General features: G+C 44.8%; 63 protein-coding genes (2 of these 63 cut by a window edge). 19 read left to right on the top strand and 44 right to left on the bottom strand.

Annotated features, from left to right (window positions below; translation table 11 throughout):
• Together flgC and flgB are read right to left on the bottom strand one after the other, a co-directional pair.
• A protein-coding gene (flgC, locus tag CQS04_RS07715) for a flagellar basal body rod protein FlgC (RefSeq protein ID WP_100353583.1) crosses the window boundary here: on the bottom strand, positions 1-15 show its start. It extends 423 nt beyond the left edge of the window; the window shows 15 of its 438 coding nt (coding positions 1-15); its start codon is at positions 13-15; the stop codon falls past the left edge of the window.
• A 5-nt stretch (positions 16-20) separates the two neighbouring features.
• Positions 21-416 (bottom strand): flagellar basal body rod protein FlgB, encoded by a 396-nt coding sequence (flgB, locus tag CQS04_RS07710; RefSeq protein ID WP_100353582.1) that lies wholly within the window; start codon positions 414-416, stop codon positions 21-23.
• Between the two features lie 244 nt (positions 417-660).
• Between flgB and CQS04_RS07705 the strand changes: the two genes are divergently transcribed.
• Together CQS04_RS07705 and CQS04_RS07700 are read left to right on the top strand one after the other, a co-directional pair.
• Entirely contained in the window at positions 661-1,425 is a 765-nt protein-coding gene (locus CQS04_RS07705; protein ID WP_100353581.1) for a flagellar hook-basal body protein, read from the top strand.
• Positions 1,426-1,439: 14 nt separating this feature from the next.
• Positions 1,440-2,267, top strand: a complete 828-nt coding sequence (locus CQS04_RS07700) for a flagellar hook-basal body protein (protein WP_100353580.1) — start codon at positions 1,440-1,442, stop codon at positions 2,265-2,267.
• Positions 2,268-2,332: 65 nt separating this feature from the next.
• Here CQS04_RS07700 and CQS04_RS07695 read toward each other — a convergent pair whose 3' ends face one another.
• The 28 genes from CQS04_RS07695 to CQS04_RS07560 form a co-directional block, all read right to left on the bottom strand.
• On the bottom strand, positions 2,333-3,148 hold the full coding sequence (locus CQS04_RS07695) for a flagellin (protein ID WP_100353579.1): 816 nt from the start codon (positions 3,146-3,148) through the stop codon (positions 2,333-2,335).
• A gap of 14 nt (positions 3,149-3,162) precedes the next feature.
• A complete protein-coding gene (gene flgK / locus CQS04_RS13930) occupies positions 3,163-4,287 on the bottom strand; it encodes a flagellar hook-associated protein FlgK (RefSeq protein WP_100353578.1) in 1,125 nt (374 codons plus the stop codon).
• A gap of 14 nt (positions 4,288-4,301) precedes the next feature.
• Positions 4,302-4,679 (bottom strand): flagellar export chaperone FlgN, encoded by a 378-nt coding sequence (gene flgN, locus CQS04_RS07685; protein ID WP_100353577.1) that lies wholly within the window; start codon positions 4,677-4,679, stop codon positions 4,302-4,304.
• The gene (flgM, locus tag CQS04_RS07680) at positions 4,676-4,960 is read right to left on the bottom strand and encodes a flagellar biosynthesis anti-sigma factor FlgM (RefSeq protein WP_100353576.1); all 285 of its coding nucleotides are present in this window, start codon (positions 4,958-4,960) and stop codon (positions 4,676-4,678) included. The genes flgN and flgM overlap by 4 nt, the downstream gene beginning before the upstream one ends.
• A 56-nt stretch (positions 4,961-5,016) precedes the next feature.
• Positions 5,017-5,433 carry a flagellar basal body-associated FliL family protein gene (locus CQS04_RS07675; RefSeq protein ID WP_100353575.1) on the bottom strand — a complete coding sequence of 139 codons (417 nt, stop codon included), beginning with the start codon at positions 5,431-5,433 and terminating at the stop codon, positions 5,017-5,019.
• Positions 5,434-5,438: 5 nt separating this feature from the next.
• Positions 5,439-6,275: a flagellar motor protein MotB gene (motB, locus tag CQS04_RS07670; RefSeq protein ID WP_342745764.1), complete on the bottom strand. Its 837-nt coding sequence runs from the start codon at positions 6,273-6,275 to the stop codon at positions 5,439-5,441.
• Complete coding sequence (gene motA, locus CQS04_RS07665; RefSeq protein WP_100353573.1) at positions 6,256-7,071, bottom strand: flagellar motor stator protein MotA; 816 nt, start codon at positions 7,069-7,071, stop codon at positions 6,256-6,258. The genes motB and motA overlap by 20 nt, the downstream gene beginning before the upstream one ends.
• Before the next feature lie 16 nt (positions 7,072-7,087).
• Complete coding sequence (fliS, locus tag CQS04_RS07660) at positions 7,088-7,459, bottom strand: flagellar export chaperone FliS (protein WP_100353572.1); 372 nt, start codon at positions 7,457-7,459, stop codon at positions 7,088-7,090.
• Positions 7,460-7,474: 15 nt separating this feature from the next.
• The gene (locus CQS04_RS07655) at positions 7,475-7,807 is read right to left on the bottom strand and encodes a hypothetical protein (protein WP_100353571.1); all 333 of its coding nucleotides are present in this window, start codon (positions 7,805-7,807) and stop codon (positions 7,475-7,477) included.
• Position 7,808: 1 nt separating this feature from the next.
• On the bottom strand, positions 7,809-9,305 hold the full coding sequence (fliD, locus tag CQS04_RS07650) for a flagellar filament capping protein FliD (RefSeq protein ID WP_100353570.1): 1,497 nt from the start codon (positions 9,303-9,305) through the stop codon (positions 7,809-7,811).
• A gap of 13 nt (positions 9,306-9,318) precedes the next feature.
• Complete coding sequence (locus CQS04_RS07645) at positions 9,319-9,660, bottom strand: flagellar protein FlaG (RefSeq protein WP_100353569.1); 342 nt, start codon at positions 9,658-9,660, stop codon at positions 9,319-9,321.
• A 196-nt stretch (positions 9,661-9,856) separates the two neighbouring features.
• On the bottom strand, positions 9,857-10,552 hold the full coding sequence (locus tag CQS04_RS07640; protein WP_100353568.1) for a glucosaminidase domain-containing protein: 696 nt from the start codon (positions 10,550-10,552) through the stop codon (positions 9,857-9,859).
• A gap of 335 nt (positions 10,553-10,887) precedes the next feature.
• Positions 10,888-11,685 (bottom strand): flagellin N-terminal helical domain-containing protein, encoded by a 798-nt coding sequence (locus CQS04_RS07635; protein ID WP_100353567.1) that lies wholly within the window; start codon positions 11,683-11,685, stop codon positions 10,888-10,890.
• A 108-nt stretch (positions 11,686-11,793) separates the two neighbouring features.
• Positions 11,794-12,006: a carbon storage regulator CsrA gene (gene csrA, locus CQS04_RS07630; protein ID WP_100353566.1), complete on the bottom strand. Its 213-nt coding sequence runs from the start codon at positions 12,004-12,006 to the stop codon at positions 11,794-11,796.
• On the bottom strand, positions 12,007-12,396 hold the full coding sequence (locus CQS04_RS07625; RefSeq protein WP_100353565.1) for a flagellar assembly protein FliW: 390 nt from the start codon (positions 12,394-12,396) through the stop codon (positions 12,007-12,009).
• A gap of 15 nt (positions 12,397-12,411) precedes the next feature.
• Positions 12,412-13,404 carry an HD-GYP domain-containing protein gene (locus CQS04_RS07620; RefSeq protein ID WP_165775492.1) on the bottom strand — a complete coding sequence of 331 codons (993 nt, stop codon included), beginning with the start codon at positions 13,402-13,404 and terminating at the stop codon, positions 12,412-12,414.
• 135 nt (positions 13,405-13,539) lie between these two features.
• Entirely contained in the window at positions 13,540-14,349 is an 810-nt protein-coding gene (tagH, locus tag CQS04_RS07615) for a teichoic acids export ABC transporter ATP-binding subunit TagH (protein WP_100353563.1), read from the bottom strand.
• Between the two features lie 16 nt (positions 14,350-14,365).
• Positions 14,366-15,172, bottom strand: a complete 807-nt coding sequence (locus CQS04_RS07610) for an ABC transporter permease (protein WP_100353562.1) — start codon at positions 15,170-15,172, stop codon at positions 14,366-14,368.
• A gap of 13 nt (positions 15,173-15,185) precedes the next feature.
• The gene (locus tag CQS04_RS07605; RefSeq protein WP_100353561.1) at positions 15,186-16,379 is read right to left on the bottom strand and encodes a CDP-glycerol glycerophosphotransferase family protein; all 1,194 of its coding nucleotides are present in this window, start codon (positions 16,377-16,379) and stop codon (positions 15,186-15,188) included.
• Positions 16,380-17,549, bottom strand: coding sequence for a CDP-glycerol glycerophosphotransferase family protein (locus tag CQS04_RS07600; protein WP_100353560.1), 1,170 nt, complete (start codon positions 17,547-17,549; stop codon positions 16,380-16,382).
• Positions 17,546-17,953 carry a glycerol-3-phosphate cytidylyltransferase gene (tagD, locus tag CQS04_RS07595; protein ID WP_100353559.1) on the bottom strand — a complete coding sequence of 136 codons (408 nt, stop codon included), beginning with the start codon at positions 17,951-17,953 and terminating at the stop codon, positions 17,546-17,548. The genes CQS04_RS07600 and tagD overlap by 4 nt, the downstream gene beginning before the upstream one ends.
• Positions 17,954-18,037: 84 nt before the next feature.
• A complete protein-coding gene (locus CQS04_RS07590; RefSeq protein WP_100353558.1) occupies positions 18,038-20,410 on the bottom strand; it encodes a CDP-glycerol glycerophosphotransferase family protein in 2,373 nt (790 codons plus the stop codon).
• Between the two features lie 444 nt (positions 20,411-20,854).
• Positions 20,855-21,784, bottom strand: coding sequence for a ribose ABC transporter substrate-binding protein RbsB (rbsB, locus tag CQS04_RS07585; RefSeq protein WP_100353557.1), 930 nt, complete (start codon positions 21,782-21,784; stop codon positions 20,855-20,857).
• Positions 21,785-21,798: 14 nt separating this feature from the next.
• Positions 21,799-22,749 carry an ABC transporter permease subunit gene (locus CQS04_RS07580; protein ID WP_245858772.1) on the bottom strand — a complete coding sequence of 317 codons (951 nt, stop codon included), beginning with the start codon at positions 22,747-22,749 and terminating at the stop codon, positions 21,799-21,801.
• Complete coding sequence (locus tag CQS04_RS07575; RefSeq protein WP_100353555.1) at positions 22,742-24,232, bottom strand: sugar ABC transporter ATP-binding protein; 1,491 nt, start codon at positions 24,230-24,232, stop codon at positions 22,742-22,744. Before CQS04_RS07575 ends, CQS04_RS07580 begins: the two co-directional genes overlap by 8 nt.
• Positions 24,233-24,247: 15 nt before the next feature.
• Positions 24,248-24,634 (bottom strand): D-ribose pyranase, encoded by a 387-nt coding sequence (gene rbsD, locus CQS04_RS07570; RefSeq protein WP_100353554.1) that lies wholly within the window; start codon positions 24,632-24,634, stop codon positions 24,248-24,250.
• Entirely contained in the window at positions 24,631-25,503 is an 873-nt protein-coding gene (gene rbsK, locus CQS04_RS07565) for a ribokinase (protein WP_100353553.1), read from the bottom strand. Before rbsK ends, rbsD begins: the two co-directional genes overlap by 4 nt.
• 4 nt (positions 25,504-25,507) lie before the next feature.
• Positions 25,508-26,485 carry a LacI family DNA-binding transcriptional regulator gene (locus CQS04_RS07560; protein ID WP_100353552.1) on the bottom strand — a complete coding sequence of 326 codons (978 nt, stop codon included), beginning with the start codon at positions 26,483-26,485 and terminating at the stop codon, positions 25,508-25,510.
• Between the two features lie 270 nt (positions 26,486-26,755).
• Here CQS04_RS07560 and CQS04_RS07555 point away from each other — a divergent pair, with 270 nt between their 5' ends.
• The gene (locus tag CQS04_RS07555) at positions 26,756-27,292 is read left to right on the top strand and encodes a histidine phosphatase family protein (RefSeq protein WP_100353551.1); all 537 of its coding nucleotides are present in this window, start codon (positions 26,756-26,758) and stop codon (positions 27,290-27,292) included.
• 30 nt (positions 27,293-27,322) lie between these two features.
• Here CQS04_RS07555 and CQS04_RS07550 read toward each other — a convergent pair whose 3' ends face one another.
• Both CQS04_RS07550 and CQS04_RS07545 read right to left on the bottom strand, forming a co-directional pair.
• Complete coding sequence (locus CQS04_RS07550) at positions 27,323-27,643, bottom strand: hypothetical protein (RefSeq protein WP_100353550.1); 321 nt, start codon at positions 27,641-27,643, stop codon at positions 27,323-27,325.
• A 12-nt stretch (positions 27,644-27,655) separates the two neighbouring features.
• Positions 27,656-28,000 (bottom strand): hypothetical protein, encoded by a 345-nt coding sequence (locus CQS04_RS07545; RefSeq protein ID WP_100353549.1) that lies wholly within the window; start codon positions 27,998-28,000, stop codon positions 27,656-27,658.
• A 156-nt stretch (positions 28,001-28,156) separates the two neighbouring features.
• Here CQS04_RS07545 and CQS04_RS07540 point away from each other — a divergent pair, with 156 nt between their 5' ends.
• Positions 28,157-28,387, top strand: coding sequence for a hypothetical protein (locus tag CQS04_RS07540; RefSeq protein WP_100353548.1), 231 nt, complete (start codon positions 28,157-28,159; stop codon positions 28,385-28,387).
• Positions 28,388-28,590: 203 nt separating this feature from the next.
• Here CQS04_RS07540 and CQS04_RS07535 read toward each other — a convergent pair whose 3' ends face one another.
• Positions 28,591-29,280 (bottom strand): alpha/beta hydrolase, encoded by a 690-nt coding sequence (locus tag CQS04_RS07535; protein WP_100353547.1) that lies wholly within the window; start codon positions 29,278-29,280, stop codon positions 28,591-28,593.
• A gap of 137 nt (positions 29,281-29,417) precedes the next feature.
• Here CQS04_RS07535 and CQS04_RS07530 point away from each other — a divergent pair, with 137 nt between their 5' ends.
• Entirely contained in the window at positions 29,418-29,597 is a 180-nt protein-coding gene (locus tag CQS04_RS07530) for a hypothetical protein (protein ID WP_100353546.1), read from the top strand.
• Positions 29,598-29,642: 45 nt separating this feature from the next.
• Here CQS04_RS07530 and CQS04_RS07525 read toward each other — a convergent pair whose 3' ends face one another.
• From CQS04_RS07525 to CQS04_RS07500, 5 genes are all read right to left on the bottom strand, one after another.
• The gene (locus tag CQS04_RS07525; RefSeq protein ID WP_100353545.1) at positions 29,643-30,899 is read right to left on the bottom strand and encodes a YeeE/YedE family protein; all 1,257 of its coding nucleotides are present in this window, start codon (positions 30,897-30,899) and stop codon (positions 29,643-29,645) included.
• A 246-nt stretch (positions 30,900-31,145) separates the two neighbouring features.
• Positions 31,146-31,958: a carbon-nitrogen hydrolase family protein gene (locus CQS04_RS07520; RefSeq protein ID WP_100353544.1), complete on the bottom strand. Its 813-nt coding sequence runs from the start codon at positions 31,956-31,958 to the stop codon at positions 31,146-31,148.
• Positions 31,959-32,095: 137 nt separating this feature from the next.
• Positions 32,096-32,848, bottom strand: coding sequence for an SDR family NAD(P)-dependent oxidoreductase (locus CQS04_RS07515; RefSeq protein WP_100353543.1), 753 nt, complete (start codon positions 32,846-32,848; stop codon positions 32,096-32,098).
• 362 nt (positions 32,849-33,210) lie between these two features.
• A complete protein-coding gene (locus CQS04_RS07505) occupies positions 33,211-33,750 on the bottom strand; it encodes a hypothetical protein (RefSeq protein WP_100353541.1) in 540 nt (179 codons plus the stop codon).
• 96 nt (positions 33,751-33,846) lie between these two features.
• Positions 33,847-34,338, bottom strand: coding sequence for a cupin domain-containing protein (locus tag CQS04_RS07500; protein ID WP_100353820.1), 492 nt, complete (start codon positions 34,336-34,338; stop codon positions 33,847-33,849).
• A 184-nt stretch (positions 34,339-34,522) separates the two neighbouring features.
• Between CQS04_RS07500 and CQS04_RS07495 the strand changes: the two genes are divergently transcribed.
• Entirely contained in the window at positions 34,523-35,194 is a 672-nt protein-coding gene (locus tag CQS04_RS07495; RefSeq protein ID WP_100353540.1) for a serine/threonine protein kinase, read from the top strand.
• 158 nt (positions 35,195-35,352) lie between these two features.
• On the opposite strand, the gene CQS04_RS07490 is transcribed toward CQS04_RS07495, so the two are convergent.
• Together CQS04_RS07490 and CQS04_RS07485 are read right to left on the bottom strand one after the other, a co-directional pair.
• Entirely contained in the window at positions 35,353-35,658 is a 306-nt protein-coding gene (locus CQS04_RS07490; RefSeq protein WP_100353539.1) for a putative quinol monooxygenase, read from the bottom strand.
• Positions 35,659-36,507: a P-loop NTPase family protein gene (locus CQS04_RS07485; RefSeq protein WP_100353538.1), complete on the bottom strand. Its 849-nt coding sequence runs from the start codon at positions 36,505-36,507 to the stop codon at positions 35,659-35,661.
• A 153-nt stretch (positions 36,508-36,660) separates the two neighbouring features.
• On the opposite strand from CQS04_RS07485, the gene CQS04_RS07480 reads away from it, so the two are divergent.
• From CQS04_RS07480 to CQS04_RS07470, 3 genes are all read left to right on the top strand, one after another.
• Complete coding sequence (locus tag CQS04_RS07480; RefSeq protein WP_100353537.1) at positions 36,661-37,395, top strand: glucose 1-dehydrogenase; 735 nt, start codon at positions 36,661-36,663, stop codon at positions 37,393-37,395.
• Positions 37,396-37,617: 222 nt separating this feature from the next.
• Entirely contained in the window at positions 37,618-38,646 is a 1,029-nt protein-coding gene (locus tag CQS04_RS07475; protein ID WP_100353536.1) for an NERD domain-containing protein, read from the top strand.
• Positions 38,633-38,854, top strand: a complete 222-nt coding sequence (locus CQS04_RS07470; RefSeq protein WP_100353535.1) for a hypothetical protein — start codon at positions 38,633-38,635, stop codon at positions 38,852-38,854. Before CQS04_RS07475 ends, CQS04_RS07470 begins: the two co-directional genes overlap by 14 nt.
• A gap of 76 nt (positions 38,855-38,930) precedes the next feature.
• Here CQS04_RS07470 and CQS04_RS07465 read toward each other — a convergent pair whose 3' ends face one another.
• Positions 38,931-39,980: a CAP and S-layer homology domain-containing protein gene (locus CQS04_RS07465; protein WP_100353534.1), complete on the bottom strand. Its 1,050-nt coding sequence runs from the start codon at positions 39,978-39,980 to the stop codon at positions 38,931-38,933.
• A 289-nt stretch (positions 39,981-40,269) separates the two neighbouring features.
• Here CQS04_RS07465 and CQS04_RS07460 point away from each other — a divergent pair, with 289 nt between their 5' ends.
• Genes CQS04_RS07460 through CQS04_RS07425 form a run of 8 tightly spaced genes read left to right on the top strand, consistent with a single transcriptional unit; the run spans position 40,270 to position 52,107 of the window.
• A complete protein-coding gene (locus tag CQS04_RS07460) occupies positions 40,270-42,690 on the top strand; it encodes a cupredoxin domain-containing protein (protein WP_100353533.1) in 2,421 nt (806 codons plus the stop codon).
• Entirely contained in the window at positions 42,687-43,622 is a 936-nt protein-coding gene (locus CQS04_RS07455) for an ABC transporter ATP-binding protein (RefSeq protein ID WP_100353532.1), read from the top strand. The genes CQS04_RS07460 and CQS04_RS07455 overlap by 4 nt, the downstream gene beginning before the upstream one ends.
• Positions 43,619-44,458 carry an ABC transporter permease gene (locus tag CQS04_RS07450; RefSeq protein ID WP_100353531.1) on the top strand — a complete coding sequence of 280 codons (840 nt, stop codon included), beginning with the start codon at positions 43,619-43,621 and terminating at the stop codon, positions 44,456-44,458. Before CQS04_RS07455 ends, CQS04_RS07450 begins: the two co-directional genes overlap by 4 nt.
• A gap of 15 nt (positions 44,459-44,473) precedes the next feature.
• Positions 44,474-45,889: a hypothetical protein gene (locus CQS04_RS13780; RefSeq protein ID WP_100353530.1), complete on the top strand. Its 1,416-nt coding sequence runs from the start codon at positions 44,474-44,476 to the stop codon at positions 45,887-45,889.
• A 10-nt stretch (positions 45,890-45,899) separates the two neighbouring features.
• Positions 45,900-46,883: an AAA family ATPase gene (locus CQS04_RS07440; RefSeq protein WP_100353529.1), complete on the top strand. Its 984-nt coding sequence runs from the start codon at positions 45,900-45,902 to the stop codon at positions 46,881-46,883.
• Positions 46,884-46,922: 39 nt separating this feature from the next.
• Positions 46,923-47,765 carry a DUF58 domain-containing protein gene (locus CQS04_RS07435; protein ID WP_165775491.1) on the top strand — a complete coding sequence of 281 codons (843 nt, stop codon included), beginning with the start codon at positions 46,923-46,925 and terminating at the stop codon, positions 47,763-47,765.
• Positions 47,766-47,774: 9 nt separating this feature from the next.
• Entirely contained in the window at positions 47,775-49,523 is a 1,749-nt protein-coding gene (locus CQS04_RS07430) for a vWA domain-containing protein (protein WP_100353527.1), read from the top strand.
• Positions 49,507-52,107, top strand: a complete 2,601-nt coding sequence (locus tag CQS04_RS07425; RefSeq protein ID WP_100353526.1) for a vWA domain-containing protein — start codon at positions 49,507-49,509, stop codon at positions 52,105-52,107. Before CQS04_RS07430 ends, CQS04_RS07425 begins: the two co-directional genes overlap by 17 nt.
• Before the next feature lie 194 nt (positions 52,108-52,301).
• Here the strand turns inward: CQS04_RS07425 and CQS04_RS07420 are convergent, their stop codons facing one another.
• Positions 52,302-53,039 carry a sulfite exporter TauE/SafE family protein gene (locus tag CQS04_RS07420; RefSeq protein WP_100353525.1) on the bottom strand — a complete coding sequence of 246 codons (738 nt, stop codon included), beginning with the start codon at positions 53,037-53,039 and terminating at the stop codon, positions 52,302-52,304.
• Positions 53,040-53,334: 295 nt separating this feature from the next.
• Here CQS04_RS07420 and CQS04_RS07415 point away from each other — a divergent pair, with 295 nt between their 5' ends.
• Both CQS04_RS07415 and arr read left to right on the top strand, forming a co-directional pair.
• The gene (locus CQS04_RS07415; protein WP_100353524.1) at positions 53,335-54,822 is read left to right on the top strand and encodes a peptide MFS transporter; all 1,488 of its coding nucleotides are present in this window, start codon (positions 53,335-53,337) and stop codon (positions 54,820-54,822) included.
• Between the two features lie 204 nt (positions 54,823-55,026).
• Positions 55,027-55,443 carry an NAD(+)--rifampin ADP-ribosyltransferase gene (gene arr / locus CQS04_RS07410; protein WP_100353523.1) on the top strand — a complete coding sequence of 139 codons (417 nt, stop codon included), beginning with the start codon at positions 55,027-55,029 and terminating at the stop codon, positions 55,441-55,443.
• Between the two features lie 133 nt (positions 55,444-55,576).
• On the opposite strand, the gene pdxT is transcribed toward arr, so the two are convergent.
• A complete protein-coding gene (gene pdxT, locus CQS04_RS07405) occupies positions 55,577-56,176 on the bottom strand; it encodes a pyridoxal 5'-phosphate synthase glutaminase subunit PdxT (protein ID WP_100353522.1) in 600 nt (199 codons plus the stop codon).
• Positions 56,176-56,998: the 3' portion of a pyridoxal 5'-phosphate synthase lyase subunit PdxS gene (gene pdxS / locus CQS04_RS07400; protein WP_100353521.1), read on the bottom strand. Its footprint extends 68 nt past the window's final position; 823 of the gene's 891 nt are visible here — the last part of the coding sequence; the start codon falls outside the window, past its right edge — the gene reads right to left on this strand; the stop codon is at positions 56,176-56,178. The genes pdxT and pdxS overlap by 1 nt, the downstream gene beginning before the upstream one ends.

The raw sequence follows: 56,998 nt of genomic DNA, 5'->3' as shown, positions 1-56,998 counted from the left end.
TCCGAATAAGCTCATCCTCATTACTTCCCTTCGTTGATAACGGAGCGCAAACTCGAGAACTTGCCACTGATTCTCTCCGTCATAGCGTTATACCACAGCTGGTTCTTTGCGAGTTCGGCCATCTCTAAATCGATATCGACATTATTGCCGTTTGGTTGACGTTGCGTTGTATGTAGGGTTTCCAATTTAATTCCAGAAACTGAATTTTGGGAAAACGAAATATGTCTCGGATCGGTACGATGGGTAGTTGATCCCGGTGTAAGTTGTTGTTCTAAAACAGATTGAAACGATACACGTTGTGCTTTGTAATTAGGTGTATCGACATTGGCAATATTAGCCGCGTAGGTTTTTTGTTTTAGAGCAGATGCCTGTAAACCATGTTCCAATTGGCTGATAACTGGTGAAAAAAGATTCATTCCTTTCAATCCTTCCGCCTAAAAATCATAACATATGTCACGTTTCGTAATCTTTCGTCATTTAGATTTAATCTGGATGTAACATTGCAAGATGAATAGTACCATAAATACTAGTGAAATTGTCTAGGACTATGGATGTGAAATTTTTAAAATTGTGAAAAAACTCCTATTTTTTTCAAGCAAATATGCTATTCTTTTTATAAATATAAATTGTTAAGTTGAACTATTTGGAGGGTATTGCACCATGTTCAGAGGTCTTTATGCGGCAACATCAGGAATGATGGCCTATAACCGACAACAACAAGTTTTAACAAATAATTTGTCGAATGCAATCACACCCGGTTATAAAAATGACATTACAGCTTTTCGCTCGTTCCCCCAGCAATTGATTGAGAAAATGGGAGGCCCAAACTCCTTATCTTCTCAGGCAGGTACATTAAGTCTGGGAACGTATGCCCAAGAAGCCATTCCTCAATTTACACAAGGAATTATGAAACAAACATCAAGTCCAACTGATTTTGCCTTGCAGTCTCCTACTCTCGTATTTCAAGTTAGGACTGCAAACAATGAAATTCGCTATACACAAAATGGACAGTTCCTGGTGGATCAACAAGGGATATTGAAAACAGCTGCCGGTGATGAAGTTTTAAGTCGAAACGGCCAACAGATTCAACTCTCTTCAATGGATTTTCAAGTTGATGAACAGGGACGCATTACAGAAGCTGGACAACCAGTCGGTCAACTGTTTATTGGTACAACTGACGATCCACAGTCTTTTGTTAAAGAGGGATCTGGTCTTCTTCGCTACGAAGGACAAAATGCTCCAGTGGCAGCAGCTAACGGAGAACCTCTCGTTACACAAGGCTATTTAGAGCAATCGAACGTGGACATGACACGTATCATGACTGACATGTTGCGTACTTATCGTGGCTTCGAATCCAACCAAAAGGTTCTTCAAGCTTATGATCAAAGTATGCAAAAAGCAGTTACTGAAATTGGACGCGTTTAGGAGGAAATGGGAATATGATTCAGTTATACACCGCAACTTCATCACTAAAGCAATTGACACAAAAAATGGATACCATATCCCATAATATGTCTAACTTAGATACCACTGCTTACAAGCGCCAAGATGCATTATTTACGGATGCATTAAATAATGCAATGACCATGCAGGCAGGTCGCTATGAAGCAGGTCGTGTTACTCCAAATGGAATTCGTATTGGGAACGGTGCGGTTCATATGGGGACCACATATCTGGCAGAGCAAGGCAGTCTAAAGACAACCAATCGCCAATATGATATGGCTTTGATGCAGAAAGGGATTTACTTTACTGTGTCATCTGGAGGGGAAACGTTCTACACACGTAGTGGAAGTCTGGATGTAGTCTTCAATCAAGGAGATAATCAAAATTACCTCCTTTCAAGTAGCGGAGACCGGGTACTCGATACAGCTGGCCAGCCAATCAGGTTCGATGATGATCTTGATTCCATCCAAATCACAGACCAAGGGCAAATCATCGGACGTTACAAAAACTTAGGAAAACCTGCCACTGTCTTTAACTTGGAATTAACACGAATTGACCGTCCAAGCTCTCTGATAGAATCTGGTGGAAATCGCTTTGCTTTTACTGGTAGCATCCAACAAATGCAAGCAGATGGAAGCTTTGAACGGTTAAACGGTACAGCTCGAACTGGACTTGTACAACAAGGTGCACTTGAACAATCTAATGTCGATTTGACTACAGAGACGACTGAAATGATTGCAACACAGCGTTTGATCCAATCAACTAGCCGAGCGATTTCATTTGCTGATGACATGCGCGGTCTCATTAACACCATCAATAAGTGACGAGTTTAGCCATTTGGCTAGGCTCTTTTTTGCATAAAAAAAGATGGCGACTGCCATCCATTTTTTTATCTTAAGTAATCTACTAACGAAGACGTGAACAGTTTGCTCGTTGCTGATAAGCCAGCTTGATAGACTGCTTCTTCACTTTTTAATTTTGTTAAAATCTCTGCAAAGTCGACATCTTCGATTTTTGATAACATCTTTGTATTTTCTAGCTTGCTGTCTTCCATTCGGCCTTGAATCGAATCCAGTCTGTTTTTACGAGCACCTACCACAGCTAAGGCATCTGTTAAACGGTCAAAAGATGTTTGTAACCCGTCTAAATCTACATGCTCGTTAGCGGCAAGTTTTGCTGACATCTCAGATACAGTTGCAAACAGTCCGTCTTCTCCTCCAAATGGAGTCATAGCGGTTAAGGTGACTTCGACAGCCACTCCTTTACCTACGATAATCTGTTTTTCAGCCCCAACTTGAGGAAACAACTTCTCTCCATTTATATCAGAAGAGGCAAGTGACTGTAGTTCTTTAGTCAACTCGGCTAATTCATTCTGAATAACATCTCGTTCCCCTGAAAACATCACATCATTATTCGCTTGAACACCAAGTTCTTGAACACGCTGCAAGATTCGGGACATATTCTGTAACTTATTGTCCACCTCATCTAAAAACAAAGCACTTTGAGATTGATTTGTTTTATACTGCTCCATCTCACCTAGCTGCTGTTTCAGTTTCATCGCTTGAACTGTACCATGCGGTGAGTCCGAAGGGCGCAACAACTTTTTACCGCTTGAAGCTTGAGCAAATGTATCTGCCATTCTCACAGAACTTTGCTGTAGACGTTGCGTGGATTGGTTATGTAACATTTGATGACTGATTCTCATAGTAACCTTCCCTTCTAAACACCCATACGGTTGATAATGGTTTCGAGTAGTTCATCTGTTGTGGAAACAAGTCGAGCTGCTGCATTGTAAGCATGTTGGTACTTGATCAAATTGGACATTTCTTCATCTAAGGAAACACCCATTACAGATTGTCGATCTCTATCCGTTCCGTTCTTTGCGAGAAGTGCTGTCTCTGTAGCTCGGTTGATTCCGTCTGCCTTTGTTCCAAGTTCTCCTACAAGCTGCTGCCATGATGCAATAGCGGCATCTATCGATGGCGAGTTTTGATCAAAGTTCGATGTCAGAGTCTGAAGCTTTGTCTGGAAGTCCTCAATAGCAGCGAACGCTTTATCAATTCCTGTTAGTGTTCCTGACGCAATAGGTGAAGTAGCAGTCAGTTCAGATTCTACTGAACGACCGGCAACTAGTGAGGTACCGTCTTGCAAGCGAATGTTTACCATTCCCTTTTCAATTGCTGTGACTTGAATGCCTGCAAGACCCGATAGCTTGTCAATCAGGTTGTCACGTTGATCCATGGCATCATTGTCGCGTCCACCAGAACGGTAGATGACGTCATTTAAGCCCGCTATAGATTTGAGTAGGTCATTCGCTTGCTGGCGTTCCATTGTTTCACGAGATTCTAGACGTGTTGTTAGACCGGCGACATCTTGGGAAAGTTGCTGGACCGTTGCCGAAAAACTGTTCATTCGTTCTGTAAACACTGCCTTGGCTGCTTCATCATTCGGATTCGCTCGGACTGTCTCTGCCGCTTTCCACACATCTTGCATCGCTTGCTGTAGATTCCCATCTTCTGTTCCTTGTACCCATCGCTCAAGCTCGCTCAGCGCTTCCGCTTGTACACTCAGCTCAGATGCATGGCCATTTTGCCCCCAGAATTTTGTATCTAGAAACTGATCACGCAAACGGACGATGGCGTCAGTTAATACTCCAGATCCAAGCTGGGCATTTGGACTTTGGGATGTGAACACTCGATTTGGGTTGGTTGCCGAGGACTGAACATTTTGTCTTGAGTATCCAGGTGTCGCGGCATTTGTCATGTTATGACCAGTTGTATTCAATTGTGTCTGAGCTGTTGAAATTCCGCGTTTTCCTACTTCAAGTCCTTGAAAGGTCGACATTTTCAGTCCTCCTGTTATGCTTTATGATCGAATGCCATAGGGCGGCTCTGCGCCGCCACTTGATGTGGCTTATAACCAGGTGAATCGTTCTGCTCAGTCAGCTGTGTTAGCATATGCTGTGTGAACTGCAGGGCATCTTGAAGCAACTGTTCATTTAATTGAAGCTGTTCTCGAAGGGCTAGTTGATAACGAACAAGTTCATCTCCTACGTCCTGTGGAACTTTTGTGATTTCTTTTTCAAATTGAGAAAGCTGCTTCAGCAATCTGATTTCTTGTTTATTTAAAGCATCCAGTTCAGTGACTTCACGGTTCACGATGGCTTTCTGCTTTTTCTGAGCAATATCTACTAGCTCACTCATGTACTGAAGCAGGGCCGTTCCTTGTTCACTCATTGGTTGTCTCCTTGTTTTCCTAACCAAAAATTGGTCAGGTCTTGTGCAATTCTTTTGCTATCCACTTGGAAAGTACCCGTCTCTATCTGGTGTTTCAATGCTTGTACTTTCTCCTGACGGATGGCGTCTTTCGCCGATTTATTATAAAGCTCCTGGGCTTGGCTTGAGATTTGAACATGGTCTTCACTCGAACCTGGTGTTGCGGGCTTGACTTGCTGGACTTTGACCGTCTTCGGATACGTGTGAACATGGGGAGAGTTCCCGGTTTTATCCACATTCATTTCTGTCACCACCTTGTTACTTATAGTATCGGTTCCATTTAGTGTTTGTTTAGTTCTTATTGTACTTTAAATTCTGTCACCATGACACGGACTACTTTGTGATCTGGGACGATGTCCTGTACTGCTGTCTGCATCATCGTCTCTAGTGTCTCAAGACCTTTCGGACCTTGAACATCTTCTCGCGTCAGACTTGTCATCGTAGAGATGACAGCAGCTCTCACTTCCGGAGTGTAATGATCCAGTTGCTCCCGTCCCTCGACTTTTTCCATTTCCACTGCGAATTGGACGATAGAAAATTCGTTCGTAGCCAAATTCGTTGTGATAGTGTCTGTAATGAACCGCTTCAATGCGATTTCTTCAATCTTTTTAGCTTCTTCTGCAGCGGCCGCTTTGTCTTGGTAATACCCGTATCCAAAGTATCCCCCGATAGGAATTGCCAAAGCTATGACTATAATGATCAGTATGCGCTTCATGGTGTTCACTCCTCTAACTCTTGTTCTACAAAGCGCGAGATGACGATTTCAACGCGGCGATTTTCGGCTCTTCCTTGTTTCGTATCATTTGCAGCTACCGGTCGATATTCACCGTATCCAGTGGCACTGAATTTTCTTGGGTCCAGCTCAGAATTTTCTAAGATGATTTTCATGAAGTTGATAGCGCGAGCGGAGCTGAGCTCCCAGTTCGTAGGATACTCAGATTGGTTTGTCGGAACATTATCGGTATGTCCTTCGATATAGATGGTTCGTGGAACTTCTGACTCGAACATTTTTGAAATCTCTCTTGCTAGCGTTGCAGCCTTGGCATTTAAGTCCGCACTCCCCGACTCGTATAAAACGCCTTCACGAAGCTTTACAACAAGTCCTCGATCATCGAGCTCTGTTGTCACACGAGATTCTATTCCCTTATCCTCGGCAAACTGTTGAAAAGCTTGTTGCATCTCCTCCAGTTCTTTCTGATCTTGAGCTGCCGTATAGAGCTCTTCCGCATCAATTTCAATGTCAGACTCTCCACCGGCACCCGCTTCCGTCTCTGTATCATCTTTCTCTGCTTCTTGATCGATGATAGAAGGGATTTGGCTAGACGTCCCGTCATCTTCCATGTCTGTCGGGGAGTTGGAATCCAAGATACCAGTTCCTCCGTCTAGCTCACTAGCAAAGGACTCTGCAACTGCTTGGAATTTCTTTTGATCGATCTGGCTTGAGGCAAAGAGTACGATGAACAGTGCAAGAAGCAAAGTTAAGATGTCTGCATAGGGAATGAGCCACGACTCATCAATATGTTCGTCATGTTTCTTTTTACGCTTCAACTTCGTCACCTACTTCTGCAGTTCCTTTCTTACCAACTGGGACTGTGAGGTCTCGCTCTTTTGAAGGTAGATACGTCTTCAACTTTTCTTCTACTACGCGGGCTGGTAGGCCTTCTTGCACAGCCAAGATTCCCTCAATCATGATTTGCTTGATCTGTGCTTCCTTAGCTGTCTTTTGCTTTAACTTATTGGCAAACGGATGCCACATCACATAACCTGAGAAAATTCCAAATAACGTCGCGATAAATGCGGCGGAGATTGACTTCCCTAAAAGTGCTACGTCATCTAAGTGACTTAATGCCGCAACAAGTCCAATAACTGCTCCAAGTACACCTAGAGTTGGTGCGTACGTACCAGCTTGAGTAAAGATTTTTGCTCCAATCTCGTGACGTTCTTCCATTGCCGCAATATCTTCTTCAAGAAGGTCTCGAATCATATCTTTAGATTCTCCATCAACTACCATGCGAAGACCGCGCTTTAAAAATTCGTCGTCCGTCTCTTGGCTTGCGTCTTCTAGGGCAAGCAACCCTTCACGACGTGCAAGTACCGTCCAGGCGGAGAATAACGGAATTAGATCACGAACTGAATAACTTTTTGAGTCTTTAAAGATGATTCCAAACAGTTTCGGAATCTTTTTGAATTCTTCCATCGGAAATGCAATCAGTATACAAGCAAGCGTTCCTGCAAAGATAATTACAAGTGCCGCCCCATTTAGTAGCACGGTCGGACTTGAGCCTTTTAAAATCAAACCACCGACAAGCACAACAAAGGCAAATATAAACCCTATCCATGATGTACGATCCATTGCTGACACCTCTTCCTTATACGCTTGCAGCGGTTTTCATCATCGTCTTCCATGTATCCCGAAGTTCCTTCACAAGGTCTTCTGCAACTGCGAGTTTCGCTTGATCATTTGTTATATTCGCTTCAACTAATTGCTGGTTAATAAATTCATAAAGTGCATCTAGATTTTCTGAAATTGGCACATCCATATCTAATGTGATTCGAAACTGTGAAATGATTCCCTGAGCCTTAATTAAGTTGATATGTTTCTGCTCAATGTTTCCTTCTTCAAGTGCCTTAGTTGCAAGCTTGATAAACTTTAAGCACCCGTTGTAGAGCATCAAGGAAAGCTCTTGAGGTGTGGCTGTTTGAACGGCTGTTGTCTGATACGTCTTGTAGGCGCTGTGCACGTTTCTGTTCCTCCTTTACTCTCTTGAATCAAAAAATGAGCCTTGGACATCTGCCCGTTGTCGGTATCCCTGTGAGGCGACTTGTTTCTTTCGAACCGAACGAACTTGCTCGGCGGTATGAGTAAAAATACGTTCCATCTTCTTTTGAACTTGTTCATTCAGTTCTAGAAACCCATCTATCGGTTCTCTATTCCAATCGTCAAGAAGCACTTGACGTACTGCAAGTAATTGCTGAATAGTGGCGATTCCTACGTCTACTGAATCTGCGGTCAAATTAGCTAACGTCTGCTCACATATGGAGTCTAATTGTGAGGTAACTGTTAGTAGTGGATGTTCATTAGCTACCATTTTAGAAGCCACCCATCATGTTCTGTTGGATCCAGCTGCTTTGTTGGTTCATTTGGTTCATGGCGCTTTCCATCGCAGAAAACTGTTTCCAGTAACGGTCTTCTATGCCGACAAGACGATCTTGCCACATACGAATCTGTTGATCCATGGACTTTAAGCGTTGTGTGAGAGCACTGTTATCAGTTAGTGAATTCGGTGCTCCTGCTCGAGAAGACAGTTTTTTGACAGTCTCGTTGACTTCTTTATAGACGCGCTCTGCTACACCTGTAGCACCCGTTTTCGCCGTGAACAGCTGCATGACTTCATCCGGTTTTTCAGCAAGCGCTTGGCGAAGCTTTGTCTCATCAATGTTGAGCTTCCCGCCTTCTCGGAAATTCCCAGTCGAGATTCCGATAGCGGATAGCGTGTTCAGTTCACCTGCAGGTAATCCTTCCACTGGGTCTGAAAACGCACGACGCAGGTTCGTGAGTGCATCTCGAAGTAACGGGTCTGAACGAAGGAGACCACTCTTTGCTTTCTCGTCCCATAGCTTGATTTCACTTTCACTCATTTCTTTTCTTTGGTCGTCAGTAAGAGGGGGAAAGTCTCGGTAACGAGTCTCTGTCACCTGCTTTTCAAACTTCTCAATCATTTCGTTATAAGCAGTGATAGCTTTTTTGATGGATTCAAACGGAGCATCTGTATTGGATGACACCGTCACAGTTGAAGTTCCAACTGCTTTCAGGTCGATTGTCAAACCATTCACAGTGGCTGTATTCGTAGTGAGACCCATAACAGGAATACCATCGTATGAAAAGCTCCCGTTAGCAGCTGCTGTTACGTTTGCTGTACCTGCTGTAGCGGTGGATACTTGCTGCACTCCCGCTTGTCCGAGTATACGTTCACCAAGTTCAGGTGTCGTGAACTCAATCGTAAAGTTTTGATTCTCTCCCATGTTCTTCGTCGATAAGAAAAAGCGAGACGTCGTATCGTCAAATCCTGCACGAAGCTCAGTTGGACTTCCAGCTGTTGTAGATTGCATCTTAGAAGCAATCTCCGCCATGGTCATCGTGTCCGTCACATCGATCGGTGCTCCAATAACTGCACCTGATGCGTCTTTGATTGTAATGGTTCCTGCAGTACCAATAGCAGATGTCCCTTTTGTCTTTGAGCCATCAGATTCTTTTAGCTCTGTAGCCGTATGTAATTTTGCACTTTGTGCGAGAGACTGAACCGTAATCTCATAGCTTCCAGGTACAGTCGCACCTGTTGCGCGAGCTGTTGCAGCAGTGCCAGAAGTCGAAGCTGTATAGGCATTGAAAGCACTACTGAAACGCAAGCCTTCAAATGCAGAACGAAAACTTGTTAAAGCCAGGTTCGTGGAACGGTACGCATCTTTTTGCCATTCCGTCCAAGTTTTTTTCTGGCTAAGCTTATCTAAAGGGATTTTCTCCGCAGCCATCATCTCTTTCACCATATAGTCAATGTCCATTCCGGATCCTAGACCTGTAATTCTCATCCTATCACCTCATTTAATAGCGTTCGTCGACCAATAAACCTAGCTTCTGCGCAACGGCAGCATAATAATCCAAAACTTTTCTGCTTGGAATCTCGCGCAGCACCTCTTCAGTTTGTGGATCTATCACTTGTACGAAGTAATCGTTTAATTTTTCATGAAGTTGAAAACGAATTTCCGTTGCATGCGGGGCCATCCAGTGATTCATTTGGTTGATTCTTTCCTCGACTTCAAGTTTGGATGGCGCTTCTTGCTCTTTTTCTAGAAACTTCTTAGAACTCGGTTTTACTGAGGAATCAATTTTCGCGTTTTCCGCAACTTTTGCTGTTTCGGGAAAGGTCAATGCTTGGATGTCCATGGCATGTATCGCTCCTTCGTCGCTCGTTATAGGGTATATCGGTAGCTTTTGAGAAAACTTTAGACGAAATCTAGAAAAGATGCTCCCAGGGAAGATTTCAATAAAACAAGTTAAGTCTTTTTGTTGAAACCTTCCCTGGGAGCGAGTTTAGTTAGACAATCGGATAAAAAATAAAAACACTTGCATCGGCAAGTGTTTAAGCGAAAGCATTTAGTTTTTTAGTAACTCCGTTAACCCAATGATTGTTGAGACCCGTTGGATCATTTGATGCTCCGACCGGTGCATATTTTGCTCCAATTTGAGAAATGGTTGTCAATCCTTGATTCAAGTAATTTCGACGAAGGTTACTGGCCATTGCATCTATACTTTCTTGTAGTGTCGAATAGGTACGAAGTCCATTGTGCCCCATCATTCCAGCGACGTTATTCTTTTCGAGGATGGCACGAGATGAACCATTGCCCGTCTCATGCTGCGCGATTGCAGCTAAAAAGAGAGGATTTAAGTTGTATTTTTGTCCTGCTGTGATGAAATCTTTAGCCGTACCCGACAGCTTTCCGCTTAGATGTTTCTCCATTTCTAACAGACTGACTGGACGAAACGAAAGTTGATCGGTTGCTTTAGTCCCCGTAAGTGTTTGCTGCACAATTTGTTGAACTTGAGAGGTTTCCGGACCCAAAGTGCTCCAGAAAATAGGACTCGTTTGAGCAGGAAGCGCTTGAGAAGTCGGAACCCAATTCATTGTCGGAGAGCCATTCATCACAGACTCAAGCATGTTCGAAAACAACATAGACTTTGCCGGATCTGTTGGGGACTGTGAAGTAACAGCATGTGGCTGCGATAAAGTTTGCATGGTTTTCAAGTAAAACCAGTTTGAATCAATCAAAGACGTCATGTTTCTCTCCTTCCGGAACGTTTTCTTTCATCATACGGAAAGAACAAGATGCTTGCGAGAACTTTTTGAATTTCCCAATAAAAATGTTCCCAGGGAAGATTTCAATGTAACAAGTAAACTCTTAAAAGAGCTAAGAGTTATTATAGATTTTTATAAAGCGTGCCATAGATTTTGGTGCTGTTTCCTGAAGAATCAGGTTGATGCCGGATATCACCCGTGTCTATTCACCAATGAATCGATTGGGAAGACTCGGCACGGCCCTTTTGGAAACAGCAACAAGTAGGCACGATTATAAAATCGAAAAAAGCCTCCCGAAGGAGACTTAGTTTTGATGATTAACGAAGTAATTGAAGTACAGCTTGTGGCTGTTGGTTTGCTTGTGCAAGCATCGCTTGAGAAGCTTGAGTCAAGATGTTGTTCTTCGTGAACTCCATCATTTCTTTAGCCATATCTACGTCACGGATACGTGATTCAGCAGATGTTAAGTTTTCAGCAGTTGAAGCAAGGTTGTTAGATGTGAACTCTAAACGATTTTGAGCTGCACCAAATGTAGAACGTGCATCTGAAACGGTTTTGATTGCTGCATCAATAGCTGTTAAAGAAGCTGCAGCGTCAGAGACAGTTACTCCAGATCCAAGTGTAGCAGCTGTAACATCAACTAAAGTGACATCCATAGTTTGTGCAGAATCAGCACCAACTTGAAGTGTAATAGCATTTGTGTTGTTCAGTAAATCTGTACCGTTAAATTTCGTACGATTAGCAATGTCTGTAATTCCCGTATTTAACTCAGTTACTTCAGCTTGAATTGTAGCAACTTCGTCAGCAGAGTTTGTTCCATTTCCAGCTTGAACAGCCAATTCACGAACACGTTGTAGAATATCGTGGATTTCTCCAAGAGCTCCATCGATTGTTTGGATCATTGATACGCCATCTTGTGCATTACGTTGTGCTTGCTCAAGACCACGGATTTGATTACGCATTTTCTCAGAGATTGAAAGACCTGCTGCGTCATCTGCACCTTTGTTGATGCGTTGACCAGAAGACAATTTCTCCATTGAGTTTTGTGCTGCGCCAGATACTTGGCCCATTTGGCGGTGCGTGTTAAGTGCTGCTAAGTTGTTATTGATAATCATGATTTCTACCTCCATGTAGATGTAATGTTAGGGCGCGACATCCGTGTCTTGATGCCCTACACTCTTTATATCGGAGAGTAGAAAAAAGAGTTTAGTGTTTTTTCAAAATTATTTCGTGAATTTTTTTAGTTGATCTAAAGAAGCACTCGCTGCTAGATTTTCTTTCCGAATTTCTTCAAAGACTTCTTGTCGATGAACCGGAACACTTTTAGGAGCACGAATGCCAAGCTTCACTACATCGCCTTCGATGGCAGTGATCGTCACTTCGATATCTTGTCCAATATGGATGGTCTCGCCTACTTTACGTCCAAGCACTAACATCTAAGCGTCCCCCTTCAACGGGTGCTTCACGGAAAAATCAGTTGAAGTGTGGACCCACTGCATCGCTTTCTTCGTGCGAAGATTGAATAGTAAAGGTGCTTTTAAGTTTGTTGTAGAGGTATCGAGCGATGCTTTCAGTGTTACAAGCGACAAAACAATCACATCTTCAGAAGCTTCAACTTCTAACTTCTGTAACGTATCTTCGTCTAATGCTACTGCATAATTTGATTCAATCTTAAATGGATCAACTGCAATAAAACCGATTCCTTCTTCGATAGATCGAAGCTCATAAAAAGTCGCATCAAATGGAACTTCGATAGGAGTGAGGGTCAATTCCTTAACCTCCTCAAACCCTAATAATCCTTCTGGCAGCTGAAATGTTGTATTCATGAAGTGCCTCCTTGCTTACAAGGATACGACTTTGCGCATCTCAGGTAATTTGTTTTTCATCATGACAGTAAAGGCGTCGACAATTTTTGGATCGAACTGTGTGCCTGCATTTTCTTTAATAATGCGGATCGCTTCTTCCGGCGAACGTTTTCTCTGATAAACGCGGTTAGTTGTCATCGCATCATAGGTATCCGCGATGGCCATGATACGCGCAGACAATGGAATCTGGTCTCCGACAAGTCCGACTGGATACCCGTTGCCATCATATCGTTCGTGGTGATAAAGGATCGCATCCCGAATGGTCTGATTTCGCATGACTGGAGCATGTTGAAGAAGATCCATTCCGAGCTGTGGGTGTTTCTTAATTTCAATGTATTCTTGGACAGTGAGCGAATCCGGTTTGATCAAGATAGAATCCGGAATCGCAATCTTCCCTATATCGTGAAGCAATCCAGCTATGTAGAGATTTTGCTGAAACTCCGCATACAAATTCATTTGCTGAGCAATCCACACAGATTTCTCCGCAACATTGCGTGAGTGCTGTGCTGTGTAATGATCGCGCATCTGAATGGTCTGAAGAAGAGAATAGATACTCTTCATCTCCGTGCTGCGAGCCTCTTGCAAAATCTTTAGTGCTGAAACGGAAAAAATACCGATGCCTGTATAGAGTATAAAAAAGAGCGCAAGCATCAACCAATCATGCGAGGTGAAAGCTGCCGAATATGTATAATAACGAAGACCTACAAACACAAGCGACAACGAGAAAATGTAAATTCGACGATCAAACAACAGACTGTAGCCAAATATTAAAAAGTAATATAAATCCGGTCCGATATGGTTCGGGATGACCGTATGTTCAATCCAGAATACAACCGGTGAAAACAGCACCATTATAAAGGTCAACAGTTCTTTGCGGTCAGCAAGTGACAGCACGGCATCTATTATAGCTACCCCGTAGCGAGGAGCAGCAATCTTTTCAACTTCGATTTCATCCCGTATTTTAAACACGTTCATACGCTCCTTGTCTAAGATAGACTGATTCATAGAAGTTATCGGACAATTCTTTAAATAGTTTACCACGATTTTAAAATTTTTCAGCAAAAATAAAAACCGCTTCCTTTGTTTACCAGAAGCGGTTTCACTTTATGAAATCTCTATTTTACCATAATTTTCTTGTAGTTTTGCTCCACGATCTCGGAACGCTTTTTGCTCTTTTTTAGACATCGATTTGTAGTCTTCTAAAAAAGCCTCATACTTCGGCATGACCTCTTCAATCGGACCATACTCTTTCACTTCACCGAATTCCAGCCAGAGCGCTTTTTCACAGAATTCTTTCATCTGTCCCACGGAATGGCTGACAAAGAAAATCGTTTTGCCTTTTTCTTTGAACTCGTTCATCTTGTTCAAACATTTTTGAGCAAACGCTTTATCCCCTACCGATAAGGCCTCATCAATGATCAATACGTCAGGATCGATCATCACAGAGATGGCGAATCCAAGACGAGATTTCATCCCACTAGAGTAGCTTTTAACAGGCTGATCAATGAACTTCCCAAGATCGGCAAACTCAATGATTTCCGGTTCCAGTTGCTGAATCTGTTGCTTATCAAAACCTAGCATCAAGCATTTTAACTCTATATTCTCACGACCCGTTAAGGCATTGTTAAGGCCAGATTGGACGGCAATCAATGCAGACTTCCCTTCCACTTCAACGGCTCCCATTGTAGGAGGAATGATTCCTGCAATGATATTAGATAATGTGGATTTCCCAGAGCCGTTAACTCCGATAAAGCCTATGACGTCACCTTTTAGTGCTTCGAACGAAACTCCTCGGAGTGCATAGAATGCTTCTCCGTAGCTTTTCGGTAGCAGCAAGTCGAGCAGTTTCTCTGACGGGTTCTGATAGAGTTTATAACGTTTGACGACATCTTCTACGCGTACGGATACTTCCATGATTTCACACCCAGTTTTATAAATAGTCGATTAATTGTTTTCTAAATCGCATATGCAGCATTGAACCAAGCCAGAGCAGTACAAATATCACTAACCAGAAATACAACGTGTATTCCCATTTTTCAATGAAATACCATTCATGATAGAAAAATGCCGCTCGGTAGCCTTCAATTACATAGAACAACGGATTGATGCGCATGATGGTCTGCACGAAGTCAGGGAGACTAAACGACACCCACAGAATCGGTGACACATAAATCAGCATCCGCAAGACGGCTTGTACGACCATCTGTACATCCCGAATAATAGTCGCAAGAGTAGATGTGATCAAGTTAATAGCGAACACGAGGGCTACCGTAGCAAATAAGAAATACGGAAGCTGTAAGTAATAGATCGAGATCGGTGACCCACTAAATTGAAAAATTACAATAGCAATTGCTAGCAAGAGGAAATGTGGGTATAGCTTTGACACCATCACATAACTCGGGATCACACTCGTAGGAAAACTCATCTTTGCAATCATCTTGATTCGAGTATAAATAGACTTTGACCCTTGTAATAAAGAAGGATATACAAAGAACCAAATCAACATTCCTGCAAACAGCCAGTGGAAAAAGGGTACCCCTTCAACAGGCTCTCCTCGACGAATCGCATAGCCAAATACAAACCAGTAGATGGCTAACTGAATGCCTGGATTGATGAGTTCCCAAAGAAGCCCTAGGTAGTTGTTGTTATTATTTATTTTGACCTCATACAGAGCCAGTCTCTGGATCAAATAGAGGTGGTCCCATTGTTCTTTCAGGACGGTCCATAATGACTTCATTCAATTCACCCTATCAGATTGGCGCGGACTGAGACGGTGGACCGAATACTTCCTGAACGACACGTTCCGTCGCTCTTCCGTCTTCCCATGCACAATATCTCTCATTAAATTCTTCCATTTTGTGTGACGCTGTTCTCTCTCGTAATGACTGGAGCTCTTCTATCACTTGTTCTGTAGTAGTGACCAGTGGCCCTGGAGCCGTCCGCTCGATATCCACATAGAACCCGCGCAATGAATCACGGTAGTTTTCTAAGTCATACGTATAGAAAATCACGGGTCGTTTTAAATTGGCATAATCAAAGTACACCGACGAATAATCGGTGATCAATACATCGGATACCAAGTATAAGTCACGAATGTCTTCATATCCTGACATATTGTAAGCAAAGTCTTCAAAGCCGGTCAAATCCATATGGTCTGCTATCAAATAATGCATACGTAACAGCAAAACAAAATCGTCACCGAGAGCTGCTTTCATCGCTTGAAGATCAAGCTTTAACTGGAACGAGTATTTACCCACTTCAATGTACTCATCGTCTCGCCACGTCGGTGCATACAAGATGATTTTTTTATCTGTTGGCAAGCCCATTTGACTCTTTAAAAAAATCACAGTCGGCGGCTGATTCTGAGTATACAGAACGTCATTGCGTGGATACCCAGACTCAATCATGTTTCCGTTAAAAGCAAAGGCCTGCCGGAAAATATCACGTGAGTAGCTGTTCGGAGCAATTAAATAATCCCAACGCCCCGTCTCATCTGTGAAGTTCTTCCGGTAAAGTTCCGTCGTCGTTCCTGGCATCTTGACATCTTCAATATCCAGCCCGAGTTTTTTAAGCGGGGTACCGTGCCAAGTTTGTAGAAATACAGTCCCTTCAGGCTTTTGCATCCACCGAGGCATCCGGGTGTTGATCACCCAGTACTTTGCCGTTGCCATCGTGTAGATCCACTTGAAGGTAAACCGCTGGAGCACAGGAAGATTGTGATGCGCTACCAGTGGGATACTCGCTTTGTTCAGACTCCAGTAAAATGTATATCCTGGGTACTGCTCTTTCATATATTCATAGATAGCTCGTGGGTTGCAGCTGTACTGCTTCCCATGAAAACTTTCAAATACAATAACCTCTGACTGACGTGGAAACTTCGCAAAGAGACGAAAGAGTTTACGAAAGCCATAGGAGACAAGCCGTTTCGCGAAACGTACAGGCATCTAAGTCACCTTCTTTATTACATAATCGATTAGCTGTTCCGAAGACTTTCCTTGTGAGTACTTGTTCCATGTGTCACAGAAAGCGAGAACCTTTTGGTTGTCCACATCAAAGTCTGGTGCTACGATGGCTTCCTCCAACTGCTCTTGTGTGAACACCACAGGACCCGGAACAAACTCTTCATAGTTTTCCCAAATGCCTCGCTCCGCGATGTATTCCTCCAAATCATACGCATAAAATACCATCGGTTTCTTGAGAAGGCAGAATTCGAATGGAATGGAGGAATAATCCGTCACCAACAAGTCTGTTACAACCAACCACTCATTGACATCTTCATCAGCGTCAATTTGAATAAGTTGGTCACTCACCTCAGACGGGAATGCGAGATTTTGCTTCGTTACGGGATGCAACTTTACAAGGACCAAAACTTCTGGTCCCAATACTCTTGTGAGCCGTTCAAAGTCTAGCGGCATGTGATGCGAGGCCGTGTCTCGAAACGTCGGCGCATAAAGAACCACGCGCTTTCCTTTTGCGTGAGGGTAGTTCCGGTAGAATTTATCCCGAAGCTCCTGCTTCTTGTGTTCATCAAAGAACAAATCCGTTCGGGGAATCCCTGTACGCAAAAAGCTAGAACTCGGCACTCCAAAAGCCCGGGTAAATATGTCCGCCATTTCTTCAGAGCCCACAACGATTTTATCGAACCGGTGGTAGACTCGGTGGAACCTGCGTTTAGAGATGGCTGTGCGCGTCGTCGTATTGTTGGCTTCAAGACCAAAGCTTTTAATCGCTCCCGCAGCATGCCAGATTTGAACGCAGCGCACTTCTTTTTTAAAGTTCGTCACTGCCAGGAACGGGAAATAGTTGTCGATGATGATAATCTTCGCAGTGGCTAAGTGATAGATCCGTGTGAAATAGAGTTTGAGACGGTGGAGTTCTAGCAGTTGGACCTGCTCGCTTTGTAGCTCCGCCATTTTCGGATACGAACTCTCATTGCACACTAGCACGATTTGCATCGATGGATCACGTTTTTTCAATTCTTCAGTCAGATAATACGAATTTTGTGGAAACGTCACAAACAGCACCACTTTGTTTTGGAGCGGTTTGCGATTCATCCACATAAATGAAATTCGAAACAAAAACAGATAAATGGATTTAATGATATCCGCTATCATGATTTTGCTGGTGGATGATACAAATCGGTCTTAATTTTCGTCGTTGAAATGCCTGTAGTGCGTTTCAAATAGATGACTTCGCAGTAGTCCTTCAAAAAATCAAAGGCCCCTTCCCAATCATCTCCCATTACGAAAATATCGACATTGTAATCCAACACGTCTTGAATCTTTTGATCCCAATGCTTTTCAGGAATCACGCGATCCACATGACGGATTGATTCTAAAATATACTTTCTATGCTCATACGAATGGTACGCTTCTTTTTTCTTCACATCATTGAATTCATCAGTTGATAACCCGACAATCAATTCATCTCCAAGTGCTTTCGCTCGTTCAAGTAGATGAATATGCCCCCAGTGCAACAAATCATAAGTACCATATGTGAGAACCGTTTTTTTCTCCAACCAGACTCACCTCTTTTCTCCCTAAACTTTCTATTAGTCTAATTAAGTATAAATACCCATTTTGTATTTCAGTTGAAACGTCCCTCACAAAATGTTGTCTTGCTGTAAAAATGCGAGAATCCGCTCTGTATTCTTTCGGTCATCGAAAGCATTGATAGCCTTATAGCGATCTTTATAGTTCTGCTCGAGCTCATACTCTCTAGAAATGGCATGCTTTGCGAGCTCTACAAGCTGCTCTGCGTCGTAAGCGATAGGACCCGGTGCATTGTTTTCATTGACTGGGGGAATTGCTTTGTACTGCTCAATTAGCATCTCTTTTTCTTCCCAATAGAAGATAGGATAGGCCCCTCGGAAAATCGCATCATAGATAGCAGACGAATAATCTGTGATAAAGACAACCGACTGCTTTAATGCGACTGATGGGTTGTCTGAAATAATGGATTCATAAGCCGGCATGTTTTCTTTGATGAACGTCGAGAACTTGTTATGCGGAACAAGCAACAAACGATCAAGCAATCCTGCCTTTTCAAATGCTTGAATCACTTGAATCAACGATTTGTAATAGGTCGTCTGCTCAATGTCACCTTTATAAATCAAGCCCTCTTCCCAATACCGATAAGTAGGCATATAAGCTATCTTGTCAGCTCCTGGATCTAACGTTGCAAAGTCAAGAGTAGCAAGACCTGTTTGGATCAAGTCCTCTTTGACGTACCCCATTTTATAGAATTCCTTCGCTTCTAATTGCGAACTGATAACCGACTTATACATGGTATACAAGTTCTTATCTTTATGGAATCCAAATGCCATCGGGTTGTCCACTGGCTTTGCAAACATGATTCCGTGTTGTAAAAACACAAGCGGAACATCCATTAGCTTCTGTCGAAGATGATCTATATACAACCGGTCATTCAAGACATGGTTTGAAAGCTCACTTGAGATAAAATAGTTCGCTTGGAAAATGGCCAAGTAATGGCGGAAGCTGTATTTCGCAATCAGGGCTTTGCCAAATCGTTCTTTCAACTTAGAAAACTCCGGTGACTTTTCACTCAAAATAAAATAGTTGCGAGAAGTCTTGGGTGCCAGCTCCATTACGCGCTCAAACACACGGAATCCGGACTCGGCAGCCGTCTCTGATTTCTTTTCAAAATACAAGTTGGTTGGGAGCGCATCCTTCCTCGAGAACTTGGCAGCGACATACGCAGCAGAAATCTTCAAACGGTTCCATAGCGTATATTCTGGAGCAAACGGAATGCGCGTCACGGTCAAGTTACCACCGAGTGTCGTGCGAATGACCAGAAGCTGCTCCCCAACTTTTTTGCGCAACAAAGTCTTTGCCTTTTTGTCTCCAAAGCGTCGTTTAAAGTTATGAACAACCGCCTTCTTGTCTCCAACAAACAGATTGGTATGGATCTGGTCGTCTCTAAACAACCGAGAAAGTGGGACTTTGTAATAGCCGTAGCGTCTCAGTAGCGGAAGATTTTTAAATGGACGCTTGAACGTCGTCACCTGATGCTGTTCGTCTTTTAAATAAAGCGTTTCGTATTTCCCGGCAGCTTGATAGGCATAATGCGTTGAGCGACCAACAAAATAGACATTCCGAAAACCTGAAACCATTTTCAAGTTCACCTGATGTCCAGTCACTTTAAAGGGATTGTTCTTTCCTATATAAATACCGTCAGATTTCGTATAGATGAAAAATCGAGTCGCATCTTCTTTAAAAATAGCTAGTACATGGCGTTTCTTCTCGGACTTCACATCGTCTAGAAGCAGCACTTTGCGCCCTTGGTTTCTAGGAATTCTTGCCAAGTTCACTACTGTTTTTACGCCCGTCTCTATATTCTTTAACGTCAACTCATTTTTAGACGTTAAGGTGAGCACTAACGTTTCACTAAATCGTTCAATTGAAAAGAGAATTTTTTCAATCGTAATGACTTTTCGGAACAAGTCATACGTCGCTACCAAATGATAGTCTTGATAACGTGCGACTGCAATGGTGGTGAATCGGAAGAAAGTTGACGTAAACCCAAGTTCATAAGGGATTTCAACTAAACTCTTTTCTCCTGTGGCGACATCGTCAATTTGGTGGATTACAGTATTCTGTTGATCGATCAACACTACACGAGTCAATCCCACTTGACGCAAAGACACAAGATGATGGTGATTGGTCATCGTAAATGAATAGAAATGGGGCTGATCATGAAAATGAGATAGCCCGTCCCACTCTTTTGTTATCAAAAGTTCTTGATTTTTTACATAGACATACACATGTACATCTGCAGATGGCTGATGATGAAGAAGGATTTGATCCGCTAATGCCACATCGCAAATGAAATGTGCCTGCTGAAATTCCAACTCTTCTAGTAAAAATATATGAGATTCGTCAGCCGGCTTGAAGAAAAAATGCACCTGTCGTGCATCGGCTTGTATGACGTCTACATCTGCTGTATATACTCTCATGTCGTTCCCTCACTTTACGTTTCGAAGCATAATCAATTTAGTTTACAACATCTTTACAATTCACGAAACTGTTTTAATGACTATGCTTAATTACCTAAATTAGTTCCTTTCTTCTAGAAAAACTAGTCTTTTCAAGCGAACTTGACAATCACAGCCTTGATATCTTGAAAACTGTTTGAACCTAAATTCATAAATTCGACACAACTTCATCTGATTTAGCTGTTCGGAACTGAATGGAATTGTATTTAGTAGAACGTCCAAGCCAGAGAAAATGTTTCTAGGAGTGTGTACTTTTGGCTAGAGATCAGTCTGTTGATTCTCATACTGGCACGATTCGTCCACTTCGTGGCACGATAGCCTCGTCTACTGGCACGATTCAAAACAATTTCTCCAAAAAACCACAAAGAAGCGCCTGCCGCAGCAAGCGCTTCTTCAAACTAATGCTTATTCTTGTCCGACTAACTCTAGCTCAACCGGGATATTCGCTTCGACTTCCTCGCCAGCAAGAACTTTCATTGCCGTCTCGATACCGATTTCACCAATCATCGCTGGTTGCTGTGCGATCGTTCCTGCTAAGCGACCGTCTTCAACAGAAGCTACTGCGTCATCCGTTGCATCGAACCCGACTACAACGATGTCTTTGCCAGCTGCTTCGATTGCTTCAAGAGCTCCTAGAGCCATTTCATCATTGTGAGCAAATACACCTTTGATATCTGGGTTTGATTGAAGAATGTTCTCCATTACAGAAAGGCCTTCTGCACGGTTGAAGTTAGCTGTTTGTTTCGCTACAACATCTAACTGATCTGCCGCTACAGAGTTAAAACCTTCGCCACGCTCACGTGCTGCCGATGAACCTGGTACTCCCTCAAGCTCAGCTACTTGTGCGCCTTCACCGATAAGAGATACTAAGTATTCGCCTGCCATCTTCCCACCAGCAACGTTATCAGAAGCAACGTGTGCAACCACTTCGCCGCCTTCTGCAGAACGGTCTAATGTGATAACTGGGATGTCAGCTGCATTTGCAGACTCAACTGCTGCCGCTACTGCTGCAGAGTCAACTGGGTTGATCAAAATGAAATCTACGCCTTGTTGAATCAAGTCTTCTACGTCAGATGCTTGTTTTGCTGCATCGTCTTGTGCGTCAACTACTGTAAGTTCAGCGCCAAGCTCTTCAGCTTTCGCTTTTGCTCCGTCTGTCAATGTAACGAAGAATGGGTTGTTTAATGTAGAAACAGAGAACCCGATTGTTGGAGTTTCTTCAGAAGACCCTTCAGAACCTGTTCCTTTTGACTCGTTTGATGTTGGTGAATCTAAAGAACAAGCGGCTAAGAACAATACGGCTGCAAGACTAACTAAGAACCAAAGTTTTTTCATGTGACTCTCTCCCCTTAGATTAATTTTTTACGGTCGATAAGGACCGCGAATAATATAACAAGCCCTTTGACAACTTGCTGGAAAAAGGACGAAACCCCAATAAGATTTAACCCGTTGTTCAAGACTCCAATAATAAGTGCCCCAATCAACGTCCCGACGATCCAACCACGACCGCCCGTCAAACTTGTACCACCAAGAACTACTGCTGCGATTGCGTCGAGTTCAAACATCTGCCCTGCTGTCGGCTGTGCCGAATTCAGGCGAGACGTTAAAATCAAAGCGGCAAGTGCGGATAAGAAACCTGTTAATGCGTACACGTAAATCTTGATGCGTCCTGTTTTGATACCGGACAACTTCGAAGCTTCTTCGTTTCCACCGACCGCATAAACGCGGCGTCCAAACGTCGTCTTCTTCAAGATGAAGTATAAAATACCAAAGCTCACGAGCATCGTCACAACAGGTACAGGTATTCCGAAGAAGTACCCTTTCCCAAGCATCTGGAATGTCAATGAATCGCCAAGTCCTGAGATAGGACGACCTTCAGTATAAACGAGCGTCAATCCGCGATAGATGGTCATCGTAGCAAGCGTTGCGATGAACGGCGCTACGTTTCCTTTAGAGATTAAGATACCGTTCACAGCACCAAGTAAGGCACCTAGAATCAAGCCAAGAAGCATCGCAAGAATCGGGTCTGTGCCCCCAGCCATCATTCCGGCTGTGACCGCTCCAGTTAGAGCCAAGATGGAACCGACCGATAAATCAATTCCACCAGTCAAAATAACGAATGTCATCCCAAACGCGATGATGGCATTGATAGACACTTGTCGCAGGACGTTCAGTAAGTTGTTCACCGATAAGAAATCGGGATTTAGAATCGTAATGATGGTGATGATCAGAAACAGGCCTAAGAATGGCACTAATTTTTGAAGCACACCTTGTTTTGATTTCGCTGTCGTACTAGACACGCGCTCCACCTCCTGTGGCATAATGCATAATCTGTTCTTGCGTCAGGTCTTGATTGTCTAAGTTCGCCGTTAGTTTTCCTTCATGCATGACGAGCACACGATCCGCCATACCGAGTACTTCCGGAAGTTCTGAAGAAATCATGATGATTGCAACACCTTTTTCAGCGAGTTCATTCATGATGGAGTAAATCTCTTTCTTCGCTCCGACATCGACACCGCGAGTCGGTTCATCGAGAATCAAAATCGATGGATTGGTCCCAAGCCACTTCGATAAAACGACTTTTTGCTGATTCCCTCCACTTAGGGATTTTACTGGCAGTTCCGGACTCGAAGTCCGAATGCCAAGACGTTCTTTCATGCGGTCAAATAGTGCACGCTCTTTCTTCGCAGACATCAACCCGTTTGCAGAAAGGTCTTTGAAATTCGTCAGACTGATGTTTTCTTCAACGCTAAAGTCGAGGATCAACCCTTCACTCTTGCGGTCTTCTGTCACGTAAGCTAACCCGTGTCCGATGGCATCATACGGCGTACGAATCTTGACGACCTTCCCGTTAATCTTCACTTCCCCGGCCGATGCTTTTCGGTAGCCAAATAGCGACTGTACGATTTCCGTACGCCCAGCTCCCATCAGACCAGCTAGCGCAACAATCTCGCCTTGTTTCACATCGAACGAGATGTCTCGGAAGTAAGGTTCACGCGTAAGGCCTGTAACTTCAAGGACAGTATCTCCAATCTCACAGGTACGAGTTGGGAATCGGTCTCCAAGTGCGCGTCCTACCATCATCTGGACGATTTCATCGAAGTTCGTGTCCGAAATGCGCTTCACGCCCACCCATTCCCCATCACGAAGAACTGTAATTCGGTCACAAATCGCAAAGATTTCTTCCATGCGGTGAGAAATGTAGATGAACGCTACACCCTGCTCTTTCAACGCGCGAACGGTCTTGAAGAGCTGCTCAATCTCACGATCTGTTAGAGCCGCTGTCGGTTCATCCATGATGATGACTTCTGCGTTTGACGATAGGGCTCTGGCAATCTCAACAATCTGTTGCTGCCCGACAGACAATGTGGCTGCTTCCGCTGCAGGATCTATATGAAGACCAAGCGCCGCTAGACGTTCCTTTGCTTCCGTTTCCATTTTTTTCGTCTTCAAAATCCCGGTCTTGCCTAGCGTCTCTTCTTTTCCGAGAAACAAGTTTTCCGCGATTGACAGATACGGCAAGATGTTCAGTTCTTGGTGAATGACAGCGATACCTGCCTCTTCCGCTTCTTGAGGCGTCTTGAACGTCACTTCTTTCCCTTTCCAGTGAATCGTTCCACCGTCTTTTGGATGGATCCCGGTCAACACCTTCATCATCGTCGACTTTCCGGCCCCGTTCTCCCCCATCAGCGCGTGGATCTCACCTGGCTCGAGGTCAAACTGAACGTCTCGAAGGACGACGTTGCCACTGAACGCTTTGGTGATTGCTTTCATCTGTAACATGCGTTTCACCTCCGTTTAAAAAATAACTCCTGATTGCAACACGATGTTGGCGTATGGTGTCGCTTCGCCTGTGCGAATAATGACCTTGGCTTGTTTTGAGAGTTCTTTTAATTCTTCGTGCGAAATATAGGTGAGTTCAAATTTATCATCAAGCTCCTGATGAACAGGTTCATTGTGTTTAGATAATTCGTTTGCCACGATAGCTTTCTCAGCTTGGAAGTCTGTTGTGACCGCTTCCACGATATCGAGAAACGTTGGCTTTCCAAGTGTGTATGATAGATCGATGCAGCGCACCCCGCTTGGAATCGGTAACCCACAATCAGCGATAACTAGCTGATCGGTGTGCCCCATTTTCGCAAGGATGCCTGCAAGCTCTCGGTTCAAGATGCCTTGTTTTTTCATCGTCTCATCCTTTCGATTACCGCATCGAGCGCCGGCATGCCAGTCTGCGCTCCGAGTGCTTCTACAGATAATGAAGCTGCTGCATTGGCAAACTCGATAGCTTTTGACAGTTCCCAGTCTTGAGACAAGCCGTATGCGAGTGCGCCGTTAAACGTATCTCCTGCGCCGGTTGTATCAACTACCTCTACTGGGTAACCGGTTACATATACAGCATCATTCGCTCCCGGATACATGGCTCCGTCCTTACCGAGCGTCACGACGACTTGATTTGGAAACTCGCGAATTGCGTCTTTCCACTCTGCTCCCCAGACGGTTTCCGCTTCCGATTCGTTCGGTGTGAGTAATGCTCCATGATCTAGTAAGTCTTCTGTAAATGCATCTGTAGGTGCTGGGTTTAAGATCGCTTGGACTCCATGTTCTTTGCAGAGCGCAAGTCCTCGTCTCACCATGTCGACAGGAATCTCTAGCTGGAACACAACGACTTTACTCTTAGGAATGATTGCTTCCATTGCTTCAATCATCTGGGCGTCCCAAGCGTGGTTGGCACCAGGAACGACGATAATACGATTGTCTTTATTAGAGACTAATATATTGGCGATTCCAGTTGGCTCCGCGGCTTGTTGGATAGTCTCCGTATGAATCCCTTCGTTTTTCAATGTCTGCACCAGTTCGTGACCAAAAGCGTCATTGCCAACAACCCCGAGCATCGTAACGTCAGCACCAAGTCGTGCTGCAGCAACAGCTTGGTTCGCACCTTTTCCACCTGGGATGGTCGCAAATAAGTTGCCGAGACGCGTCTCTCCTTGTTTCGGGAAATGATCCGTACGAACGACCAGATCCATATTAATACTTCCGATGACTGTAATCATGTGGTCAACTCCTTGTTGTGCCGCGGTGGACGAGCTCCACTGGCACTTCGTAATACAATGACTCGAGTGGTTCTTTCTCGATTTGTTTGATTAAAATGCGTGCCGCCATGGCTCCGAGCTTGTAAATGTCTTGGCGCACGGTCGATAGAGGCGGTGACAGCATTTCACCTAGTTGAATCCCATCAAAACCAATGATTTGAATGTCTTGGGGAATCGCAAGTCCAAGCTCCGTGCAGGCGCGAATAGCTCCGAGCGCAGCCACATCACTGCTTGTGGCGATTCCGTCCACTTCTGGATGAGCTGTTAGATAGGCTTTTACTTTTTCGTACGATTCATCAAAATGAAAATTCGCCTGAATATGATGCTCCTTCACATGCTGGACTTCCGCCATCGCTTCTTCAAACCCCTGCTTCCGCTCACTTGCTGATTGGATGTGATTGGGTCCTTCTACGAACAACAGCTCTTTGCATCCTGATTGAATCAAGCTGCGCGTGCTGTCCTTCAAACCTTGTCGGTTGTTTGAAATGACACACGGGATGGACGCGTCGATTGGTCGGTCAAGTGCAACCATCGGCTTCTTCAGTTCCATATAAACGTCGCGATTGTGCTGGCTTGATGTGACAATAAAACCAGCGACGTATTTCTTTTGAAGTGTTTCGATATAATTTTTCTCTTTTTCAGGATTTTCGTCCGAATTGCAGAGGACGACTGTGTAGCCATAAGTCAAGGCTACGTCTTCTACAGCTCGTGCGAGTTCCGGGAAGAATGGGTTGGTGATGTCAGGTAAGATGAGTCCAATCAAGTTGGACTGCTTCGTCGTCAAGCTGCGCGCGACGGCATTCATCTCATAGTTCAGATCGGTGATGGCACGCTGCACGGCCTGTGCTGTATCTGCCCCGACATACCCTTTCCCGTTTAAGTACCGGGAGACCGTGGCGACAGATACGCCTGCATGTTTTGCTACATCTCGTATAGTCGCCATTGGGTTGCCTCCTTTAATGGTTTTGTGTGGTCTTGGGAAGACACTCTGTGGTCTTCGGAACTCATTGTGTGGTCCGCGGAAGCTCTCGCTTTGTCCTGGGAACCTACTAAAATGTCTTCTCAAATGAAAATCGACTATGTGTAACCGGTTACACATAGAATAAATGCCTCACATCTTCATGTCAAGAGGGGAAAATATTAGGAGAAACTAAAAATGTTCACCTTCTTCCACTATACTTAGTTGTAGTTCTATAGAGAAAGGATTGATTTCATGACTACCTTTTTACTCATTCGTCACTGTGCGGCTACAGGGCAAGAACCTAGTGCCCCTCTGACTCCGGCAGGGGAATCTCAAGCCATCAAATTAGCTGAAACCCTAAAAAATTTCCCGATCACTCGCATCGTTTCAAGTCCTTACACACGTGCGATAGAAACGATTACTCCTTTCGCACAAATCCATAAAATCGAAGTGGAACAAGAGAATCGCCTGATGGAACGTGTATTGAGTTCCGAGAATTTACCTGATTGGATGGAAAAGCTTGAAATGAGTTTTACTACTCCAAGTCTAGCTTTTGAAGGTGGCGAATCTGGCATGGAAGCGACATCTCGGATCGTTGCCGTCCTCGATGAACTCACTGTAGGATCTGATGACTGTATCGCCATCGTTTCGCACGGAAATTTGAGTGCTTTGCTTTTAAGACATATTTCAAGTGAATTTGGATTTGAAGAATGGAAATCCATGAGAAATCCAGAGGTGTTTGTGGTTGAATGGACAGTAGACACTAAACGTTTTCATAAGCTCACCTAAAAGAGCACCCCATTGAGTGCTCTTGAAGTGTTAGGACAACTCAGGAAACGTAAGCAGCATAAATAAAAATACAAGGCCGTATCCGATCCCAATCAAAATGGGTAGTGAATTAATTATAAATGCAGTCAACGGGAAACGCGGAAGTAGAAACCAAACGACTCCACAGAAAACAATTAGAAGGACTGGATAATGTGTGTATAAGTTCAAAAGGAAATCAGACCCTGAACTCAGTGAATAGAACTCAAATGGATAGCCTTTTTCTTTCACATTAAAAGCTACGAACCAAATATAAATTGAAGACAAATAGACTGCTTGAAAGATCGCAATCGAAATTGCAAATGGGCGTTTCACAAAAAGACCTCCTTAAAAAATCTGCGACAGGGAAATAAGAAAATAGAATACAACCCCTAGTCCTACTAATATGAAAAAGAGTGGAATTGCAGTCAACCACAGAACCGCCTTAGGCTTTTTATCTATAAACCACCAACCCGCTATCATCAAGGGGATAACGTAAAATGGATAAATTCCAGCAAGAATTACCAGTGTTGTATTAATACCTGAATCCTGGAACTGCTCCCAGAACCCTCTAAAATCAAATACCAGAAGTTCTTGAATCACGCCGTTCCCTATCGTTCCATACCAAACAAAGATGGTTAACAAATAGACGAGATGCAAGACGACTAATGACGAATAGGCAAATGTCTTCATAAATGTAGCTCCTTTAATTTCCATTTGTAGTCAGGACGCCTAGTATTTAGAATAGTTTCTCTAAGCGTACATGTTCTATCAAGAAATTAACAGACCTTGAATCTTTTTTGCTGTTCTGTCGTATAAAGTATCACTTTATAGAAAGAAGGGTTTCCAATGGTCTCAAAATCATCTTTAACACGTGCACTTCTAATCGCAGGAAATTTTATCTTCTGTGTAGCCGTGATCGTAACAGGCCTTCAGTTTGCGGGATACCTTATAAACGACGTCTTACATATAGAAGGTTGGGCACGCACGGCCCTTCAATTCGCAGCTGTCATTTTCATCTTTTATCCGATGAAGTTCGTCTATGATACGGTACAGTACCGGATTTCTCAAAATCCTTGATACCGAATAGACCCTTGCCGCGATTGCGACAAGGATCTATCTTTTCCTAGTAAGGTTTTATGCAGATGAAAGGCGCCTGTTTGTAGAAGAAATCTTGTGTCATGCAGAACAAATCCTGCTTCTTGCAGAACAAAGCTAATTTGATGTAAAAGAAATCATGCGTCATGCAGAACAAACCACCCCTCTTGCGGAAGAACGCTCGCTCAACGCCCAACGAACTCCTGAATAATCGAAATCGTCTCATCCAACTGCTCTTTCGGCGTTAACTCGCTAGGATTATCGCCTTTTTGCTCGCCGTACATCCCAAAGTTGGCATGATTGCCTCCTTTGATTTCATGGAAGACGGCATCATCCCGCAAATTTTCTCGACGGGCTTCTATGTCTTCAACCGGTAACACCCCGTCGATTTCTCCGTAGACGGTAAGCGAGGGAACATTGATTGTATCGATTGGATAGGAAGCTAAAAAGATAATTCCTTCTATTTTCGGATTGCTCTCAGCAATAGTGGAAGCCGCTGATCCGCCAAGAGAATGACCGATCAAATACCACGTGGATACCTCTGGATACTGCTCTATGATTTCAAGTCCTGCCTCACTATTTAGCAGCGCGATATTGAATGGCAATTGCGGAATGACAACGAAATGTCCTTTTCCCGCCAACTGATTCCCTATATAACTATACGCAGCGGGCTCCACTTTCGCTCCTTGATAGAAGATGAACCCCACTTCTTCATCCCCTTCTCCATAGATGTAATCTCCATCCATCTCTTCGCCTAAGTAGGAAGTCGCTTCTTCAGTTGGCCCATAATCAAATTGTGCCCAGATGACGAAAGCTGAAAATGCTAGAACTACTAAAAAGACAAGTACAAGTACTATCCTTTTAAGCCACTTCATTTGTCGAATCACCTCCAGTAGTTTCCCTAAAGATAGCACTTTGTGCTCAACTTCGCATCGATTTGAAACGTTTGATCGATTGGTACGTAAATTAGACACGAGTATGAATGACTGCGTCATGACTAGGAGGAAATCACTTGAAAACAAAGAATCATAAAAAGAACGAAGGTTTAGGCGGATATGGGTACACAATGGGTATTGCCATCGGTCTTAGTCTTGGAGTAGCGCTAGATAATGTAGCGATCGGAATAGCGATTGCAGTTGCACTAGCCATTTCATTTAGCCAAGTTGACTTCTCAAAGAAAAACAAAAAATAGACAACAAAAAGCTCAAAGCGCACAAAACGCTTTGAGCTTTCCTAATTAACAAACCGAATCGCTGGATTTCGGTACAGAAAGACCGAACAATGGACGTAGGTAGAGTGCTAAGAACGTCCCACCGATTGCGACAATCCCCCACACATAGCCGTGTAAGCTGAACGACGCAATTCCGCCAAAGTAAGCTCCGATGTTACAACCGAATGCTAAACGAGCTCCGTATCCCATCAACAGACCACCAATCACAGATGCCCAGAAGTTACCTGGCGTCACTTTTGTGAACTTGAACAAGCCACCTGCTGCCGATGCTAAGAAAGCTCCGATAATGACTCCAAAGTTTAAGATTGTTGTAGAATCAGCGAAAATCGAAGACTGCAATGCGACAGCATTGGCTCCTTGCCAGTACCCCCAACTCGAGACATCCACACCAAATGTTCCGGCGATTTTAGAGCCCCATAACGCGAAGGCTGAAGTGATTCCCCAAGGTGTACCACGAGTCATCAAGACCACTGCATTTAGAACAGCTAGTACAATGGCAGCTGCAAGGAGCGGCCAAGATCCACGGAAGACACGCTTCCAGCCATGGGCTGTCGGAAGCGGTGCCATTTTCGGAGCTTTTTTCTTTTTCTCTACAACAAGTGTGATCCAAGCGATAACACCAAACAACGCAATCGATACAAGCCAAGCACCAAAGTACCCAAGACCTGTTGACGTCGCCAGAGAAATCGGTTCAAATGCTGGCATCTCTTCCGTCCAGAATGGCAGATGATAGGCACCGATTGTTGTTCCAATAATGAAGAAGATTAGTGTGACAAACATGACGGTACGACCGCCACCGACGGCATATAAGGTTCCCGACGCACACCCTCCACCAAGCTGCATCCCAATCCCAAACAAGAACGAACCTACAATCAAACTAACTCCGACTGGAGAGACATATCCTACTACGGGTCCTCCAAAGAACGAAATTCCAAATGCAAGGATCGGTGCAAACAGACTAACGGCAACTGCAAGCATCACCATATGCGCTCGTAACGCTTGCCCATTCCCTACAGACATCAACCGACGAAACGCAGAGGTAAATCCAAAACGTGCATGAAATAATGTGTATCCTAGTAGCAGCCCAATTGCGAGAAGCAATGGTTGCGCAAGAGACTGTGTAACAAGCAGATAGATAAATAAAATTGCAAATACCACTACACCGCCAATTATCAACTTTTTCTGAGGCGGATTCAGCTCAAGGCTGTCTCGCTCAATCGGATCGCGTGTCTCATTGACAGGTTGTACGCTAATGGTCGTCATGATAATCATCCTTTCCCTATTAAATTAGTAGGAATTGTTTTTTCATACTACCATGTTGTCGAATTGTTGTCACAGAATTGACACTGCAATAGAAAAAGGCCCTCGCTTTGGCGAGAACCTCGAATAGTTTCCAATAAATCGTTTCAGTAGAATAAACTTCTGTTTTAGCTGAATAAATTCACATTTCGGTAGAAGAAATTCATCTTCTAGCAGATTAATTCTTCCATCTAGTAGAAGAACGACCGCTCACCCGCCGTACACGTCTTCCCGACGATGCTGCAAGCATGGAATACTCGACCGCGCGCTCTCCACAAGCTTCATATCCAGCTCTGCCATCGCAATTCCAATACCTTCAGACGCTCGAGTCACCACAGTCCCCCACGGATCGATGATCATGCTGTTCCCGTAGCACTCTTTCCCAGGTAAATACGTTCCAAACTGCCCTGCGGCAATCACATAACACTGGTTTTCGATTGCCCGAGCGCGAAGAAGAACTTCCCAGTGCAGCATGCCTGTGTAGCGAGTAAATGCTGCTGGTACGAACAACACTTTCGCTCCCTTTAGGGCATAATCCCGATAGAGTTCTGGAAACCGCAAATCATAACAAATGCTCATCCCCGCCTCACCGCAAGGCAACTCAACAATGGCCCCCTCATTTCCTGCTTCGATTGAATCGGATTCTTTGTAAGTCGACTGCCCTTCAATGCCGATATCAAATAAATGAATCTTTCGATACGTACTGATGATTTCCCCTTCTGGATTCACCACAAAGCTCGTATTATAAGACTTCTCTTCTGAAAAGCGTTCCGAAATACTTCCAGCATGAATATAGACTCCCAACTCTTTCGCTAAATTCGAAAATAGCGTGGACGTTTCTCCACCAGGAATTTCTTCAGCTAACTGAATGTTGTCTTCACTAGTTCCTAAAAAGTTGCAGTTTTCTGGGAGCGCAATCAACTCAGCTCCTTTACCTGCTGCTTCTCGTATATAGGATTCAATCACTTGTAGGTTGTGCTGCTTGTCTTGTTTAGAATTCATCTGTACGACTGCTGTTTTCATGAAATTCACTCCTTCGAAACACTTTCCCCCTAGTCTACCTTTCTGGAAATTTTTTGTATAGTATCAGAATAAATCTTTCTTAAACAAAAAATCGACCTCACGATAACTCGCAAGGTCGATAATTAGTTCATATATTCTTAAAACTTCGTATTCGTAAAACCACCATCAATCGCGATGACTTCCCCGTTCACATATTGTGCTGGTGATGTCAGCAAAAAGGTAACGAGCTCCGCCACCTCTTCAGAAGTTCCAAGGCGCTGTTGTGGAATACCTTTTGATGCGGCTTCTTTCATTACTGGATTCGCATCGAAGTAAGCTTTCACCATTGGGGTTTCAGTTGGCCCTGGAGCTACCGCATTCACGCGAAGGCCTTTCTGACCGTACTCGGCCACTAAGCTTTTCGTAATTCCTACGATAGCGTGCTTCGTCGCTGAGTATGTCACAACCGTGTTCTGTCCGATTACACCGGCACTGGATGACGTGTTAACAATCGATCCTCCGCCATTTTTCACCATGACTTCTGCCACGTAGCGAATGCCGTACAATGCACCGAGAAGGTTAATCCCTACGATCTGTTCAATTTCACTGATATCCGTATCTAAAAAATACTTCCCGCTCCCTGAGATTCCTGCATTGTTGAAGAAATAATCAATTTGACCAAAATGCTCAACCGTTTTGTCTACGTAGTTTTTGACGTCTTCTACTTTAGACACATCGGCTTTCACAAAAATCGCGTCCACACCGTGTTCTTTCAGCTTATCGACGGTTGCGTTCCCATGTTCTTCGTTGATATCCACTACCGAAATATTCACGCCTTCTTTGGCCAAGCGAAACGCTGTTGCCTGCCCGATTCCACTACCTGCACCTGTGATGATCGCTACTTTGCTCATTGTTCTTCCTCCTTCATCCGAAATCACTACCCTTTGAGTGTACCCCTAGTGAGTCGTGAGGGAGAAATGATTTGCTTGATGGTATAGTGGTAATAAAAGGTATTGAAAGCGAGGTTTTTTCATTGAAATCCGAAGCCTTAAAGCAACTCCTTATCGTCCCTATAGTGGCTGCTGCACTCACTCTTGGTGCATATCAGTTTACGGACTTCTTCACATCAGATACACTAGGTTTCACTTCATTCGAAAAGACTATGTTTTTGGTAATGATGTTTCTGAGTTTATATGGTGTATCCTTTTTAAGTCTTTTCGCTTTTCATCTAGTAAGGATGAATAAACAAAAAAATCATTCTTAATTCTCAACTTCATTCCATTTCTTTCATCAACAAGCTCAAATCACAGGCTAATGTGCTTCGACCTTCTTTAATAGGGTATGGACATTCGTGGAGCACATAGTGCTTCAACTTTAAAAATGAACTTAGGGGAAACTGATGTTCATGCCACATCTCCACATATCCCGTAAGACCGTGTTGTTTGATTAGCTTATCTAGCGCATTGATAACGAGTTCAACGAATTCATCATAAGGAACCTCTGTAATTACCAAACACTTTTTACTGTTCTCTAGCCCCTCATCCTCTTGATAGTCTACTTGAATAGAAAGAAGGTCATCATCTTTTAATCTAAAATTCCAATGCAGCTGCTCTGGCTCTCCCTCCCAAGTACAACCAGTGCCTTTTGTAGGAATGGCGCCTTCTCCAAACAAATCTCTCAAGTCCCCAATTGCCTTCAAGAAATCAGCAAGGACATCTGTCAGGTAACTTGCAGTAAACTCAACCGATATTCCATCTGCCTCAAAGCCGCAGGTCATCCAACCTACGCCTGACAGTTCATAGTTAATCTTCATTTCCATCTTCTCCTCATGTTCTCTTCATTTTCCAAGCATACAAAAAACGACCTTGAAGTATCAAGGTCGCATAGAAAACTTATAAGACTTAGAGAGTCAAGACGATTCCATCACGTCTTCTTTTGTCACATGAACCGTGCCAAACGAATGATTAGGCGGGGCATAGATGGAATACAATTTTAACGGAACGTTTCCAGTGTTAATCAAATTGTGCCAATACCCTGCAGCAACAAAGATCGCATCGTCATCAGAAACACGTCTTCGAAATGTAACTCGGTCTTCACAAGGGCCCATTTCCGTTATCCCTTGCCCCTGTTCAATGCGAATGAACTGATCCACTTTTGGATGCACTTCGAGTCCAATGCTCTCTCCCACTGGTATGCTCATCAGGGTTAATTGAAGATGTTCTCCTGTCCACAAAGCCGTTCGAAATTTGTCATTTTGAAGTGTGGCTTCCTCGATATTCACTACGTAAGGATGCGGGCCGTGGTCTCGAAGCACTGTACGATGCTGATGATGCACCGGAGCCAAAGAGAACGGATGGAACGTTTGATGGCTCGCCTGCGTCTGATGTTGTAGAGAAGCCATACAGTGTGGACAAGGGGCGACTACCCGAAGATAATACATGAATCAAATCCTTTCTTCGTTCATAGGCTTAGTGTATTCCATACTTCGTATTTGGCTTGGGCCCTCTTAAGTCGTCTTTCTCATCACATCTGGCACTCTGTGATTCAGTTAATCCATAAATTCGAATATAAAGGAGGAGTTCTCGATGACTGACGCTTGGCAACCTGCCTTGGAAGCATTAAAACACATTCATGTCGAGGCCCATCCGAACAATGAACCCGTCACAATCAGTGGAGATACCGACAATTTAACATGCATTGGAGTCGGAACGGATGCTGCAGTCTTTCAATCTGCCGAGACTCCTCAGTTTGCATTCAAAAAATATGCAGTAGGTAAGACTGATAAAGTCCAGATTGAAGCGGACGTCTATTCTCAAATTGGGGACTCTCCGTTCTTTCCGACTTGTTATGCAGCGCACGAAGATGTACTTGTGCTGAGTCATGAAGGTGGCATCACGCTATTCGATTGCATTTTGCAAGGAGTCCATATTCCAAAGCAAGCTGTCGAAGACGTCGAAGCTGCTCGTGACTACGTTCGAAGCAAAGGCCTTAATCCGCGTGACATTCATTTAAAAAACGTCTTACTTCAAGACGGACGTGCGAAAATTATAGACGTTTCGGAATATGTTCTTCCAGGCAATGACTACCGCTGGGAAGATTTGAAGCGAGGCTATGAACAGTACTACCACTTGATTGACGGGAGTTCAGTTCCTTTCTGGATCGTCGAGACCGTTCGGAAATGGTACAACCAATACGGAGCTCATAATTCTTATGACGAGTTCACATCAAAGATATTGAAGTTTTTGTTTAAGAAATAGAAAAGGCCAGCTCTGGATTTTGAGCTAGCTTTTCTTGTGTGTATTTTATTGTTGTCTTGGGAGACATTTCTCTGGTCCGTGTACCTGACTTCGTTGTCCGCGGAAATCTATTTCTAATCCGCATAACCCACTTTTTTATCGGATGAAGACTTCATAACTTAAAAACCTTTACCGCCAAGTGCTTCTAGAGTTCGAATACGCTCCATTCCAGTGATCAAAGGCCGTGCTTTCGAAATTAATGTTTGCGTCACTTCAAGTGTAAGTGAGTTCTGGTGAGCCGCCTCATCTTCCCAAACTTCATAAACATACACGGCATCTGGTTCTTCAGGTGACACGCTTACTATATAGATGGTGCACCCTTCAACAGCTTGCATTGACTCAGCTGCTTCTAATAAGATGGTAACTAATTTTTCTTGATTGGAAACCTCTATTGTAAACTTTCCAAAAAGACTAAACTTCCCCATCTACTCCACTCCTTTGCATTGGATTGCTTTCTCAAGCTTTTGTTTCATGACTTCTCTTTCAAACTCGGAATTATCTAATCGCACTTTTCCTATTGATAATTGATTGTATACCTCACGCTCTACAATCTGTCTTCGTCTTAAGACTTCTATAGTACCTTCTATTCCTTCTGCCTTTACTCGTTTGCCAACGCCTTGAGACGTATAGTACCAAATAAAGAAGTCGCGCCACTCAATTGATCGCTCTTCTACTGCCTTTCCAAAGGACAACTCGAAGTTCTCTTGTTCCACATAAAGTAAAATCGGATCGAGCTCAGCCACTATTGCTTCTAATTCTTTTATATACGAGAGAATTTCTTCATTTGGTCTGTCGTACTTGATCATCATGACTGTAATGGGATTTTGGATGAAGGCACACTCAAACACAAATGTCTTATTCTCTTTCAACGCGAACTGCACAAATTGTTGCCATTTCTCTTTGACGAGTTGCTGATGCAGATCAAGTGGCAACTCATAGACGTCGCTCTTTTGAAACAGCTGTACCCATTCATCTGCAAGGGCAATGTGATGTATTTCCTGTAAAGCTTTATACGGAACTAAAACGTGGTCATCTCGTTCTTCGCAGTTTAAAAAAACTGCCTCTTTTGCGACCCCAAGAGTTTCAACGAACTTATCAAAAAGATCATGGTCTATATAGGCTACCCCTTCGAAGTCAGCGGGATGCAGAGCATTTCCTTCTAAAAAAACTCTAACTTCTGTCTTCTGAAGTTGAAGTACTTCTTCTACAAGCGAAGCTGTCGTCGACTTTCCCGATCCTGGTAATCCTTCAATCAAAATCAACTTTGAAGCCATCTTTCCATCTTCTTTCTATCCCTATTTTTTATCAGTGTATCTTACTATATAAAGTTAGGCAAAACACCATTTAGAGCTAAATAGTTTAACATTAAAATAATTTGAGCTATACTCTAGTTATCTCTTATTATTGTTTTAAGGAGCGAATTAGAAATGAATCGATTAAATGGGAAAGTAGCACTAATTACCGGAGCAGCACAAGGTATGGGAGCTGCGCACGCACGCCTCTTCATCGAACACGGTGCAAAGGTTGTTTTGACTGATTTGAACGAAGGGAAAGGGCAAGCTCTAGCAGCAGAACTTGGAGAGAATGCTCATTTCATCTCTCACAATGTAACAAGCGAAGCGGACTGGGCACGAGTAGTTGAAGAGACCGAGGCTACATTTGGTCCCATCCAAGTTCTCGTCAATAATGCCGGTATCACAATGGCTAAAAACATGCTGGACGTCACGGTCGAAGAATACAAGCGGATTGTGGACATCAACCAAGTTTCTGTGTTCATCGGAATGAAAGCTGTTGCTCCTTCTATGATCAAAGCAGGCGGCGGTTCTATCGTCAACATCTCATCTATGAACGGTCTTGTAGCTGGAGCAATCGGCTATACGGATACAAAATTCGCAGTTCGAGGTATGACAAAAGCAGCAGCCATCAACCTAGCACCACTTGGAATCCGAGTGAATTCTGTTCATCCAGGCGTCATTGCGACTCCTATGGTCGTCCAAGAAGATACGAAAGCGGCAGTCGAAGAATTTGCGAAACATATTCCAATGAAACGTGTAGCTCAGCCTGAGGAAGTTTCAAACATGGTGCTCTTCCTTGCGTCTGATGAATCAAGCTACTCGACAGGCTCTGAGTTTGTAATTGATGGTGGGATGACGGCTCAGTAAGCTAGTCAGCAGAACTGGTAGTGTTGTCCAAGGAAAGCGATGTGTGGTCCGCACAACATGCTTTATTTTCTTCGCTGTGTAGAAAACAACTATAACCATACAAGTAAATGAACCATTCATGCCTCCCTATCAACTTTGGGAGGCTTTTTCACGAAATCTTTATGTGACAGCGACTTACAAACTGGTATACTCAAACTAGTAATTACAGAAAGTGGGAGTGTTATGTCTTTTTTAAAGAATGCCTACTTGGCCTTGACCGACAAGTGGGAACTGAAAGAACCTAAGCTTTATTTTGATTCCAAATACACTTCTTCCCTTCTTGCCGAACTTGGTCAGTTAGCCTTATCAGATGAGGCATTTATAGATCAGAAAAAGGTCGAAGAGCATCAAAAGCTTTTTGCGATTGGGGATTCTGGTGAAAAATCAGTATTGTTCGAGCTTGAACATTCCCTTCTGCCATTAGTGATTCTTCACGATGTTCCGATTGAATACAAAGGTCTCAAAGCACAACTCGACTTTGTCATCTTGACTCGAAAATTCATCCTCGTGCTCGAAGTCAAAAAGCTATTTGGAAACATTCACATCACTGAAAAAGGAGAATTTCAGCGAATCATCACGAGAAACAATCGCATCGTCTCTAAAGAGGGAATGTATAGCCCTATCAACCAAGTTGAGCGGCATGTTGCCATTTTGGAGAAACTTCTGAAGGAAACCGATATGATTCAAAGCGTTCCTCTCTACCACGCAGTGACATTCGCAAATCCAAAGACCATCATTGATGTAGCGAAAAAAGCACCTGCTGACATTCAACAAAACGTTATTCGTCATGATCAAATCAAGCAGTATTTCAAAGCCAAGCTTGATTTAAAATCTCCTGTAAATCTGCCGGATCAGAAAATCTATATGATTGCTGACCGGATTTTGGAATATCGGAAACCACTTATGTTTGACTCTACTAGTTACAGACTGCAAGGTGTAACGCCAGCAGTAGAAGAGAGCGTGGCCTTCATATCTCGAGAGGATCAAAAAGCAAGTCTAACTGCATTCCGCTTACATTACTCGAGACAAACCAATCGAAAAGCCTATCATATCTTCAATAATCAAACGCTTGATTCACTTTTAGAGATGCAGCCCCGTGACACAGATCAGCTACTGGAGGTTCCGGGCCTCGGACCTAAGAAGATTGAGGAATTCGGGAAGACGTTACTAGACCTACTTCACGGAAAGGAAACATTTTATGAAAACCAGTAATCTATTCTTTCGGAAGATGACCGAACAGGAAGTCGAAGGGACTGAAAAAGCACTTCCTCTCAGTTTTTACTTTCTACTAAGTGCGTTGTTCTTCCACTCGATTTTTGAATTTATTAAGACTTTTAAGGTAAGTGATTCGCTCTATATAATGGTAGCGGGTATCGGAGTGTTCTTTTTGGCGAGCTTTGTAATGGGCCGGAAATCGTAACTATTGGAATTCTCAGTCAAATTTATGTATGAAAAAAGTGGCCCAGAAATTCGGACCACTTTTTGTATTTCTCTGATTACCGTGCATCACGAAACACATTTACCCAGTAATACTTTCCATCTGAGGCTTTCGCAATCCCTGCACCAAACCCAGCTGTCACTTCTTGTCCACGTGTGTTGGTGTACCGTTTCAAGATATTCGCTTTGTGGCCAGGGCTGTCCATCCAGAGATTGTAGACTTGGGTTGTATCTGTCGAATAGGTATATGCAATGTTTTCACTTGCGCTCCCGTAAGAAATGTTGAAATCTTTGAGCTGCTCCCCAAACGTTCTTCCTTCTGGCGTCGTGTGGCTGAAGTAGCCTTTCTTCGCCATGTCTTCTGCCTTCCACTGAGCAAATCTCGCCATTTCCGGATCCCAAACAATCGTCTGAACTCCTGCTTTACTACGCTCAAGCTTCACGCGCTCCATACTTTTTAGCGCTGCTTCTTTTTGATAGGCTGCTGAGAACATCGAAAAATCATAGGCAGGTGGATTTTTATAGGCGAGAGTCCGTGCCACAAAAGCAGCAATCTCCGCTCTTGTCACATTGCCTTGTGGATCAAATTGAGTCTCTGTCTTGCCCACTGTAATTCCTGCAGCGTACAGTTTATTTACATAACTCGCAAACCAGGCCGTTTTTGGCACGTCATCAAACTGTTTAGACGCAGTCTCTGTTAAATTGAAACCGTCCACTAAAATACGCGCAAGTTCCGCACGAGTTAATTCCCGATTCGGATTGAATTTTTCTGCATTATCTAAAATTCCAAGTTCAATGAGCACTGAGATTTCATCATACGCCCAGTGATTACTCGAAACATCTGTCATTTTTGGAGTAAAGGTCGTTGTGTTTTTCGTACTTAGAGCCCCGTGAATCAATATAGCAGCCTGCGCTCGCGTGACTTCTTGATAAGGTCGAAACGTCCCATCTTCAAAACCTGCAATGATTCCTTGTTCCGTAAGTTCCATCACATCTTGATAAAACCATTGCTTTTGAGTGACATCTGAAAATCCTGCGGCACTTGCCGATCCCATGACTAAGAAAAAACTACATATACCTACTAGTAAAGTAAGTTCTATTCGTTTCATCGTTGTCCTCCTTCGTTGAACATTCCCTTATTATACCATATTCCGAAGAACTATTTTGGCAGTAGTTAGACCAACAGCATTCTACAAGGACTTCGAGCTGCCCTAAGCGGACTTCAAAGATTCTTCCCAGGACTTCACAACTTCTTCCTCGGACTTCACCGCCTCAAACCATGTCCCAATACCCCCGCCCCCACTACCAAAAAAATTGAAATTTCTTGAAACTAAATTCTTCCTAAATCGTTATGTACTAAGATAGACATAGAAAAAGATACCAAGGGGGACTATTTACATGAGAAAACCACTGGCCGGACTCGGTCTCATCCTCGTTCTAGTGATGAGCCTCTTCCTCGGTCCATCCGCTGCGTTTGCTGATGCACAGATTTCCATTAAAGCAACTGCCGGATACGACAACAAAATTAAATACGGTAAAGGTGTACCAATCACCCTGACCCTTGAAAACCAAGGAGACGATTTTACAGGTGACCTGGTCATTGATACACCAGAATCTTACGAAGTGGGTACTGCACGGGCCCTACCCATCACTCTCGCAGCTGGCGAGACGAAGACCATTCAACTCAGCCTGAGCTCACTTGCCGAAGACTTTATGTACACCGGAACCAACACGCAATTATTTTTCTTATATGAAGACGGCTGGAAAGACGGCAAAGAAATTTCTTTTAAAGGCGACAAAACTTTACGTCCAAGCTACTTTGCCGATGACAGCTTTTTTATGTTCACGCTGACGGAGTCTGCCGACCGCCTCGGTTCACTTCGCAGTGTCAAACTCCAACAAGGCATGAACAATGAGATCATCGCTTTAAACCAACTGAAGAACAACCAACCGCTTCCTTCTACAAAAGAAGACTGGGAAATGGCCAACGTCTTACTCATCGATGAATATTCGATTGCTGACTGGCCCGAAGCCCAGCAACAAGCCCTTCTCGACTGGGTGAAAGATGGCGGAATCGTCATCGCTGGTGCTACGGATAAAGGAATCGCGGAATTCGGGGCACTGAGTGAATTCTTACCGCTCGAAGTATCAAACGAAACAACAACCGTTTCTGTTGATGCTGCAAAAAGCTTTGCCAAAACAGAAGATCTAACAAAACCTATCACAATCCAAAAAGCTTCTATTAAAGAAGGCTCTACAAGTGTTTGGAACGTTGAATCAACACCTGTTGTCGCTATGAAGCGCGTCAATGAAGGAGCTATCATCCAGACGGCATTCTCACTCGGAGATCAACCACTAGCTTCTGAAAAAGGCTACGACGAACTTCTTTCTGTGTTGTTTAATCAGTCAAAACTTATCTCCATGCCAACAAACGTTTATTATGGTAACTCAGGTTACGAGACACTTGGATACGATACTGTGTATATGAATGAGTTGTTCCCATCGTTCCAAGTCTCCACTGGCGGTATCGCCCTCATCATCTTTGTCTATTTCTTATTAGTAGGACCACTGCTTTACTTCCTATTAAAACGGAAAGACAAACGCGAGCATGCGTGGTGGATCATCCCGACGATTGCGATTGTCACATCGATTGCGATCTTCGCATATGGTGCACGTGACCGTCTGTTGAAACCACAGGTGCAACAACTGAGCTTTTACGAAGTCGCGGACGACGGGTCGATGAGCGGCTATTACGTTGAAACGCTATTATCAAACCGCAGCGGTGAGTTCACACTCGAAGCGGATCAAGGCACAACGATGTCTACTTGGAAAAACTCAAGCTTCAGCGGCATCTCAACGAATACACGTACTGAATCTATTTTAGAAAACGAAGCAGACAAACCAGCACTAACTTTGCGTAATGTCGGGTACTGGTCGACTTCGACTGTAGTTGGAGAATCGAAGATCCCTTCACTCGGAAAACTCAATATTAAAATTGAGAACAATTCAGACACGATTTCCGGGACAATCGAGAACACCTTCCCGTTCGCTTTAAAAAATGTGCAGATTTGGACTGGTGCCCAAAAGATCGATTTAGGAGACATCGATGCTGGTGCTACGATTGACGTCAATGCGAAATTCAAAGGTGGAATTATGCTCCCTGCCAAAGGAAGTCAGAACTATGGCGGTGGGTACGGCTACGGTGGACCTGTTCAGTCAGCAGCCCAGCTTCCGGAAGAACGCCATAAAGCCTTAGTAGCTGCCTACAGCAACATGATGTCTATGAATGAAAAAACTACGCCTTTAATCGTTGCGACTGCGAGTGAACCTATCGTGCCGATTCAGATTCAAGATGAGCGCGCTGAGATGGACGCTATCAACTTGATTATTCAACCATTCGAATCCGAAACTCTCGTACAGGGTACGTTTACACTTCCTTCTGCAATGCTAGATGTTTCGCTCTATTCAGATTCTGCTTACGCAAGTCTTGATGACCCGATGAACAACATGTGGTACATCGAAAACGGCGAGTTCGATTTTGATGTGACGCTACCTGAAAAGATTGTAGAAGGCGACATCTCGTGGAAAGAACTGAAGATTCGCAATCAGAACCGTACAGTCCTGACTCTAGAACTCTACAATCAAAAGACGAAAGAGTACACAGAATTGACGGAGACGTCAACAGTCGTCAAAGAAAACGTAGAGGATTATATTGATGAAACGGGAATGATCAAGCTACGTCTAATTAAACAAAGCAATGGAATGAACGATATGATGAAACTTCCTACTATCGAATTGATTGGCGAGGTGGCACCATGATTGAAATCACAGGATTGACTAGAAAATATGGCAATTTTTATGCCTTGAATGACCTGAACCTCTCCATCAAAGAAGGCGTCGTGTTTGGATTCGTTGGAGCGAACGGTGCAGGAAAATCGACGACATTTTCGATTCTCGCAACCCTCTTACAGCCTACAAAAGGTGATGCGCTAATCAACGGCAAGAGCGTTCGCAACGAGCCACACGAAGTGCGTAAACAGATCGGTTACATGCCCGACTTCTTCGGAGTCTACGACCAACTGAAAGCTGATGAGTACCTCGACTTTTATGGTGCAAGCTACGGGATTCCTGCGAAAGAACGGGAAAAGTTGATACCTGAACTTTTAGAACTGGTGAACTTGACGCATAAACGCTACGAATACGTTGACTTGTTGTCACGAGGAATGAAGCAGCGTCTGTGTTTAGCACGCGCATTGATTCACAACCCTTCTGTGTTGATTCTTGATGAGCCAGCTTCAGGTCTTGACCCACGAGCTCGCGTCGAGATGCGAGACATTTTGAAGCAGTTGAAAAGTATGGGCAAGACGATTTTGATTTCCTCTCACATCCTTCCTGAACTTGCGGAGATGTGTGACGAGATCGGCGTCATTGACGGTGGACAGCTTGTCGCGCACGGAAGCGTTGCGGAAATTCATGAACAGCTCCAAAACGAACGTCCGGTATCGGTCCATCTTCTTGGAGACTTGACTGGATTCGTGTCCTTTATCGAAGAACAGCCATTTGTATCAAACGTTACTGTAGACGAGCGTCGCTCCCTTGTGAAGTTCTCGTACCGAGGGTCTGACGAGGAGCAGATGGCGCTGCTTAAAACTGCTATTTTAAAAGACTTACCGATCATCACGTTCTCTCAAGCAGAGACGGACCTTGAAGATGTCTTCATGGAAATCACGAAAGGAGTGGAAATGAAATGAGGGAACTACTTTACAATCCCGTCCTCATCAAAGAGCTGAAGCTGCGTTTTCGTAGCGTTAAAAGTTCTCTTGGGCTGACGTTTTATCTACTCGCAATGAGTATTTTCGTGTTCGGGATGATCTTCTTAGCCACCAATATGACCGGTTCTGGCTTCTTCCGCCCGGACGAGAGTTACTTTATGTTCATCGTGCTGACATACATTCAGCTCGCTCTGATTTTATTTATCACACCAGGACTTACTGCAGGCACGATCAGTACGGAGCGAGAGAAACAGACGCTGACGATTTTACTTACGACTTCACAACGTTCGTGGCAAATCATTATCGGTAAGCTTGCCGCATCTATCGCATTCTTACTACTGATGCTGGTGTCTGGACTTCCCATTTATAGCTTGGTGTTCTTGTTTGGAGGCGTATCACCGGGGCAACTCGCAGTGATTTTCTTGTTCTTCTTGTTAACCGTAGTAGCTATTGGAAGTCTTGGAATCATGTATTCCACTGTAACGAAAAAGACCATCGTGTCAATGATTGCGACATATGGTTCGATGCTGTTCTTGACAGGTGTGACCGCATTCTTCTTCGTTCTAGCTATCCAATCTGGATTTACAAGTGCGGTACAGTCACCATCCCTGTTCGCTCACTTCTGGGCGAGCATTAACCCGCCGATGATGATTTTCTCATTCGTCAGCCCTGAAGGCAGTCAATTCTTGACGCAGATCACACAAGTGAACTTCCCTGGCTGGATCATTTACGTCGGATTCTATTTACTGATCATCTTTGTATCACTACTCATTGCTATCAAAAAATTGCGTGTCAACATGGGGAAAATGCGCTAAAGGAGAGGTCGACTCATGACAAATCCAAAATGGGAACCGTTCATCCGAAGAGCACACGGGCGTCTTGTCCGTGTGTTTGCGCTCGAGCAGGTTCAATCAGCTCTTATCGCTGCAGCCATCACGTGGTGTACGGTTCTTCTGTTGTCGCGCTTCTTCGTACTCGTCTATTTTGAATGGATTGCTATTCTAGCAGCACTTCTTGTCGGGGGCGGGTATTTCGCTTACTTGATGCGCGGTCGTCCGTCTAAACTTGAATCTCTTCGCACGTTTGATGCGAGTTTTTCAGACAACGCGTTTATCACGGTCGCTCAGACGACAGAAGATGGTCCGCTGGTCGAACACATCGAAGCTCATGTGAACAAGCAGTTACCTTCTGCTGCCGAGCACTTTAAGCAAACGGTCCGGTATTCGGTAAACCCACGTCACTTGCTACTGGCCTTCTTTTTCCTTGCTGCCGGGTTTGTCAGTCTGCTACTTCCTTCTGACGATCAGCTTGCTGCGAAAGACTTAGAAGTCGATAAAGCGGTTGTCGAGAAGCTCGAGAAAGAAGCCGAAAAAGTCGATAAAAAAGTGACGACTCCTGAGATCAAGAAAAAAGTCGCGGAGCTCGAGAAAGACCTGAAAAAAGCGGAGACCGCCAAAGCCGCTTGGGAGAAAGTCACGAAAACGAAAAAAGAGCTGGAGCTGAAGAAAGCGCAGCTTGTGAAAAAACAGCAAGACGTAGCTGACGGAAAATCCAGTGACAGTCTGACTGCAGAAGAACAAAAACAATTAGAAGAACTGACGGCTTCTATCGATGCACTCTCTAAAGAGATGAACGCTGCTCAAAGTGCGATGGCCAAGATCGGTCAGCCCCTCTCTACCCCTAGTCAACTCGCTACAACGAGCCAGACAGGTGAGCAACAGCAAGGACAGAACCAGACACCAACCGAATCTGGTGAAGGTCAACCTGGCGAGGGTCAAGAGCAAGGAGAAGGCGAGGGCGAAGGTCAGGGTGAAGGCGAAGGTCAGGGTGAAGGAGAAGGCCAAGGGCAGGGGCAAGGTTCTGGACAAGGACAGGGTCAGGGCCAAGGGTCTGGTTCTGGCTCTGGATCCGGTTCAGGGCAAGGTTCTGGTTCTGGACAAGGCCAAGGCTCTGGTCAAGGGCAGGGTGCCGGCACTGGACAAGGCGACCGCTCACTTGTCGCTGTGCCAAAACGTATTGGGCAGCCTGGCGACACAACGACAGACGGTGGAAAACTGGGTAGTGGGCAAGCCGTCGGTGAACAAGAAGGACCGTCACCAGTTACTAAGGGCTCGGTCCGTCCCTACCAAGAAGTTGTAGGCGATTACGCACCGTATTACCGCCAATCAACAGAACGTCTGCAGCTCCCTGCGGACCTGCAAAACTATGTGCAATCGTACTTTACGTCAATTCAAACAAGTGATTAATGGAGGAACTATGACATACACACCAGAACAATTCGAAGATATGAGCAACAAGTTTGCACAAGCAAAAGACGAGATCAGCAAGTTCATCGTCGGGCAGTCTGAAGCCATCGATTATACGGTTCTAGCGATGGTCGCAGGTGGTCACACACTTCTTGAAGGTCTACCGGGTCTCGGGAAAACGATGCTGATCCGTACAATCGGTCAAGTCTGTGATCTGTCGTTCTCCCGTATCCAGTTCACACCGGACTTGATGCCTGCTGATATCACCGGAACAAGCATGATTGAACGAAGCGATGACGGCAAGACCGATTTCGTCTTCAAAAAAGGGCCTCTTTTCCATCAACTGGTCCTAGCCGATGAGATCAACCGGGCGACTCCTAAAACTCAGAGTGCGCTTCTTGAAGCCATGGGTGAACACACGGTGACGGTACTTGGTGAGACCCGCCAGATGGAAGACCCGTTCTTCGTCCTTGCGACGCAGAACCCGATTGAAATGGAAGGAACATACCCTCTTCCTGAAGCTCAAGTTGACCGATTCTTATGTAAAGTGGTGCTACCGTACCCTTCAAAACAAGAGTTAAAAGAAATCATGATGCGCACGACGGGTGCTGAAAAGACAGAGCTGAAGCAAGTCCTCACCACATTCGAAATTCGTGCGGCGCAGCAGATGGTAAAGCATGTCCTATTAGCAGACGACTTGATGGATTACGCAATCGACGTCATTACTGCTACTCATCCGGAGACGTCTTCAGTTGAGTCGATTAAACGCTATGTTCAGTTCGGAAGCGGACCACGTGGCTTGCAGAGTTTGATTCGGATTGCAAAGGCTCGTGCCTTTTTAGCAGGTCGCGTCCATGTCTCGATTGCCGATATCAAACAGTCTGTAAAACCCGTATTGCGTCACCGTATCCGCTTAAACTACGAAGCAGAAGCGACTGGACTGACACCAGACCTCGTACTCGATCAAATGGTCGATGAACTCGCGAAGTCGTAAGGAGGAAAGCTGATGTCCCCACTGTTGACTAGCTCGAGCATGAACAAGCTCGCAAATTACCGACTCGTAAACGGCAAACGCCACGTCAGCGGCCGTCGCGGGACCCATGCTTCCAAACGCTATGGTTCCTCCCTCGACTTCTCGGACTTCCGGGTCTATGAAGCTGGTGACGATGTGCGTCAGATCGACTGGAACGTTTATGCCCGCACGGATAAATTATTTATTAAACGGTTTTTAGATGAAGAAGAGATGCGTGTCCATATCGTTCTGGATACGACTCCTTCAATGGGTGAAGAAGACAAATGGCTACATGCTCGTCAAGTCGCGGCACTGTTCGGCTACCTCGTACTTTCCCATGACGACGCATTGTCGTTTTCAGCCAAACAAGACGAGCGTCTCCAGACGTTTCGCAAGAAAGGCTCTATGTACCGCCACTTGTTCCAGCAAAAAGTTGAGGAGCTCACACCGGTTACAAGAAACGAACCGTTTCTAGAGGACCTGGTGCAACAGCTCCCGAAAGATGCCGGAAGTATATTCATCATCACAGATGGCCTCGAGCCGATCGAACAGTTTGAAAAGACGTGCCAACAATTGACACGCCGACCGAAAGACATTCGCTTTGTCGTGGTGTCGTCACAAGAAGAGCAAGATCCGGAGTATTACGGCGATTATTTACTCGTCGACAAAGAGTCCACGTCGAGCCTCAATGTGACCGTGACACATGACATGATCAAGCGCTACGAAACCAAACGAAAGAGCCATTTTGAACAAATGGAACAGCTCGCAAACCGCTACGGGCACCATATCCTGTTCTTGCCGAGCCAGCCCGATTTCCTGACGGCTGCTCTGCAGCAATTTGTTCGTTTTCAGTGGATACGATGAGGTGACATCATGAACTTTTTACAATTTGCGAACATCTGGACGCTCATCTTTCCTGTAGCGGTGCTGCTGTATTACTTCTTCCGCAAGCGCTACACACCGAAGACGATTTCTTCAACCTTGTTCTGGGAGTCGTTCATGAACGAGACGAAGGCGTCACCGTATTTTGAAAAACTGCAAAAGAACTTATTGCTACTGCTCCAGCTTTTAGCCCTACTTCTCTTTGTATTCCTATTGATGAAGCCGTATTTCCCGTCAAGTTCTTCTGCAAACGAAGACATCTGGCTCGTCATCGACACGTCTGCTTCAATGGAGACGAAGTCCGGTGATTCGACGTGGTTTGAAAATCAGAAGACACGGATGAAAGCTATCGTGAACTCGAATGAAGGCGCCACTTTTACTATCGTGCAGACCGGAGAGACCCCGGCATTTGTCGTACAAAACGAGACGAACCGGCAACAGCTCACTTCCGCCATCGATTCGATTGAAGTGACCTATGAAGCGGAACAGTTAAAGAAGACGTTTGATTTTGTGAAAGCAGGACTACCTAAAGAAGGTGCCTCCGTATACGTGCTGACTGACGCCGCTTCAAAAGACCTTGTCACGTTCGATCAAGAAAATGTGTCGTGGCGTGTTGAGAACCGGAAAGAGACACCACAAAATATCGCTATCAAGCAGTTCGGCGTCTCCCCTTCTGAAGACGGGACAAACGCCATCGTCGAGATTCAAAACGATACAGACGAAGTGGCCACTGGTTCCATCGACTTTGTCACACTTAGCGATGACGTCGTGGCTACGATTGACTACGAAGTCGCAGCGAATGAGCGCGGGATCGTGTCGACCGTGCTTCCTTCAGACGATTCGTTTTTTAAAGCGAAGCTTCAGGAACAAGACGATTATGAGACGGACAATGAAATGACCGCCATCTTGTACCGACCGGTCATGCAAGTTGCCGTAGATGACGCGGTACACCCAACGATTCAGAAGGCGTTGCTCGCTATTGGCGCAGACGTCGTGACCGTTCCGACAGAAGATTTGACCCTTCGTCCCGCAGGAGAACTGCTGGTGACAAGTGATGAGAGTTTGCTAGAAGACGCTGACCATCCCGTTCTGTTAATCGGACGCGAGGACAAGAAATTGCAAGAAGTGGCTGGTTCGATTGCACAAAAAGCGAACTTCTCAAACTACGTGGACTTATCGGATGTGTACGTGCAGTCGGTCTATCCTTCTATTGAAGGAGCCACGACAATTGCAGCAATCGACGATAAGCCATTCATCCAGCAGCTCGCAAATGGCAATTTAGTGGTTTTAGCAGATATCGACCAAACTGATTGGCCGCTCCACCCGTCGTACCCACTGTTCTTATGGGCGGCGATGGAGCAGTTCTCAGAAGATGCCGAGACGATTGGCAGCTACTTCCCGAATGACCGCGTCACACTGGCTAGCCGCTACAATGAATGGAGCATCTACAGTGCCGACGAATCGTTCATCGGAGACATCACACCAGACGGTACGATGACAGTTCCGACGCGTCCTGGGTTCTACCAAGTGACCGATGGCGAGACGAGCAAAGTATTTGCGGTTTCACTCGAACAACATGAAAAACAATTACCAACTGAAAAAAGCTTTGAAATCGGCTCGTATCAAGCTGGCGGAGAAAAAGAAGTTCAACAATCCATGCTTCCAATCGGACTGTTGATCATCTTCGTCCTGTTACTACTGGAATGGGAGGTGCAACGACGTCGTGGATTTACAACTTGAGAACCCCCTGTGGCTCCTAGTAGCTCTCCTGCCACTTGCCTACTTTTTGTGGTCAGCTCGAAAAGGGATGCCGGCTACTAAAGCTGGTAAAACTGCTTTTATCTTACGTGTTGCTGCCATCACGTCCCTGATCATCGCGCTCGTATCGCCCCAGTTCGTATGGCCTGTGAAAGACGAACAGATCCTTTTCCTCGTCGACCAATCGGCTTCGATGAAGAACGAATGGGCAGCGCAGCAAGACATTTTGCAAGACGCCATCAAGGCGAAGAAAGGCCATCAAGCAATCGGGATCTACTCGTTCTCCGACAGCTTCCAGACCGACCAAAAACTCTCTCCTACTGTCGACAAGCTCGCAGAGATGACGCCACTTGCGGACGTAGAGCATACGGACATGGAAAATGCGATGAAGCTCGCACTGGGTCTAGCGGACTCTGATGTTGCAACTCGCGTCGTGCTGTTATCTGACGGGAACGAGACGAACGGCTCGGTGAAGTCGTTTGAGACGGATTTAAAAGAACGCGGTATCGAAGTCGATACGCTGTTGATGTCTGGTCAAGACGACGAAGACGTAGCACTCATCGACTTCCAGACTCCGACGACTGCTTTTGAAGGTGAGTCTCATACACTACAGGTGCACGTCCAGTCAGCCATTGAGACGGATGCGACACTTGCGATTCAACTGAACGATCAGCAAGTTTTGTCGGAACCGGTCACATTGACGCAAGGAGAAAACGTCTTCACTTTCTCCAACAAAACGGATGCCAAAGGACCGCTCGTCTACAAAGCAACCATCCAGCGAGAAAACGATGCGGTCATCCAGAACAATGAACTCGCAAGCTTGACGATGGTCGAAGACTCGCCACATGTGTTGATTGTTTCTCCTGAAGGCGACTCACCGATTCCATCGTTTGTCGATGCCTCAGGACTGACAGTCGACTCGATCGATTCGGCTTCGCTCCCGACAGACCTCGCTTCCTACGCGACCTACAACGCCATCATCTTTGATAACGTCCCAGGTCATCAGGTCGGGGAAGCGAAGATGACCGTCATCGAGCAGGCCGTGAAGCAGTTCGGAACCGGCTTCATGATGGTCGGTGGCGAAACAAGCTTCGGACTCGGAGGGTATTTCCAGTCTCCTATCGAGCGCATGCTCCCTGTTGAGATGGATGTAAAAGGCAAGCACCAATTGCCGTCACTTGGCTTGATGATTGTCCTAGACCGTTCTGGCAGTATGGCTGGTCAAAAGATGGAATTAGCTAAAGAAGCAGCAGCTCGTTCTGTTGAGATGCTTCGACCGGACGACCAGTTCGGTTTGATTGCTTTTGATGACCGTCCGTGGGAGATCATTCCTGTGGGACCAATCAAAGATATTGAAGGAACTGTCAATGACATCCTCTCCATAGCACCGGGTGGTGGAACGGAAATCTATAGTAGTCTTGAAGAGGCTTATACTCAATTAGAAGACGTCAAAGTCCAGCGAAAACATATCATCTTGCTGACGGATGGTCAGTCGTCGACTTCGAATGACTATGAATCGCTGATTACGGATGCCCTCTCTAAGAACGTGACACTATCGACCGTCTCGATTGGTCAAGACGCCGACAAAGCGCTACTTGAAGAACTCGCGCAATATGGTACGGGTCGTTTTTATGATGTAGAAGACGAAAACTCGATTCCATCGATTTTGTCTCGTGAAACTGCGATGACAACGAAAACGTATATCGAAGATGAACCGTTCTATCCAACTGTGTATCAAGCACAGGACTGGGATGCGGTGTTTGCTGAGGGAGTTCCTCAGTTGAATGCGTATATCGCGACGACTTTGAAACCACAGGCTACACTAGTTGCGGAGAGCACGAAAGAAGATCCAGTGCTAGCTGAGTGGATGTATGGTCTCGGCCGCACGATTGCATACACATCCGATTCTCGCGGTGCGTGGAGTGGCGACTTTGCTCGCTACGAAAAATGGCCGACGTTCTGGAATACAGCAATCACACGTCTTTTGCCTTCGATTGAAACGGAACCGTTCCATGTCGAACGCCAAGAAGACGGCGTGTATGTGCTATCTGATCCAAGCGGCAACTCGCAGTTCTTTGATGTCGTCGCCACATCCAACAGCGGCGAAGAACTAACGATTGAGACGGAACCGATCGAGCCTGGAAAAGTTCGTGTGAAATTAGATACAGATCCTGGTATCGTGTTCTTCACTGTGCAAAACGAACAGCAACAATCCTTCCGCGCGGGAGTATCGATTCCGTATTCACAAGAATATTCAAAGCTTGGTACGAATGAAGAACTATTGACATCTCTTGCAAACACGACAGGAGGAAAAGTGATTGAGTCTGGTGCCGACGCAATGCGTGCAATCGAAGCATCGAGCTGGAACCAACAAAGCTTCGTCATGCCGTTCGTGTGGCTCGCGATGCTGCTCTTCTTCATCGATATCACGATTCGCCGCTTCGGCTTACCGTCCTGGAGACGTTTGAAGCAGCGCTTGAAACGTACTGAGGTGGCAGTGGATCCGGCTGGCGCGACCTCAATCACGTCGGTGCTTGAGAAGACTCGGAATAAGCGGGAGTCTTAGGGATGGAATAATTCCCCTTTCCGGTACCTGTGCACGGCACAATTCACTACAATTCTATAACTATTCAGACGACCTTTATGAATCAAGGTCGTCTTCGCATATTAATGCAATTGTAGTTTATATTTGGAATAATTTAGCGCACAGGTACATCATAAAAAATGCCGTCCCTATCCAATAGGAACGGCATGTTTTGATTAACTGAAGAAGCGACTCCATAAGATCTGGACAAGTAGCAAAACTGTTACGCCTCGCAAGATAGGTTTTACATACTTCGGATTTAGTTTCTCCGCAATTCGAACTCCAGTCTGCGCACCTGTCACGGACCCGAGCAAGAGCGCAAGTGTTAATGGCCAGATAATATCGCCCGAAACGATGTAAGTTGCAGCAGCACCAAAGCAGCTTGAAAACGTGGCAAGTCGCACGAATCCAATCGCACGTATATAAGAAATGTTGAGATAACTGAATAGATAGAGCATTAACGTGCCCTGTCCCGGACCAAACATGCCGTCATAGATACCGATGCTGTAAAGGCCAGCCACACTTTTTTTGGAGATTCGCAAAGGTTCTTGTCCTGTGAATCCTTGCTTTCCAATAAACGATGTCACAAATGCGAACAATAAGAGTACGCTGACTACAAGGTACATTTGCTCCTCAGGAATCGCCGAGGCAATTAAGCCACCCGTGATTCCTCCTGTCAAACTGACCGGAACGAGCCAAACGGACTCTTTCAAAGTGATGGTTTTCTTTTTGATCAAGTAGTAAAAGCTTGAAAACGAACTGACTGTGTTTGATACCTTATTCGCTCCGATAGCGGAATGAACCGGTACTCCAAGTAACAACATAGCAGGGAGGCTAATCAAGCCACCCCCTCCCGCAAGAGTTCCAAGTGTTGTTGCACAAACTCCTATGAGAAACATGATGATGTATTCCATCGGGCTCACCTCTTCTAACTCAACTATACGCCTCTAAACTTGATAAATAAATTTAATACTTTTAATGTTTCCTCATAACAAAAACCTATCAGCATTTTAATAAGTAGAAACTTATGTTTTAGAAAGTTCTGATGATTGGTAAATAGAGTAGTGACGTTAAATCCCAAGCTGCTCAAGGCTCGCAAAAAATTACTATCTTTTCAGAACAATTTGTTTTTTGACATCAAAAAAAGGGATAGTTACACTGTAAAAGTCTAATTTTTTTCACAATTGAAAAGAGAAAGAAGGAAAGACCATGGTAACAAAACAAGACATCGTCAACTCAGTCCCTCAGAAAGGCTTTTTTGGCCAACCTAAAGGACTCCTATCCCTTTTCTTCACAGAGTTTTGGGAACGCTTTTCCTACTACGGAATGCGCGCTATCTTGCTGTACTACATGTACTACGAATTAAATAAAGGTGGACTCGGCTTAGATCAATCCACTGCGAATTCCATCATGGCCGTCTACGGCTCGCTAGTTTATATGTCCGGAATCATCGGTGGCTGGATTGCCGACCGCTTGCTCGGTACGACTCGCACGGTATTATATGGTGGCGTACTGATCATGCTCGGCCACATCGTCTTAGCCTTACCTGGCGGATTGACGACTCTGTTCGCTTCGATGGCTTTAATCGTCATTGGTACGGGATTATTGAAACCAAACATCTCAAGTATCGTTGGGGACCTATACGCAGAAAACGACAACCGTCGCGACTCAGGATTCAGTATCTTCTACATGGGGATCAACATGGGTGCCTTAATTGCGCCTTTAATTGTCGGAACAGTTGGACTTCAGTACAACTTCCACTTAGGATTTGGTATCGCTGCTGTCGGGATGGCTTTGGGACTTATCGTGTTCTGGGCAACGAAAAAGAAATATCTTGGACTAGCCGGTTCTTATGTACCGAACCCACTGACAAAAGAAGAGCGTAAAAAAATCTTCACGACAATCGGAATCGGAATTGTGGTCATCGCTGTTGCTGGCTACATCTTGATCACTGCTGGCATCATGACGATTGACGTGTTCACGATGATTGTCTCTATCTTAGGTATCGTAATTCCTACGATTTACTTTATCGTGATGTATCGCAGTAACAAGACAAACGCTGACGAAAAGTCTCGTGTGCTTGCGTACATTCCATTGTTTGTCGCTGCGATGATGTTCTGGGCCATCCAGGAGCAAGGTTCGATCATCTTAGCTCAATATGCGGATCAACGCACAAACTTAGCACTTGGTAGCATCGATATCTCACCAGCGTGGTTCCAATCACTGAACCCACTATTCATCATTGCATTCGCACCCGTGTTTGCTTGGATGTGGATCAAACTGGGTGACCGCCAACCATCGACTCCAGTGAAGTTTTCAATGGGTCTATTGTTTGCAGGTCTGTCATTCCTAGTCATGATAATCCCTGCTTACATGAGCGGAACAGAAAGCCTAGTAAGCCCTTGGTGGTTAGTACTTAGCTTCTTCCTAGTTGTACTTGGGGAATTGTTCTTATCTCCAGTCGGCTTATCTGCAACTACGAAACTCGCTCCAGCTGCCTTTGCTGCTCAGACGATGAGTCTATGGTTCTTGACGAATGCATCGGCGCAAGCGATCAATGCACAAGTCGTGAAATTGTACTCACCTGAAAATGAGATCATCTACTTTGGAGTCATCGGCGGAATCTCGATTGCCTTAGGATTCTTGTTGTTCTTTACTGCACCAAGCATTGAGAAGTTTATGCGTGGAGTGCGCTAAGCACTTTGCGATAAAGATTAAATGGCTCGATTCCAAATTGGAATCGAGTTTTTTTGAGTAATTAAAAACTGCCCCCACTAGTGTGAGGGCAGTAGCAGCTCTTTCTAACTTAATTTTATCACGAATCTAATAAAACTAATAGACTACACTTCCTCCAATTTCTGCACTATACTTACCATACTAAACTCAAAAGGAGTGTCTTTAATGACGGATTCTAAGCAACCACTGGATGCAGGCCCTTTCTTCCACGGCACGAAAGCAAAGTTGCAGATCGGGGAATTTCTAGAGCCGAATTTCAACTCCAACTATCAAGAGAAAACATCTAATTACATCTACTTCACGGCAACATTGGATGCTGCAAAATGGGGAGCAGAACTAGCTCGTTCTGATCAGCAAGAGCGTATTTATATTGTGGAACCTACTGGCGAATTTGAGAATGACCCGAATCTTACTGACAAACGATTTCCCGGTAACCCCACAAGGTCTTATCGGTCGACTGCTCCGCTCAAAATTGTAGCAGAGTTAGGTTCTTGGGAACGGCACTCAGATGAGCAGATTGAGAATATGTTAGCTGGTTTGAAAAAGTTAAGTGATGAGGGGAAGAATGTAATTTTGGATTAGAGAGATTCTTTGAAGTCCGCGGAACTCTCCTTCTAGTCCTAGGAAGGCTTTGTGAAGTCCGAGTAACACATCGTGAAGTCCGAGTAACACATCGTGAAGTCCGCGGAACAAAGCAGAAATGAGAAACGTCTCCTCAGACGCTTCCCACTCCCGAACTTTCTTTCGATTTTACACATACATCGATAAAATACTGCATCACCCGGTGATCATCCGTAAGCTCTGGGTGGAACGAGCAGCCGAGGAATCTTCCTTGGCGAGCTAATACAATTCGACCTTCATGAGTTGCTAAAACTTCGACTTCAGGGCCAACACTCACTATATGAGGCGCTCGAATGAAGACGGCTGGAAAATCTGCTCCCACTCCTTCAATCACAAGTGATACTTCAAAGCTATCTACCTGTCGACCAAAAGAATTGCGTTCCACTTCAATGTCCATGAGTCCTAGATGAGGTTCTTCGTAACCCACGATGGTGCCTGCCAGTAAAATCAATCCTGCACAAGTGCCAAACACCGGAAGACCGTCGAGTGCTTTCCTGCGAATCGGCTCTAACAACTCGTAGCGATCTAAAAGTCGACGCATCGTTGTACTCTCTCCTCCTGGTAACACTAGCCCGTCTAAGCCTTCAAGCTCTGCAACTGTTTTGACAGGTACTCCTTCGGCTCCGCTCGATTCAATGGCAAGTAAATGTTCACGAACCGCTCCTTGCAGCGCCAGTACTCCAATCCGTTTCATTACAACACCCGGTCCTGCATGCGTTCTGCTGCTTCGAGTCGAGAGATTTCAATCCCTTTCATCGGCACTCCTAAATCTTTTGAAATCTCAACAAGCAGTTTGTAGTCGCGGTGATGGGTCGTCGCTTCCACAATAGCACGCGCGAATTTTTCAGGATTATCGGACTTGAATATGCCGGATCCCACGAACACACCGTCTGCACCAAGCTCCATCATCAGCGCGGCATCTGCAGGTGTTGCAATTCCCCCTGCCGCAAAGTTGACTACTGGCAATCTGCCAAGATTTTTGATTTCAAGTAGCACATGGTATGGCGCACCCAGATTTTTCGCTTCCGTCATCAATTCGTCCTCACTCATGTGAATGACCTTACGCACTTGAGCATTCAATTTTCGCAAGTGACGAACAGCCTCTACGATATTTCCTGTTCCAGGCTCCCCTTTCGTGCGAAGCATGGATGCTCCTTCTCCGATTCGTCGTGCGGCTTCTCCAAGGTCTTTGTTTCCACAAACGAAAGGTACGGTGAACTGGTGCTTCAACAAATGGAATTCTTCGTCAGCTGGAGTCAGCACTTCGGACTCGTCGATATAGTCTACTCCCATCGCCTCTAGCATCCGAGCTTCCGTAATGTGCCCAATGCGAGCCTTTGCCATTACGGGAATCGTCACTGCAGCGAGCACTTCTTCCGTAATACGTGGGTCCGCCATGCGAGCTACCCCACCTGCTGCCCGGATATCGGATGGCACGCGCTCTAATGCCATAACGGCAACAGCTCCAGCCGCTTCTGCTATACGCGCTTGTTCTGCGTTGACGACGTCCATGATA

Source organism: Chryseomicrobium excrementi (genome assembly GCF_002798305.1).
GTDB lineage: Bacteria > Bacillota > Bacilli > Bacillales_A > Planococcaceae > Chryseomicrobium > Chryseomicrobium excrementi.
This window is presented reverse-complemented; position numbering and strand designations above follow the sequence as displayed.

Coding starts and splice junctions, on each gene's coding strand:
- flgN (WP_100353577.1), bottom strand. CDS start 4,679: ATGAGTGAACAAGGAACGGCCCTGCTTCAGTACATGAGTGAGCTAGTA.
- fliD (WP_100353570.1), bottom strand. CDS start 9,305: ATGAGAATTACAGGTCTAGGATCCGGAATGGACATTGACTATATGGTG.
- CQS04_RS07655 (WP_100353571.1), bottom strand. CDS start 7,807: ATGGTAGCTAATGAACATCCACTACTAACAGTTACCTCACAATTAGAC.
- CQS04_RS07470 (WP_100353535.1), top strand. CDS start 38,633: ATGAAAACCAGTAATCTATTCTTTCGGAAGATGACCGAACAGGAAGTC.
- CQS04_RS13780 (WP_100353530.1), top strand. CDS start 44,474: ATGACAAATCCAAAATGGGAACCGTTCATCCGAAGAGCACACGGGCGT.
- CQS04_RS07440 (WP_100353529.1), top strand. CDS start 45,900: ATGACATACACACCAGAACAATTCGAAGATATGAGCAACAAGTTTGCA.
- CQS04_RS07700 (WP_100353580.1), top strand. CDS start 1,440: ATGATTCAGTTATACACCGCAACTTCATCACTAAAGCAATTGACACAA.
- CQS04_RS07495 (WP_100353540.1), top strand. CDS start 34,523: ATGACTGACGCTTGGCAACCTGCCTTGGAAGCATTAAAACACATTCAT.
- rbsD (WP_100353554.1), bottom strand. CDS start 24,634: ATGAAAAAACAAGGCATCTTGAACCGAGAGCTTGCAGGCATCCTTGCG.
- CQS04_RS07635 (WP_100353567.1), bottom strand. CDS start 11,685: ATGATTATCAATAACAACTTAGCAGCACTTAACACGCACCGCCAAATG.
- CQS04_RS07520 (WP_100353544.1), bottom strand. CDS start 31,958: ATGAAAACAGCAGTCGTACAGATGAATTCTAAACAAGACAAGCAGCAC.
- CQS04_RS07450 (WP_100353531.1), top strand. CDS start 43,619: ATGAGGGAACTACTTTACAATCCCGTCCTCATCAAAGAGCTGAAGCTG.
- rbsK (WP_100353553.1), bottom strand. CDS start 25,503: ATGATTACAGTCATCGGAAGTATTAATATGGATCTGGTCGTTCGTACG.
- CQS04_RS07675 (WP_100353575.1), bottom strand. CDS start 5,433: ATGAAGCGCATACTGATCATTATAGTCATAGCTTTGGCAATTCCTATC.
- CQS04_RS07605 (WP_100353561.1), bottom strand. CDS start 16,379: ATGCCTGTACGTTTCGCGAAACGGCTTGTCTCCTATGGCTTTCGTAAA.
- CQS04_RS07460 (WP_100353533.1), top strand. CDS start 40,270: ATGAGAAAACCACTGGCCGGACTCGGTCTCATCCTCGTTCTAGTGATG.
- CQS04_RS07600 (WP_100353560.1), bottom strand. CDS start 17,549: ATGATAGCGGATATCATTAAATCCATTTATCTGTTTTTGTTTCGAATT.
- CQS04_RS07500 (WP_100353820.1), bottom strand. CDS start 34,338: ATGGCTTCTCTACAACATCAGACGCAGGCGAGCCATCAAACGTTCCAT.
- flgM (WP_100353576.1), bottom strand. CDS start 4,960: ATGAATGTGGATAAAACCGGGAACTCTCCCCATGTTCACACGTATCCG.
- CQS04_RS07415 (WP_100353524.1), top strand. CDS start 53,335: ATGGTAACAAAACAAGACATCGTCAACTCAGTCCCTCAGAAAGGCTTT.
- CQS04_RS07505 (WP_100353541.1), bottom strand. CDS start 33,750: ATGAAGATTAACTATGAACTGTCAGGCGTAGGTTGGATGACCTGCGGC.
- CQS04_RS07540 (WP_100353548.1), top strand. CDS start 28,157: ATGGTCTCAAAATCATCTTTAACACGTGCACTTCTAATCGCAGGAAAT.
- CQS04_RS07515 (WP_100353543.1), bottom strand. CDS start 32,848: ATGAGCAAAGTAGCGATCATCACAGGTGCAGGTAGTGGAATCGGGCAG.
- CQS04_RS07490 (WP_100353539.1), bottom strand. CDS start 35,658: ATGGGGAAGTTTAGTCTTTTTGGAAAGTTTACAATAGAGGTTTCCAAT.
- CQS04_RS07610 (WP_100353562.1), bottom strand. CDS start 15,172: ATGAAGTCATTATGGACCGTCCTGAAAGAACAATGGGACCACCTCTAT.
- arr (WP_100353523.1), top strand. CDS start 55,027: ATGACGGATTCTAAGCAACCACTGGATGCAGGCCCTTTCTTCCACGGC.
- CQS04_RS07435 (WP_165775491.1), top strand. CDS start 46,923: ATGAACAAGCTCGCAAATTACCGACTCGTAAACGGCAAACGCCACGTC.
- CQS04_RS07430 (WP_100353527.1), top strand. CDS start 47,775: ATGAACTTTTTACAATTTGCGAACATCTGGACGCTCATCTTTCCTGTA.
- rbsB (WP_100353557.1), bottom strand. CDS start 21,784: ATGAAAAAACTTTGGTTCTTAGTTAGTCTTGCAGCCGTATTGTTCTTA.
- CQS04_RS07480 (WP_100353537.1), top strand. CDS start 36,661: ATGAATCGATTAAATGGGAAAGTAGCACTAATTACCGGAGCAGCACAA.
- CQS04_RS07555 (WP_100353551.1), top strand. CDS start 26,756: ATGACTACCTTTTTACTCATTCGTCACTGTGCGGCTACAGGGCAAGAA.
- CQS04_RS07545 (WP_100353549.1), bottom strand. CDS start 28,000: ATGAAGACATTTGCCTATTCGTCATTAGTCGTCTTGCATCTCGTCTAT.
- csrA (WP_100353566.1), bottom strand. CDS start 12,006: ATGTTAGTGCTTGGACGTAAAGTAGGCGAGACCATCCATATTGGACAA.
- CQS04_RS07525 (WP_100353545.1), bottom strand. CDS start 30,899: ATGACGACCATTAGCGTACAACCTGTCAATGAGACACGCGATCCGATT.
- CQS04_RS07455 (WP_100353532.1), top strand. CDS start 42,687: ATGATTGAAATCACAGGATTGACTAGAAAATATGGCAATTTTTATGCC.
- CQS04_RS07705 (WP_100353581.1), top strand. CDS start 661: ATGTTCAGAGGTCTTTATGCGGCAACATCAGGAATGATGGCCTATAAC.
- CQS04_RS07535 (WP_100353547.1), bottom strand. CDS start 29,280: ATGAAGTGGCTTAAAAGGATAGTACTTGTACTTGTCTTTTTAGTAGTT.
- CQS04_RS07485 (WP_100353538.1), bottom strand. CDS start 36,507: ATGGCTTCAAAGTTGATTTTGATTGAAGGATTACCAGGATCGGGAAAG.
- CQS04_RS07465 (WP_100353534.1), bottom strand. CDS start 39,980: ATGAAACGAATAGAACTTACTTTACTAGTAGGTATATGTAGTTTTTTC.
- CQS04_RS07640 (WP_100353568.1), bottom strand. CDS start 10,552: ATGACGTCTTTGATTGATTCAAACTGGTTTTACTTGAAAACCATGCAA.
- CQS04_RS07560 (WP_100353552.1), bottom strand. CDS start 26,485: ATGGCGACTATACGAGATGTAGCAAAACATGCAGGCGTATCTGTCGCC.
- CQS04_RS07420 (WP_100353525.1), bottom strand. CDS start 53,039: ATGGAATACATCATCATGTTTCTCATAGGAGTTTGTGCAACAACACTT.
- flgB (WP_100353582.1), bottom strand. CDS start 416: ATGAATCTTTTTTCACCAGTTATCAGCCAATTGGAACATGGTTTACAG.
- pdxT (WP_100353522.1), bottom strand. CDS start 56,176: ATGAAACGGATTGGAGTACTGGCGCTGCAAGGAGCGGTTCGTGAACAT.
- tagH (WP_100353563.1), bottom strand. CDS start 14,349: ATGGAAGTATCCGTACGCGTAGAAGATGTCGTCAAACGTTATAAACTC.
- CQS04_RS07625 (WP_100353565.1), bottom strand. CDS start 12,396: ATGAATACAACATTTCAGCTGCCAGAAGGATTATTAGGGTTTGAGGAG.
- CQS04_RS07575 (WP_100353555.1), bottom strand. CDS start 24,232: ATGTTACAGATGAAAGCAATCACCAAAGCGTTCAGTGGCAACGTCGTC.
- motA (WP_100353573.1), bottom strand. CDS start 7,071: ATGGATCGTACATCATGGATAGGGTTTATATTTGCCTTTGTTGTGCTT.
- CQS04_RS07695 (WP_100353579.1), bottom strand. CDS start 3,148: ATGAGAATCAGTCATCAAATGTTACATAACCAATCCACGCAACGTCTA.
- CQS04_RS07590 (WP_100353558.1), bottom strand. CDS start 20,410: ATGAGAGTATATACAGCAGATGTAGACGTCATACAAGCCGATGCACGA.
- CQS04_RS07645 (WP_100353569.1), bottom strand. CDS start 9,660: ATGGACATCCAAGCATTGACCTTTCCCGAAACAGCAAAAGTTGCGGAA.
- flgK (WP_100353578.1), bottom strand. CDS start 4,287: ATGTCGACCTTTCAAGGACTTGAAGTAGGAAAACGCGGAATTTCAACA.
- CQS04_RS07475 (WP_100353536.1), top strand. CDS start 37,618: ATGTCTTTTTTAAAGAATGCCTACTTGGCCTTGACCGACAAGTGGGAA.